The organism is Caulobacter endophyticus, assembly GCF_029543245.1.
Lineage (GTDB): Bacteria > Pseudomonadota > Alphaproteobacteria > Caulobacterales > Caulobacteraceae > Caulobacter > Caulobacter endophyticus_A.
The window spans coordinates 110,870-154,383 of the sequence record NZ_JARQWV010000013.1 but is presented as its reverse complement, the minus strand read 5'-3'; the positions used below and the strand labels follow the sequence as shown (position 1 = coordinate 154,383).

38 protein-coding genes and 1 pseudogene (1 of these 39 cut by a window edge) are annotated in these 43,514 nt (G+C 69.1%); 21 read left to right on the top strand and 18 right to left on the bottom strand.

All coding sequences use genetic code 11. The features are described 5' to 3' along the window. The first annotated feature begins 389 nt into the window (after positions 1-389). Complete coding sequence (locus P7A99_RS14280) at positions 390-812, top strand: Hsp20 family protein (protein ID WP_101718683.1); 423 nt, start codon at positions 390-392, stop codon at positions 810-812. A 79-nt stretch (positions 813-891) separates the two neighbouring features. After that, on the top strand, positions 892-1,158 hold the full coding sequence (locus tag P7A99_RS14275) for a DUF1150 family protein (protein WP_277794485.1): 267 nt from the start codon (positions 892-894) through the stop codon (positions 1,156-1,158). 88 nt (positions 1,159-1,246) lie between these two features. Here the strand turns inward: P7A99_RS14275 and P7A99_RS14270 are convergent, their stop codons facing one another. After that, on the bottom strand, positions 1,247-2,038 hold the full coding sequence (locus P7A99_RS14270; protein ID WP_277794484.1) for a SapC family protein: 792 nt from the start codon (positions 2,036-2,038) through the stop codon (positions 1,247-1,249). Between the two features lie 168 nt (positions 2,039-2,206). Beyond that, complete coding sequence (locus P7A99_RS14265) at positions 2,207-4,240, bottom strand: TonB-dependent receptor (RefSeq protein ID WP_277794492.1); 2,034 nt, start codon at positions 4,238-4,240, stop codon at positions 2,207-2,209. 150 nt (positions 4,241-4,390) lie between these two features. On the opposite strand from P7A99_RS14265, the gene P7A99_RS14260 reads away from it, so the two are divergent. Next, positions 4,391-5,203: an acid phosphatase gene (locus tag P7A99_RS14260; RefSeq protein WP_277794483.1), complete on the top strand. Its 813-nt coding sequence runs from the start codon at positions 4,391-4,393 to the stop codon at positions 5,201-5,203. An 87-nt stretch (positions 5,204-5,290) separates the two neighbouring features. Here the strand turns inward: P7A99_RS14260 and P7A99_RS14255 are convergent, their stop codons facing one another. From P7A99_RS14255 to P7A99_RS14240, 4 genes are all read right to left on the bottom strand, one after another. Next, complete coding sequence (locus P7A99_RS14255) at positions 5,291-5,956, bottom strand: DUF6624 domain-containing protein (RefSeq protein ID WP_277794482.1); 666 nt, start codon at positions 5,954-5,956, stop codon at positions 5,291-5,293. 136 nt (positions 5,957-6,092) lie between these two features. Beyond that, a complete protein-coding gene (locus P7A99_RS14250) occupies positions 6,093-7,319 on the bottom strand; it encodes an argininosuccinate synthase (protein ID WP_101720316.1) in 1,227 nt (408 codons plus the stop codon). Positions 7,320-7,410: 91 nt separating this feature from the next. Next, positions 7,411-7,773 carry a hypothetical protein gene (locus tag P7A99_RS14245; RefSeq protein ID WP_277794481.1) on the bottom strand — a complete coding sequence of 121 codons (363 nt, stop codon included), beginning with the start codon at positions 7,771-7,773 and terminating at the stop codon, positions 7,411-7,413. Next, on the bottom strand, positions 7,774-9,765 hold the full coding sequence (locus P7A99_RS14240) for a potassium transporter Kup (RefSeq protein ID WP_277794480.1): 1,992 nt from the start codon (positions 9,763-9,765) through the stop codon (positions 7,774-7,776). It abuts the gene before it with no gap. A gap of 175 nt (positions 9,766-9,940) precedes the next feature. Between P7A99_RS14240 and P7A99_RS14235 the strand changes: the two genes are divergently transcribed. From P7A99_RS14235 to P7A99_RS14220, 4 genes are all read left to right on the top strand, one after another. Beyond that, positions 9,941-10,390: an Rrf2 family transcriptional regulator gene (locus P7A99_RS14235; protein WP_101720319.1), complete on the top strand. Its 450-nt coding sequence runs from the start codon at positions 9,941-9,943 to the stop codon at positions 10,388-10,390. A 164-nt stretch (positions 10,391-10,554) separates the two neighbouring features. Beyond that, on the top strand, positions 10,555-11,163 hold the full coding sequence (locus P7A99_RS14230) for a flavodoxin family protein (protein ID WP_277794479.1): 609 nt from the start codon (positions 10,555-10,557) through the stop codon (positions 11,161-11,163). 162 nt (positions 11,164-11,325) lie between these two features. Continuing rightward, positions 11,326-12,126, top strand: coding sequence for an SDR family NAD(P)-dependent oxidoreductase (locus P7A99_RS14225; RefSeq protein WP_277794478.1), 801 nt, complete (start codon positions 11,326-11,328; stop codon positions 12,124-12,126). 2 nt (positions 12,127-12,128) lie between these two features. Continuing rightward, positions 12,129-12,371: a hypothetical protein gene (locus P7A99_RS14220; RefSeq protein WP_277794477.1), complete on the top strand. Its 243-nt coding sequence runs from the start codon at positions 12,129-12,131 to the stop codon at positions 12,369-12,371. On the opposite strand, the gene P7A99_RS14215 is transcribed toward P7A99_RS14220, so the two are convergent. After that, positions 12,372-13,070: a MarC family protein gene (locus tag P7A99_RS14215; protein WP_109101139.1), complete on the bottom strand. Its 699-nt coding sequence runs from the start codon at positions 13,068-13,070 to the stop codon at positions 12,372-12,374. It abuts the gene before it with no gap. Between the two features lie 89 nt (positions 13,071-13,159). On the opposite strand from P7A99_RS14215, the gene pyrF reads away from it, so the two are divergent. After that, the gene (pyrF, locus tag P7A99_RS14210) at positions 13,160-13,849 is read left to right on the top strand and encodes an orotidine-5'-phosphate decarboxylase (protein WP_058348559.1); all 690 of its coding nucleotides are present in this window, start codon (positions 13,160-13,162) and stop codon (positions 13,847-13,849) included. Between the two features lie 164 nt (positions 13,850-14,013). Here the strand turns inward: pyrF and ald are convergent, their stop codons facing one another. After that, positions 14,014-15,138, bottom strand: coding sequence for an alanine dehydrogenase (gene ald, locus P7A99_RS14205; RefSeq protein ID WP_277794476.1), 1,125 nt, complete (start codon positions 15,136-15,138; stop codon positions 14,014-14,016). 120 nt (positions 15,139-15,258) lie between these two features. On the opposite strand from ald, the gene P7A99_RS14200 reads away from it, so the two are divergent. From P7A99_RS14200 to pbpC, 4 genes are all read left to right on the top strand, one after another. Further along, positions 15,259-15,732 (top strand): Lrp/AsnC ligand binding domain-containing protein, encoded by a 474-nt coding sequence (locus tag P7A99_RS14200; protein ID WP_165258397.1) that lies wholly within the window; start codon positions 15,259-15,261, stop codon positions 15,730-15,732. 70 nt (positions 15,733-15,802) lie between these two features. After that, a complete protein-coding gene (locus tag P7A99_RS14195; protein WP_277794475.1) occupies positions 15,803-16,663 on the top strand; it encodes a carbonic anhydrase in 861 nt (286 codons plus the stop codon). Positions 16,664-16,785: 122 nt separating this feature from the next. Then, positions 16,786-21,816: an alpha-2-macroglobulin family protein gene (locus P7A99_RS14190; RefSeq protein ID WP_277794474.1), complete on the top strand. Its 5,031-nt coding sequence runs from the start codon at positions 16,786-16,788 to the stop codon at positions 21,814-21,816. A 76-nt stretch (positions 21,817-21,892) separates the two neighbouring features. Further along, a complete protein-coding gene (gene pbpC, locus P7A99_RS14185) occupies positions 21,893-23,998 on the top strand; it encodes a penicillin-binding protein 1C (RefSeq protein WP_431307676.1) in 2,106 nt (701 codons plus the stop codon). A 10-nt stretch (positions 23,999-24,008) separates the two neighbouring features. On the opposite strand, the gene P7A99_RS14180 is transcribed toward pbpC, so the two are convergent. From P7A99_RS14180 to P7A99_RS14160, 5 genes are all read right to left on the bottom strand, one after another. After that, entirely contained in the window at positions 24,009-24,629 is a 621-nt protein-coding gene (locus P7A99_RS14180; protein ID WP_277794473.1) for a DedA family protein, read from the bottom strand. A gap of 78 nt (positions 24,630-24,707) precedes the next feature. Further along, the gene (locus P7A99_RS14175) at positions 24,708-25,169 is read right to left on the bottom strand and encodes a hypothetical protein (RefSeq protein WP_277794472.1); all 462 of its coding nucleotides are present in this window, start codon (positions 25,167-25,169) and stop codon (positions 24,708-24,710) included. Positions 25,170-25,174: 5 nt separating this feature from the next. After that, positions 25,175-25,801: a carbonic anhydrase gene (locus tag P7A99_RS14170; protein ID WP_277794471.1), complete on the bottom strand. Its 627-nt coding sequence runs from the start codon at positions 25,799-25,801 to the stop codon at positions 25,175-25,177. Next, positions 25,794-26,438, bottom strand: a complete 645-nt coding sequence (maiA, locus tag P7A99_RS14165; RefSeq protein WP_277794470.1) for a maleylacetoacetate isomerase — start codon at positions 26,436-26,438, stop codon at positions 25,794-25,796. The genes P7A99_RS14170 and maiA overlap by 8 nt, the downstream gene beginning before the upstream one ends. A 15-nt stretch (positions 26,439-26,453) precedes the next feature. After that, a complete protein-coding gene (locus tag P7A99_RS14160; protein ID WP_277794469.1) occupies positions 26,454-27,134 on the bottom strand; it encodes a fumarylacetoacetate hydrolase family protein in 681 nt (226 codons plus the stop codon). Between the two features lie 170 nt (positions 27,135-27,304). Here P7A99_RS14160 and P7A99_RS14155 point away from each other — a divergent pair, with 170 nt between their 5' ends. The 3 genes and pseudogenes from P7A99_RS14155 to P7A99_RS25215 all read left to right on the top strand — a co-directional run. Further along, complete coding sequence (locus P7A99_RS14155) at positions 27,305-28,183, top strand: ABC transporter ATP-binding protein (RefSeq protein WP_277794468.1); 879 nt, start codon at positions 27,305-27,307, stop codon at positions 28,181-28,183. A 13-nt stretch (positions 28,184-28,196) separates the two neighbouring features. Continuing rightward, the gene (locus P7A99_RS14150; protein WP_277794467.1) at positions 28,197-31,802 is read left to right on the top strand and encodes an ABC transporter permease/M1 family aminopeptidase; all 3,606 of its coding nucleotides are present in this window, start codon (positions 28,197-28,199) and stop codon (positions 31,800-31,802) included. A gap of 7 nt (positions 31,803-31,809) precedes the next feature. Next, positions 31,810-31,935 (top strand): annotated as a pseudogene (locus P7A99_RS25215) (hypothetical protein); the annotation flags it as partial. Positions 31,936-32,016: 81 nt separating this feature from the next. Here P7A99_RS25215 and P7A99_RS14145 read toward each other — a convergent pair. Further along, positions 32,017-32,613 (bottom strand): DUF4142 domain-containing protein, encoded by a 597-nt coding sequence (locus P7A99_RS14145; RefSeq protein WP_109101127.1) that lies wholly within the window; start codon positions 32,611-32,613, stop codon positions 32,017-32,019. A gap of 116 nt (positions 32,614-32,729) precedes the next feature. Here P7A99_RS14145 and P7A99_RS14140 point away from each other — a divergent pair, with 116 nt between their 5' ends. Further along, positions 32,730-33,926: a CaiB/BaiF CoA transferase family protein gene (locus P7A99_RS14140; protein WP_277794466.1), complete on the top strand. Its 1,197-nt coding sequence runs from the start codon at positions 32,730-32,732 to the stop codon at positions 33,924-33,926. Between the two features lie 143 nt (positions 33,927-34,069). On the opposite strand, the gene P7A99_RS14135 is transcribed toward P7A99_RS14140, so the two are convergent. Continuing rightward, a complete protein-coding gene (locus P7A99_RS14135; RefSeq protein ID WP_277794465.1) occupies positions 34,070-35,122 on the bottom strand; it encodes an aldo/keto reductase in 1,053 nt (350 codons plus the stop codon). A gap of 196 nt (positions 35,123-35,318) precedes the next feature. On the opposite strand from P7A99_RS14135, the gene P7A99_RS14130 reads away from it, so the two are divergent. Together P7A99_RS14130 and P7A99_RS14125 are read left to right on the top strand one after the other, a co-directional pair. Continuing rightward, complete coding sequence (locus tag P7A99_RS14130; RefSeq protein ID WP_277794464.1) at positions 35,319-36,065, top strand: Bax inhibitor-1/YccA family protein; 747 nt, start codon at positions 35,319-35,321, stop codon at positions 36,063-36,065. A 114-nt stretch (positions 36,066-36,179) separates the two neighbouring features. Continuing rightward, a complete protein-coding gene (locus P7A99_RS14125) occupies positions 36,180-36,530 on the top strand; it encodes a hypothetical protein (protein WP_277794463.1) in 351 nt (116 codons plus the stop codon). A gap of 4 nt (positions 36,531-36,534) precedes the next feature. Here the strand turns inward: P7A99_RS14125 and P7A99_RS14120 are convergent, their stop codons facing one another. From P7A99_RS14120 to acnA, 3 genes are all read right to left on the bottom strand, one after another. Continuing rightward, positions 36,535-36,864, bottom strand: a complete 330-nt coding sequence (locus P7A99_RS14120; protein ID WP_277794462.1) for a DUF2794 domain-containing protein — start codon at positions 36,862-36,864, stop codon at positions 36,535-36,537. Between the two features lie 741 nt (positions 36,865-37,605). Then, on the bottom strand, positions 37,606-38,316 hold the full coding sequence (locus P7A99_RS14115) for a DUF1223 domain-containing protein (protein ID WP_277794461.1): 711 nt from the start codon (positions 38,314-38,316) through the stop codon (positions 37,606-37,608). Between the two features lie 185 nt (positions 38,317-38,501). Continuing rightward, positions 38,502-41,189 carry an aconitate hydratase AcnA gene (gene acnA / locus P7A99_RS14110; protein WP_277794460.1) on the bottom strand — a complete coding sequence of 896 codons (2,688 nt, stop codon included), beginning with the start codon at positions 41,187-41,189 and terminating at the stop codon, positions 38,502-38,504. Between the two features lie 181 nt (positions 41,190-41,370). Between acnA and ccmA the strand changes: the two genes are divergently transcribed. The 3 genes from ccmA to P7A99_RS14095 all read left to right on the top strand — a co-directional run. Further along, positions 41,371-41,988 carry a heme ABC exporter ATP-binding protein CcmA gene (ccmA, locus tag P7A99_RS14105; protein ID WP_277794459.1) on the top strand — a complete coding sequence of 206 codons (618 nt, stop codon included), beginning with the start codon at positions 41,371-41,373 and terminating at the stop codon, positions 41,986-41,988. After that, the gene (gene ccmB, locus P7A99_RS14100) at positions 41,985-42,650 is read left to right on the top strand and encodes a heme exporter protein CcmB (RefSeq protein WP_277794458.1); all 666 of its coding nucleotides are present in this window, start codon (positions 41,985-41,987) and stop codon (positions 42,648-42,650) included. The genes ccmA and ccmB overlap by 4 nt, the downstream gene beginning before the upstream one ends. A gap of 153 nt (positions 42,651-42,803) precedes the next feature. Continuing rightward, positions 42,804-43,514: the 5' portion of an HlyD family secretion protein gene (locus P7A99_RS14095; protein WP_277794490.1), read on the top strand. Its footprint extends 408 nt past the window's final position; 711 of the gene's 1,119 nt are visible here — the first part of the coding sequence; its start codon is at positions 42,804-42,806; its stop codon lies off the right edge, out of view.

Here is a 43,514-nt window from a genome sequence, read left to right as displayed (position 1 = left end):
AAGCAGCCCTTCCCGAAGACCAGAGGTCGTCGGCAATCCAGCTGCCCGAGTCGATTGAGGCCGCGGAACTTAGCGATGAGATCCATACGAAGCAAGGGCCTTGTGGGCCCCGGTTTCGAGCGTCTTCGTCAGCGCCGTTCCGAGGAGGAGCGCATATAGGCCTGTGACCGGACCGTGACAAGCGCCAACCCGCACGCATCCACAGATCTGGCGCAGATCTGGCGCTTTCCATGCCGCGACGCACCGTCGCGCCGGCCCCCGGACCCCGGCTCCACGCCTTGAACCCCGCCCGCCGCGTCGCCACTTCAGCTTCACGATCGCGGACCGGGGCGCCGCTCCAGGGCCCCGGGCTCCGCGAACGAAGTCGCTTTTATGCGTAAGGACTTCGCATGACCCGGACGATCCTGTTCGACAGCCCGTTCCTGCTGGGCTTCGAGCACACCCGAGACCTCATAGAGCGCGCCGCCAAGGCCGCGGGCGAAAGCTATCCGCCCTATAATGTCGAACAGACCGACGAGGGCGTGCGCATCACCCTGGCCGTGGCCGGCTTTTCGCCCGACCAGCTGCAGGTGACCGTCGAGGGCGGTCAGCTGGTGGTGGCCGGACGCCGCGACGGCGACGTCCGCACCGAGGCCGAGCGCGCCTATCTTCACCGGGGCATCGCCGCCCGCGGCTTCGTCCGCACCTTCGTCCTGGCCGAAGGCATGGAGGTCTCGGCCGCCACGCTCGAGCACGGCCTTCTGCATGTCGACGTCGCCCGCCCGCCGCCCGAGCGCCAGGTCAGGCGCATCCCCATCCGCTCGCAGGGCTGAGCCCTTGCGCAACACTCACGCTCCCGCCGCCTGAACCGCAGGGACTTCGGAGCGTTCCCCTATCGAAGGAGGTGGTCACATGACGCCCAGTTCGCACACGCCGTTCTTCTCGACCGAGGCCTTCGCCGCGCTGGGCGCGCCGGACCTCGTCTATGTGCGCCCGATCAAGGCGGCCGAGATCCTCGCCGACGCCCCCGAGGGGGTGGAGGACTTCGACCTGGCGCCCGACCAGACGCTCTATGCAGTCTGCCGGGCCGACGGCGCCCGCCTGGCGGTGCTGACCGACCGCGACGCGGCCGTGGCCGCCGCCCTGGCCCACGAACTGGCCCCGGTCTCGGTTCACTAGGACTCGTCGCTTTCCATGACGGTCCAAATGAAAAGGGCGGCGGATCCTTGCGATCCGCCGCCCTCTTCCTTTGTCCTTACGCCGGACCTCAGTTGAGGTTGGCGGCCGGGGCCTGAGCCTGGCGGAACATGGTGATGGCGATCAGGCGATCCCAACCGACCAGCGACACCAGGTGGGCGTAGATCTGGGCGAGAGCGCCCGAAGCCTGGAATTCCTTCAGCTTCTCGATCGGCAGGGCGTTCAGCTTCTCTTCCGAGATGCCGTAGTACTCGGCCACGACCTGCGGCTCGCCGGCCTGGCCGTTGCTGTCCTGCGGGGTGAAGGTGGCGGTCTTCAGTTCGAAGAGGTCGTTGTCCTTCAGCAGCTGCACGAACGAGTCGGTGCGGCGGCGTTCGACTTCGAAGTCGTCGCAGAACTTGATGCAGTTCTGGGTGTATTCGGTCGGCTCGCCCTTGGCGTCGAACAGCGGGGTCTCGCCGGCTTCCGACAGCAGGCTCGAGGCGCGGTCGATGCAGACGATCATGCGGCCTTGCGACTCGTCGTTGGCCAGCACGAACGGATAGCGACGGACATAGGCCGGGATGTAGACGCCGACTTCGGTCGAGCCGTCGGCGTGGATGAACAGGTTCTCGCCCTGGTTCAGACCCATGACGGCCAGCGGGGTGCGCTCTTCACCGGCGAAGATGATCGGATAGGACAGGCCGGCCGGACCGAACTCGGTCACGGTCAGCGGCACGGCCGTGCCGGCCGCGGCGAAGGCGTAGGGCTTGTCCTGGTGGACCAGGGCCAGCTTGCCGTGCAGTTCGCGGTTCAGCGGTTCGGGCGTCGAGTAGAAGAGAACGTTGCCGGTGATGCCGCCGGCGGACTGGGTCGTTTCCATAAGAAGCTCTACAGAAGGGCTGAAAGAACGGACGCTCTATCGCTCTAGGCGGCCTTGAGGTGGTCAGCGCTTCTAGCCGATCTGCGATATCGCGGCAATCGACACGTCCGGACGGGGAATCGCCCCCGCCACTCTCGCCCCGGGGCGAAAGCGGCGAAGGCGTCCAGCCTAGAACTTCCAGGCGATCCCGGTGCGGATCGACCGGCCCGGCGAGGGCGCGATGTCCTTGAGGAACGAGGCGTGCTCGCGCACCTCCTCGTTGGTCAGGTTGCGGCCGTCGACGAACCAGCGCAGCGGCTTGTCCTCGAACGGCTTGACCGTCACCCGCAGATTCACCGTGGTGTAGGCGTCGGTCGGCAGCTCGAAGTCCGCCACCCGGTCCTGCTCGGCCACGTGACGCACTTCCAGCTCAGCCTCGACATTGGAGGCGCTCCAGATGGCCCGGCCGGTCAGCGACCACGGCGGCACGCGGGCCGGCACGCCGATATCGGTTTCGCCGCGCACATAGTCGGCCACGCCTTCCAGGCGGATCGACTGGTCCTTGCCGCGCCAGGCGTCGTAGCCGACCTCCAGCTCGGCGCCGTGGAACTTGGCGCCGGTCTGGAAGTACTGGAACACCGGCAGGCTGTCCTCGATCTCGCCGGTCGGCGCCTCCTCGATGAAGTTGTCGTACCAGGCGCCCCACAGGTGGCCCTCGATGCGCAGGCGCGGACCGGTCCAGCGGTAGGTGGCCTCCAGCGAGGTGACGGTTTCGGAATCGAGGCTGTCGTCGCCCTTCTCGTAGCCGCCGGTGCCCGGGTGCGGACCGTCGGCGAACAGTTCGAACTCGGTCGGCGCGCGGCCGTTGCGCGACAGGGTCAAGGCGACGAACTGGTGCTCGGCCGGCTTGTAGAACACGCCCAGCGAGGCCGAGACGTTGTCGAAGTCGCGCTTCTGCGTCGCCGTCTCCAGCGAGCGGGTGTCGAAGCGCAGGCCCGCGTCCACGCCCCAGTCGCCGCGATCGAAGCGCTGCAGGGTGAAGAGGCCGTACTCCTTGATGTCGACGCTGGGTACGAAGGCCTCGTCGCCGATCGCTTCGAAGCTGCGGGTCAGGGCCTGGAAGCCGATGGCGCCCTGGTGGCCGTCATGCTCGCGATGCACCAGCTCGACGCGGCCCTCGGTGCCGTCCGACAGAAAGCGGGTGCCGACCTCGCCGTCCTCGACGCTGACCTCGGCGTGCTCGTAGTCCGCATGCCCGATGGAGACGCGCACCTTCTCGAACCACGGGGTGTCGAGCTCCTGCTCGCCGCGCAGGTCGTAGCGGGTCTGCTGCAGGTGGATCGACACGGGACCTTCGGCGTCCGGGTCGATGGGGCTGAGGATCTGCTGGTAGGGCACGCCGTAGGTGGTGTCGGTGCGCTTGACCGACAGGCCCACGAAGCCGCGATCGTGCACATAGGAGACGCCGGCGCCGTAGGCGTCCATCTCGACGTCGGTGTTGCGCACGGTCTTGTCCGGGTCGACGGTCAGGCCGTCGCGGGCGGCCAGGCGCGACGAGACCGGGGCCACCGGCACGCCGTAGTCGTCGCTTTCCCGGTGCACGGCGTCGACCGCGAACACCAGCGGGCCGGCGTTGAACTTGGCCGCGCCGCTGACGCCCCAGCCGCTGTCGACGCTGGACATCGAGCCGGCCACGCGGCCTTCGACGGGCGCGCTGGCGCGCGAGGAGGGCACGCGGTCGTCGAGCATGTTGACCACGCCGCCGATGCCCGAGCCGCCATAGGCCAGGGTGGACGGGCCGCGCAGCACCTCGATGCGCGAGGCCTCGGCCGGGTCGGAGGCCACCGCGTGGTCGGGCGACAGCGCCGAGGCGTCGACCTGGCCGACGCCGTTCTGCAGCACCATCACCCGCGGGCCCGACAGGCCGCGGATCACCGGACGCGAGGCGCCGGGGCCGTAGAAGGTGGAGCGCAGGCCGGGCAGGCCGTTCAGCACGTCGCCGAGGCCGGCGGGCGGGGCGACGTCCAGCTTGTCGCGGGTGACGACGTTGACGCTGCTGGTCACGGTGTCGAGCGAGACGGCGTAGGGGGCGGCGGTGACGACCACCTGCGATACGGCGTCGGGATCGGTTTCGGCGGGGGCGGCGGTGTCGGCGGCCCAGGCGGGCGCGGCAGCGGCGAGAACGAGGAGACTGGCGGCGGCGAGCGCCTCGCGACGGACCATGGAACGCGTCATGGACGGAAAATCCTAGCTTGCCGGGGGAGCGGCGAAGATCGCGTTATGAAATAACATATCCACCCGTCAATCCGCTTTCGCTTGACGCAGCCAAGTCGTCTCGCTCTGTGTCCGGACGACCTCACTTCGGGCTTTTCCATGATGCGTTTTTCGTCGCTCGCCTTTGTCTCCGCCCCCATTTCCGCCGCATTGCTGCTGGCCGCCTGCGCGCCCATCTCGGGCCAGGCTCCGGGCAATACCTATGCGCAGGCGGGTGGCTCGACGACCTGGACCAAGCCGCCGAAGGGCTATCTGACCTTGGCCGAGCCGTTCGATGCGCCGGGCATCGTCGGCCCGCCGCCGACCCCGAGCTCGCCGCGCGGCAAGGCCGATCGCGCCGCCTACGACGACACGCGCAAGCTGGCCGGCACGCCGGCCTGGGACAAGGCGATCGCCGACGCCGACCTGTCCGGCGCCAATGGCTTCAAGAGCTTCTCCTGCGCGGCCAAGGTAATGATCAGCCCGGAAAAGACCCCGACCCTGGCCAACCTGCTGCTGCGCATGACCGACGACGCCGGCACGATCTATCGCCCGGCCAAGCAGGCCTTCTCGCGCCCGCGCCCGCCGGTGGGCAACAGCAAGCCGATCTGCGTGCCGCGCGAGAAATGGATCGAGACCGAAGGCTCCTACCCCTCCGGTCACGCCCTGATCGGCTGGTCGTGGGGCCTCGTCCTGGCCGAACTGGTCCCCGACCGCGCCGCCCAGCTCACCGCCCGCGGCCGCCAGTTCGGCGACAGCCGGGTGATCTGCGGCGTCCACTTCCCCAGCGACCTGGAGGCCGGCCGCCTGCTGGGCGGGGTGATGGTCTCGCGCCTGCACGCCGATCCCGCCTTCGCCGCCGACCTGGAAAAGGCCAAGGCCGAGATCGCCGCCTCCAAGGCCGACGGCCCGCCCGCAGGCTGCGAGGGCTGACGCTCCTCCACAACGGCGCGCGACGCCCGGCTTCGACCTGGAGTGCGAGCCGCTCCGGAGCGGCCTGCGCCGGGAGCCGGCGGCCCCTCACCCCTTCGGCGGGTCGCAGCGGCCGTACATGGTGTCCAGGCCCTTGAGATACTCGGGCATCGTCTGAAGCCCGAGCGCCGAGCGGCGCCGCTCCAGGCCGGCCGGATCCTCGACATTGTCGGGCATGGCGTGACGGCCGTCGACGCAGCGCGCCCGCTGGGTGGCGTAGCGCTGGGGACGTCCCTCCTGCTCGGCGATGCGGTCGTAGAGATTGGGATAGCCGCCCGGCGCGCGGCCCTGGGCGACAAGGGGCTCCATCTTGGCCAGGGCCTCCTTCTGAAAAGCCAGGTCCGGCGAATGATTGACGATGTTGAAGGCCCCGTCTGCCGCGCGCTGGCCCACCTCCTCGAGCGTGAACCAGCCGCGTCCGGCCAGCAGAACCTTCAGGCGCGCGGTGTGCTTCACGTCGATGGGCTTGTAGTAGCGGGCCCAGACCGTGTCCAAGGCCTCCCGTTCCTCGGGCGAGGCCGTCTTGCGCGCCCGTAGGAACGTCAGCCGCGTCGCCTGGTCGACCGCGCCCATGCCGCCCAGTTCCTCGATCAGCGCCTCCCTGGCGACCAGGGCCTGCGCGTCGGCCCGCGCCTGGGCCACGACCGGCGATTCCCGCGCCAGGGCCGGCGCCGCCGCCAGCATCACCGCCGTCACCAGACCTGCCCGGATCATCGTCGCCCCTCCACCGATACCGGAAAGGTGGCGACATCTCGCGGCGCAATCATGGCGGCGATTGCGACCTGGCCCGCAAAGAAAAAGCCCCGCCGTTTCCGGCGGGGCTCGTTCCTATCGAAAGCTTCGAAAAGCCTCAGCCGCGCTGGTCGCGCTTGGCCAGCACGCGCAGGCGCAGGGCGTTGAGCTTGATGAAGCCGCCGGCGTCGCGGTGATCGTAGGCGACCTTGCCCTCCTCGAAGGTGACCAGGTCCTGGTCATACAGCGAGTAGGGGCTGGTGCGGCCGATGACCGTGACATTGCCCTTGTAGAGCTTCACGCGGACCTGACCCGACACCTTGGTCTGGCTGTAGTCGATGGCGGCCTGCAGCATCTCGCGCTCGGGCGAGAACCAGAAGCCGTTGTAGACGAGCGAAGCGTACTTCGGCATCAGCTCGTCCTTCAGGTGCATGGCGCCGCGGTCGAGCGTGATGCTCTCGATGCCGCGGTGGGCGGCCAGCAGGATGGTGCCGCCCGGGGTCTCGTAGACGCCGCGCGACTTCATGCCGACGAAGCGGTTTTCCACCAGGTCCAGACGGCCGATGCCGTTGTCGCGGCCCAGCTCGTTCAGCTTGGTCAGCAGGGTGGCCGGGCTCATCGCCACGCCGTCGATGGCGACCGGGTCGCCCTTCTCGAAGTCGATGGTGATGATCGTCGGCTGGTCCGGCGCGTCCTCAGGAGCGATGGTGCGCATGTGGACGAACTCGGGGGCCTCGACCGCCGGGTCTTCCAGGACCTTACCTTCCGACGAGCTGTGCAGCAGGTTGGCGTCGACGCTGAACGGGGCTTCGCCGCGCTTGTCCTTGGTGATCTGGATCTGGTGCTTCTCGGCGAACTCCAGCAGCGCTTCGCGCGACTTGAAGTCCCATTCGCGCCAGGGGGCGATCACGGTGATGTCGGGCTCGAGGCCGTAATAGCCGAGCTCGAAGCGGACCTGGTCGTTGCCCTTGCCGGTGGCGCCGTGGCTGACGGCGTCGGCGCCGACCTGGCGGGCGATCTCGATCTGGCGCTTGGCGATCAGCGGACGGGCGATCGAGGTGCCCAGCAGGTACTGGCCTTCATAGACCGTGTTGGCGCGGAACATCGGGAACACGAAGTCGCGCACGAACTCTTCGCGCACGTCCTCGATGAAGATGTTCTCGGGCTTCACGCCGGCGGCCAGGGCCTTGGCGCGCGCGGGCTCGATCTCTTCGCCCTGGCCGAGGTCGGCGGTGAAGGTCACGACTTCAGCGCCGTACTCGGTCTGCAGCCACTTGAGGATGATCGAGGTGTCGAGGCCGCCCGAATAGGCGAGCACGACCTTCTTGACGGGCTTCTGGGCCATGTCGGGGGTCCTTGTCGAAGGCGAAACACAAAGTCGCGGGGCGTTTAGCGCGCTTTTGCGACGAGGGAAACTGCGGGGGCGGCAAGCGGCCTCAGAGCCGGATCTTGCCCTCTTCGGCCAGTTGGTTCAGCGCCCGCCGCACCTGGGTCAGGTGGATGACCGCGAAGATCGCCGCCAGGGTGGCGCGAAGGCCCAGCATGATGATCGACAGCGTCAGCTCGTCAGCCTGGCGGCTCTCGACCAGCAGGTAGAGGCTGATGGCGAAGGCGCCGGCCGGCAGCAGCACCAGGGCAGGTCCACGCGGCAGGCGCAGCAGGGTCGCGCCGCTGGGCGACCAGGCCACGGGGGTCGGCTCGCCCTTGGGGATCTTGCCCCAGGCCATGCGCGAGGCCCCGGCCATGATCGACAGGGCCAGGATCCAGAGCACGTCGCCGATGACGCCGAGAATATCCATTTACACAGTCACCTGGGCGCCGAGCTCGACCACGCGGCCCGGCGGAATCTTGAAGAAGTCGGTCGGGTTGGCCGCGTTCTTCATCAGGAAGATGTACAGCCTGTCCTGCCACAGCGGCATGCCCGAATTGGCCGACGGCACGATCGAGCGGCGGCCGAGGAAGAAGCTGGTGGCCATGATGTCGAACTTCAGCCCCTGCTGCTTGCGCAGGAGGGCCAGAGCCTTGGGCACGTTCGGGCTTTCCATGAAGCCGTAATAGATCTCGACCTTCTTGAAGTCGTCGTTGACCTTGAAGGTCTTGATGCGGTCCTCCTCGGGCACGCGCGGCGTCTCGGCCGTGCGCACGGTCAGCACCACGTTGCGCTCATGCAGCACCTTGTTGTGCTTGAGATTGTGCATCAGCGCGACCGGGGTCATGTCCGGGTCGGAGGTCAGGAAGATCGCCGTGCCGGGCGCGCGGTGCGGTGCGCGGGCCCGCAGGATCTCCATCAGGTCGGCCAGGGGCACAGAGTCGCGGCGGGTCTTCTCGCTGAGGATCTGGCTGCCGCGCACCCAGGTGGCCATGATCATGAACAGGGCGGCGCCGATCAGCACCGGCAGCCAGCCGCCGGTGAAGAAGCGCAGGGCGTTGGCGCTGAGGAACACCAGGTCCAGCGTCATGAACGGGATCAGGAAGGCCAGGGCCGCCGGCCACTGCCACTTCCACAGCTGGCGCATGACGATGAAGGCCATGGCGGTCGTAACCACCATCGTGCCGGTGACCGCCAGGCCGTAGGCGTGCGCCATGGCCGACGAGGTCTTGAAGGTGAACATCACCGCCAGCACGCCCAGCAGCAGCATGGTGTTGAGCTGCGGCACGAAGATCTGGCCCGACTGGGTCTCGGACGTGCGGCGCACGTCCATGCGCGGCAGAAGCCCCAGCTGGATCGCCTGCTGGGTCAGCGAGAAGGCGCCGGTGATCACCGCCTGGCTGGCGATGACCGTGGCCGCGCCGGCCAGGATCACCAGCGGCAGGCGCAGCACGTCGGGCGCCATCTCGAAGAACCAGTTCAGCTCCTGGAACGGCACGCCGGCGCGCTCGGCCTCGATCAGGGTGGTCAGGGCCAGGGCGCCCTGGCCCAGATAGTTCAGGGCCAGGCACGGCAGCACGAAGAACAGCCAGGCGGCCTGGATCGGCCAGCGGCCGAAGTGGCCCATGTCGGCGGTCAGCGCCTCGGCCCCGGTCACGGTCAGGAAAACCGCGCCCAGCACGATGAAGCCGGCCATGCCGTGGTGCTGCAGGAAGTGGACGGCGTAATAGGGGTTGATCGCGCGGAACACGCCCGGGTGGGCCAGCAGGTTGTAGACGCCCAGGACGGCCATGACCGTGAACCACACGGCGCAGACCGGGCCGAACAGCTGGCCGACCTTGGCCGTGCCTCGGCTTTGGATGAAGAACAGCCCCAGCAGCATGACCGTCGCGATCAACAGCACCGCCTGGGTGCTGATCGAATGCTCCAGCGCCGGAATGGTCCGCAGGCCTTCGACGGCCGACAGCACCGACATGGCCGGGGTGATCACCGCGTCGCCGTAGAACAGCGCCGCCCCGATCACGCCCAGGCCGAAGACCAGCGCGGTGCGTCGTCCCATGGCGCGCTGGGCCAGGGCCATCAGCGACAGAACGCCGCCCTCGCCCTTGTTGTCGGCGCGCATGATGAACAGCACGTACTTGATCGTCACGACCAGGATCAGCGCCCACAGGGCCAGCGACACCACGCCGAGAATCTCGGCCCGGGTCACGCCGTCGGCGGCCGACGCGTGCAGCGCCTCCTTGAAGGCGTAGAGCGGGCTGGTGCCGATGTCGCCGAACACGACGCCGACAGAGCCCAGCGCAAGCGCGAACGTGCCATGGCCCTTGGGACCGTGACCATTCGAACCCGCTTGCTGGGGAATGTCGCACGCCGCGACGGAGGCGTTCTCAGTGTTCGAAACGCCGGAGGCTTCGGAAGCCATTCAATCCCTCCGGGACCGCGCCCTCGAAAATCTCGCGCGAAGCCCCATATCGATCAAGCGGCGCGCGATACACCCAATCCGATCCGGGTTCAATCGTGACCTTAAGGCCGCGAGCCTGATGGTTTTTGTTTCAACGCACGCGTTCCCCCCTTACGTTCCGGACTTACAGAAGATCATGTCCGACAGTCAGAAGTTCCCCGTCGCCGCTCACGCCCTGGCCTATCTGGCGCACAAGGAGGCTTTCAGCCCCGACCGCGCCGTGGCCAGCGCCGAACTCGCGGCCTCCGTGCCCACCAATCCGGTGGTGGTGCGGCGCGTCACCGCCATGCTCGGCAAGGCGGGGCTGATCGGCGCGCGCGCCGGCGCCAACGGCGGCGCCTGGCTGCTGAAGCCGGCCCAGGACATCACCCTCGACACCGTGCTGCGGGCCGTCCACGGCTGCGCCAACCTCGGCACCGCCCCGCCCGGGGTGAAGGGCTGCCCGGTCGGGGCCCGCATCCCCGACGCCGTCCGCGCGGCCCTGATCGCCGCCGACGCCGCCGCCGCCGAGCGCCTGTCGCGCATCTCGGTCGCCGACCTGCTGGCCGACCCGGCCGAGCGCGAGGCGGTCCTCAAGAGCGCCTGACCCCTCGGGCGGACAGCCCGAGAGCGCCTTAAAGCCCCCCGCAGAAAAACTGCACCCGAAATTGTTGCTGATCCCCCTGGCGCCGACGGCCGGCGATATTACGTAATCGCTACCGATACAGTTTCTGTTCGGGTCACATCATTCTCCTTCAGGGGACCACCGCCATGACCACCAAGGTCGCCATCGTCTATCACTCGGGCTACGGCCACACCGCCGTCCTCGCCGACAAGGTCGCCCAAGGCGTCCGCGACGCCGGCCAGACCCCGGTCCTGCTGCAGATCGAAAACGCCGCCCAGGACTTCAAGCCGATCCTCGACGCCATCACCGAGGCCGACGCCGTCGTGTTCGGCGCGCCGACCTACATGGGCGACGTCTCGGGCGTGTTCAAAGTCTTCGCCGACGCCACCTCGGCGGTGTTCTTCACCGGCGGCTGGAAGGACAAGCTGGCCGCGGGCTTCACCAACTCGCACAGCTTCGCCGGCGACAAGGGCCACGCCCTCAACAGCCTGACGATCCTGGCCGCCCAGCACGGCATGAACTGGATCAACCTCGGCGTCGCCCCGCCGGCCGTCACGGCCGCCGAGCGCGGTCCGGAGACGATCAACCGCGTGGGCTCGTTCGTCGGCGTCGCCGCCCAGTCGGACAACGCCTCGCCGGAGATCACCCCGCCGGCCGGCGACCGCGAGACCGCCCGCCTGCTGGGCGTGCGCGTGGCCGAGGCCGCCGTACGCTGGACCCGCGGCGCGCAACCGGCGCTGAGCGACGCGGCCTAAGACTTCAGGCATCGGGCGCGCCCTGCCCCTCCCCCGAGGGCGCGCCTTCGCGGAGGAACGACCGACCCCGCCCTCCCCCAGGTCGTTCCTCCGCCCCGCTTGAACCGGATCGGCGGGCGTGCTCGACTCCTGTGACGCTTTGCTTGCAGGACCTTCGACTCCATGGCCCGCCGCCTCGCCCTGATCACCGGCGCCTCCGCCGGCATCGGGGCCGCCTTCGCCCGCATCTACGCCAGCCACGGCTACGACGTGGCCCTGACCGCCCGCCGGCTCGACCGGCTGGAGTCGCTGGCCGCCGAGATCCGGATGCGCTTCGGGGTCGAGGCCTATGCGATCTCCGCCGACCTGGCCGATCCGGGCGGCGTGGATGCGGTGCTTGCCGCGATCGCCGCCGAGGGCCGCGACATCGACGCCCTCGTCAACAACGCCGGCTACGGCCTGCCCGGAACCTTCGACAAGACCAGCTGGGCCGACCAGTCGGCCTTCCTGCAGGTGATGCTGACCTCGGTCTGCGAAATGACCCACAAGGTGCTGCCGGGCATGGTCGAGCGCCGCTTCGGACGCATCGTCAACGTCGCTTCGCTGGCGGGTCTGGCCCCCGGCTCGGCCGGCCACACCCTCTATGCGGCGACGAAAAGCTTCCTGGTGAAGTTCTCCCAGAGCCTGCACCTGGAAAACCTGGGGAGCGGCGTGCACGCCAGCGCCCTGTGCCCGGGCTTCACCCTGTCGGAATTCCACGACGTCAACGGCACCCGGGCCCAGGTCAGCCAGAGCCTGCCGACCTGGATGTGGATGGGCGCCGACGAGGTCGCCGCCGCCGGCTACGAGGCGGCCGAGGCCAACCGCCCGGTCTGCGTCACCGGCGCGCCCAACAAGGCCATCGCCGTGCTGGCCAAGATCATCCCCGACGAATGGGCCTTGGCGTTGATCGCCAGCCAGGGCGGGAAGTTCCGGAAGGTTTGAGCATGCCGGTCTTCGAACAGGCGGGACGATCCTGGACCCTCTACTTCACCGACGACGGCTCGCGGGAGACCGTGATGATCGAGGTGCGCAACACCGGCGACATGGAGCTGGTGATGGAGATCGCCCAGCACGAGGACGGCGGTCCGATGACGGTGTCGCAGTTCGAGCAGGCCTTGCCGCTCGAACTGGTCGAAGCGGCCCTGGCCGACGCCAAGGTCCGCCTCCGCCCCATGGCGCCCGCCTGACTACTTCTCCGCCGCGTACGGCGCCTTGGCGTCCGCCCGGATCAGACCGCGCGTCGCGTCGCCCACACCGATCAGCACGAACTGAACGGCCAGGGCGCAGAGGATCAGGCCCAGCACCCGCACGACGATGCTCATGCCGATCCGGCCCAGCACCTTGCTGATCACCGGCGCGGCCCAGAAGGTGGCGACCAGCACCACCGACACCGCTGCGATGACGCCCACGCCCAGCGCCATGCCGGCCAGGCCCAGGTGCTTGGCCTCGCTGGCGTAGATGATCACGGTCGAGATCGCCCCCGGACCGATCAACAGCGGCATGGCGAACGGCACGATCAGCCGCTCGAACCGCTTCTTGGCATAGACCCGCGCCGAAAGCGGCTCGCCTTCGCCCTCGGCCGCGTCGGCGAACATGGTGGTGAAGTCGTCGCGCACCATGTCCAGGCCGAGAATGAACAGGATGATGCCGCCGGCGATGCGGAAGGCCGGCATCGAGATGCCGAAGAACTCCAGCAGCGCCACGCCCGTGAAATAGAAGAAGACCAGGAAGGCCACGACGAACAGGCCGATGTAGACGGCCACCATCCGCCGGCCGGCCGAGGCCGCGCCCAGGGTGGCGGCGGCGAACAGCGGCACGTTGCCGATCGGGTCGATCAGGGCGAACAGCGCGACGAAGAAGTTGACGGCGAGTTCGGCCTGGCTCATTCGACGTCCTCAACCTTCATGACTATGCGGGAAACCGTCGCTCTCTCTAGAGCGATGCGGTAGCGCGCGCCAACACCGGAGCCTCATCCATGACCGCCGATCCGCGCCTGATCATCCCGCTGGACCTGCCGACGGTCGCCGACGCCCGGAAAATGGTCGAGCGCATCGACGACGCCGCCTCGTTCTACAAGATCGGCCTGGAACTGCTGGCCACGGACGGCATGGCCTTCGCCGGCGACCTCAAGAAGGCCGGCAAGCAGGTGTTCCTCGATTGGAAGCTGCACGACATCGGCGCGACGGTGGAGCGCTCGGCCCGGGTGCTGGCCGGGGCCGGCTGCGACCTGCTGACGGTCCATGCCGAGCCGCAGGTGATGCAGGCGGCGGTGAAGGCCAAGGCCGGCTCGGACCTGAAGATCCTGGCCGTCACCGTGCTGACCAGCCTGACCGACGCCGACTTGATCGAGATGGGCTACGCCTTCAGCGCCCGCGCCCTGGTTGAGCGCCGCATCCGCCAGGCCATCGAGTGCGGGGTCGACGGCATCGTCTCGTCCCCTCACGAAGCCGCTTTGGCTCGCGAGATCGGCGGTCCGGACTTCCTGGTGGTGACGCCGGGCGTGCGTCCGTTCTGGGCCGCCAAGAACGACCAGGCTCGCGCCGCGACCCCGGCCGACGCCTTGAAGGCCGGCGCCAGCCACCTGGTCTGCGGCCGCCCGATCACCGCCGCCAACGACCCGCGCGAAGCGGCGCTGAAGGTGATCGAGGAAATGGCGGGGCTCTAGACGTCAACAATCCTCGTCATCCCGGCCACAGCGCGAAGAGCCGGGACCCAGGGGCGGACGCACCGCACAGGCAACCGCCGACAGCAGCTGACACCGCACCGCGGGCGGCCCCTGGGTCCCGGATAGCCGCTTACGCGGCTTCCGGGATGACGGAAGTTGGATAGCTACAGCTTCGAGCCGCCCCAGACGCCGAACGGGTCGACGAAGTCCTTGACCAGGGCCTGGGCCACGGCCGGGTGGGTCAGTTTGCCGCCCAGAACATTGAGGCCGCGCGCCAGGTGGACGTTGTCCTCCAGGGCGTCGAGACCCTTGTCGGCCAGGGCCAGGCCAAACGGCAGGGTGGCGTTGCCCAGGGCTTCGGACGAGGTGCGCGGGGCGGCGCCGGGCATGTTGGCCACGCAGTAGTGGACCACGCCGTCGACCGTGTAGGTCGGCTCGGCGTGGGTGGTCGGGTGGCTGGTCTCGAAGCAGCCGCCCTGGTCGATCGACACGTCGACCAGCACCGAGCCCGGCTTCATCCGCGACAGATGCTCGCGACGCACCAGCTTGGGCGCCGCGGCGCCGGCGGTCAGCACTGCGCCGATGACGACGTCGGCCTTGAGGATCTCTTCCTCCACCGCGTCCAGGGTCGAGTAGCGGGTCAGGATCCGGCCCTGATAAAGGTCGTCCAACTCGCGCATTCTCGGGATCGAGCGTTCCAGCACCACCACTTCGGCGCCCAGGCCGGCGGCCATGCGGGCAGCGTTGCTGCCGACCACGCCGCCGCCCAGCACCGCCACGCGGGCCGGCGGCACGCCGGGCACGCCGCAGAGCAAGAGGCCCATGCCGCCATTGTGCTTGAGCAGGGTCTCGGCCGCCGAGAACACAGCGATACGGCCGGCCACTTCCGACATCGGGGCCAGCAGCGGCAGGCCGCCCTTGGCGTCGGTGACGGTCTCGTAGGCGATGGCCGCGCAGCCGCTCTTCAGCAGGCCTTCGGTCTGGGCCGGATCGGGCGCCAGGTGCAGGTAGGTGAACAGGATGTGGCGCTCGGTCAGGCGCTCCCACTCGACCTTCTGCGGTTCCTTGACCTTGACGATCATCTCGCCGCCCGAGAACACCGCGTCGGCGTCGGGGGCGATGCTCGCGCCGGCCTTCACATAGGCCTCGTCGGCATAGCCGGCGCCCAGGCCTGCGCCCTGCTGCACCAGCACCTGATGGCCGTGGGCGACATATTCGCGGACGGCGGTGGGGGTCAGGCCGACCCGGTGTTCGCCCGGTTTGATCTCGGAGGGGACGCCAACGCGCATGATGTTTCCTCGCTTTTTAGCTTTAACGCTGGTGTACGCCTCTACGTTCGCATGTTTCTTGGTTCTTTCGTCCCTCAAAGAACGTGGTATGCAGGAATCCTGCGTAAACGGAGCCATTCGGTGAAGAAATCCCCGGTCACGCTGGATGTGTTCGACCGAAAGATCCTCCGCCTGCTCCAGCGCGAGGGCCGGGCCAGCTATGTCGACATGGCCAAGGCGGCCAATCTGTCGGAGTCGGCCTGCCTGCGCCGGGTGCGGGCCCTGGAGGACGCCGGGGTCATCGGCCGCTACGCCGCGGTGATCGACGAGCGGGCCGTGGGCCTGCCGCTCAGCGTCTTCGTCACCGTCACCCTGTCGTCCCAGGCCGAGGCCGCCCTGACCGCCTTCGAGAAAGCGGTCGCAAACGTGCGTGAGGTGGCCGAGTGCTACCTGATGACCGGCGGCTCGGACTACCTGCTGCGGCTGGTGGTGGCCGATGTCGACGACCTGGAACGGGTGCACAGCCAGGAACTGACGCGGATCCCCGGCGTGGTGCGGGTCAGCTCGTCGATCGCCATGCGCACCGTGGTCAAGCGCGTCGAATTGCCGCTCTGAACCCGGCTTGGGTTCCGGTTAACCCCCAGCCCCTAGGGTCGCGCCGTTCTTATCGTTTCCGGGGGCGACCATGGTTTCTCGACGCATCCTGCTGGGCGGGCTGGCCGCCGGCCTCGCAGCCCCCGTCCTGGCTCATGCCGAGGGCTACCAGGAGACCAGGACCCCGCCGGTCTGGAAGCCCAAGGCGCGCCGCACCGCCAAGGCCCTGGCCACCCAGCCCGGCGACAAGGCCGCCCTCGACAAGGCGCTGAAGACGGTCAAGCCGCTGGAGGGCGCGCAGGCCGAAGACCCGACCACCGTCTCGGGCGTGCAGGTGCAGCCGGCCAAGCCCGTCCCCAGCATCAGCCCCGACGAGGCCCTGGGCCGGCTCAAGCAGGGCAACGCCGCCTTCGCCCGCGGCGGCGCCAGCCTCGTCTCGCCATCGATCGCCCGTATCGGCGAGATGGCCGCCAGCGAGCGGCCGTTCGCCGTGGTCGTGGCCTGCAGCGACAGCCGCGTGGCGCCCGAGCTTCTGTTCAACTGCAATCTGGGCGACCTCTTCGTCCTGCGCGCGGCCGGCCCGACCGTCGGCCCCGAAGCCTTGGGCGCCATCGTCTACGCCGTCGATACCCTGGGCGCCTCGCTGGTCGTGGTGCTGGGCCACACCAAGTGCGGCGTGGTCGGCGCGGCCGTCGACGCGGCCACCCGCAAGTCCCGCCCCACCGGCGTGTTCGAGGCCATGCTGGCGCCGATCCTGCCGGCGGTGTTCGACGCCCAGGGCGAGAAGGCCGCCGACCTGCACGACGCTGCCGCCCGCCGCAACGCCCGCAACATTGCCTCGCGCCTCAAGGTCGCCGACGGCATCCTGGCCGAGCGCATCGCCCAGGGCCGCCTGAAGATCGTGCCGGCCACCTACGACCTGACCACCGCCCAGGTCGCCTTCGAAGCTTGACCGGAAGCGGTAACCGGTTGCTTCGCGCGAAACCTTGAGAACCATTATCGCGACGCCGTTGACCCCCGCTCGCGCTTAGGTTCAAGTCCCCCAAATCACTTCGGGTTTGGGAGAGACGACGGATGTCGACGGACGAGACGCCGCAAGGCGACGGCGCGGCCAAAACCTCCGTCTGGACCCGGATCAAGTCTCAGCTGAAGACCCCCGCCGTGGCCATAGCGGCGGGCGCGCTGGTCGTCGGCTTCGGCGGCGGCTTCGTGGCCGCCAAGACCGCCGATCTCGGCTGGTTCGGCGGCGGGACCAAGGCCGCGTCCGGCGCGGCCGCCGTCAAGGGCGAGGCCTGGTCGCTGTTCGGCAAGCCGCGCGACGCAAACGCCCGCCGGCGCGGCGTCCCCAAGCCCGAAGGCTTCGCCGTCTGGCGCACCCGCATCGACAGCTCCGGCGGCGAGGCCATGGCCTGCATCCAGATGAGCCGCGATCTCGACCCGTCCACGGCCTATGCCGACTTCGTCATGGTCTCGCCCGACCTCGGCCGCACCCCGGCCGTGCGGGTCAAGGGCGACGAGCTGTGCATCGGCGGCGTCGGCTTCACCGACCGCCGCATCACCCTGCTCAAGGGCCTGCCCGCCAAGGGCGGCGAGACCCTGGGCGCCAACGCCGACGTCGACTTCACCTTCGGCGAAAAGCCCCCCTATGTCGGCTTCGCCGGCGACGGTGTGATCCTGCCGCGCGAGGAGTCCGACGGCGTCGCCATCGAGACCATGAACGTCCAGAAGCTGGCCGTCGAAGTCTGGCGCGTGTCCGACCGCAACCTGGTGCGCAAGTCGATCAGCGCGCCCGATCCCACCGGCGAGGGCGACTGGGCCGGCGACTATGGCGAGGACAGCGCCGGCGACGAAGGCCGCCGCATCTGGAAGGGCGAGGTCTCGGTCGACGGCGCGGCCGGCGCCAAGGCCACCACGGTCTTCCCGCTGGGCGCGGTGCTCAAGGAGATGAAGCCCGGCGCCTATCTGATCAAGGCGCGCGACGCCTCGGGCGGCCGCGATCCCGACGGCGAGGGCGACACCCCGCCGGCCCAGGCCCGCCGCTGGATCGTGTTCACCGACATGGCGCTGATCGCCTATGACGGCTCCGAAGCGCTGGACGTCGTGGTCCGCTCGCTGAAGACCGCCAAGACCGTGGCCGGCGTGCGCGTGGCCCTGGTCGCCCGGGACGGCGAGCCCCTGGCCGAGGTCAAGAGCGACGCCGACGGCCGCGTGCGCTTCCCCCGCCCCCTGCTGAAGGGCGAAGGCGGCGAGCGCGCCAAGATGGTCATGGCCTATGGTCCCGAAGGCGACCTGTCGGTGCTCGACCTCGACCGCTCGCCGGTGGACCTGTCCAAGCAGGGCGTCGGCGGCCGCACCGAAAGCGAGGGCGGCCGCGCCGTCGGCAGCGACATCGACGGCTGGCTCTATGCCGACCGCGGCATCTATCGCCCCGGCGAGACCGTGCACCTGACGGCGATGATCCGCGACCGCATGGCCAAGGCGGTCAACGACCGCAAGGGCTACATTCTGGTCAAGCGCCCCTCGGGCGTGGAGTTCAAGCGCTGGTGGTTCGGTCAGGCCAACGCCGGCGCCGTGCCGATCGACATCGCCCTGCCGCGCAGCGCCCCGCGCGGCCGCTGGACCGCCGAACTGCACATCGAAGGCATCGAGGCCTCGTCCGGCTCGCTGAGCTTCAGCGTCGAGGACTTCGCGCCCCAGCGGCTGGCGGTCACCGCCACCGGCCAGGAGAGCACGCCGATCCGCATCGGCGAGACCCGCCAGATCGCGGTCAACGCCCGCTTCCTCTACGGCGCGCCGGGCTCGGGCCTGCAGACGCAGGGCGAGGCCCGCCTGCGCCGGGATGCCGATCCCTTCCCGCAATACAGGGGCTTCGAGTGGGGCGACGCCAAGGAGCCCTTCGACGAGAAGCTGATCGAGCTGGGCACGACCGTTACCGACGGCGAAGGCCGCGCGGTCCTGAACCTCGGCACCTCCGACGTCGGCGACACCGGCCAGCCCCTGGTGGCGGCGGTCACCGCCTCGGTGTTCGAGCCCGGCGGCCGTCCCGTGCGCGAGGGCCTGGAGCTCAAGGTTCGCGGCAAGCCGATCTATTACGGCGTCAAGGTCGAGCAGGGCGACGGTTCCGGCCGCGACGACCCGCCGGTGAGCCTCGAGGTCATCGCCGTCGACGCCGCCGGCAAGAAGGTCTCGACCACCGCCAGCTACACCCTGATCAGCGAGAACTGGAACTACGACTGGTTCCAGCAGGACGGCCGCTGGCAGTGGCGGCGCACCAGCCGCGACGCCGTCGTGGCCAAGGGCGCGCTGAACATGTCGGCCGGGTCCAGCGCGCGGATCAACCGCCGCCTGGGCTGGGGCGACTACCGGCTGGTGATCGAAGGCCCCGAAGGGACCAAGACCGTCGCGCGCTTCTCGTCGGGCTGGGGCTCGCCGGCCAAGGACGCCGAGGCCCCCGACTTCGTCCGCGTTTCGGCCGGAGCAAAGGCCTACGCCCAGGGCGACACCGTCGAGATCACGCTGAAGGCCCCCTATGCCGGCCAGGCCCAGGTGGCCGTGGCCACCGACCGCCTGATCGACTTCAAGACCATCTCGGTCGGCGAGAACGGCGCGACCGTGAAGCTGAAGACCAGCGCCGCCTGGGGCGGCGGGGCCTATGTGATGGTCACCGTCATCCAGCCGCGCGACCCCGTGGCCTCGCCCAAGCCCAAGCGGGCCCTGGGCCTCGTCTACGTGCCGCTGGAGCCCAAGGGCCGCAAGCTGACGGTCGACATCGCAACGCCTGCGAAGCTCGACTCCAAGGCGCCGGTGGAAATCCCGCTCAAGGTGCAGGGCCTCTCCTTTGGCCAGAAGGCCCGCGTCACGGTGGCGGCGGTGGACGAGGGCGTGCTGCGCCTGACCCGCCAGGAAAGCCCCGACCCGGTGAAGTGGTACTTCGGCAAGCGGGCCCTGACGCTCGACTACCGTGACGACTACGGCCGCCTGCTCGATCCGAACATGGGCGCGCCGGCCAACGTCAACTTCGGCGGCGACGAACTGGGCGGCGAGGGCCTGACGGTCACGCCGATCAAGACCGTGGCCCTGTGGTCGGGCGTGGTCGAGACCGGCCTCGACGGCAAGGCGACGATCAAGCTGCCGCCGGCCGACTTCAACGGCGAGCTGCGGATCATGGCCGTGGCCTGGACCGACAACGCCGTGGGCTCGGGCTCCAAGGCCATGACCGTGCGCCAGCCGGTGGTGGCCGACCTCAACCTGCCCCGCTTCCTGTCGCCCGGCGACAAGCCGACCGCGACGCTGGAGCTGCACAATGTCGAGGGCAAGCCCGGCGCCTACACCGCCGAGGCCAATGCGTCCGGCGGATTGAAGGTCGCCTTCAGGAAGGTGATCACCCTGATCCTGGGCCAGCGCGTCGCCGAGAAGATCCCCTTCCTGGCGCCCGACGTCACCGGCATCGGCAAGATCGGCTTCAAGGTCACCGGTCCCGACTTCTCGACAGCCAAGGACTATCCGATCCAGACCCGCCTGGGCTGGGGCGACGTGGTGCGCACCACCACCGAGCTGCAGGCCCCGGGCGCGACCTACACGCCGGGCTACCAGCTCTTGTCGGGCCTGGCGGCCGGCGACGTGACGCTGCAGGTCAGCTACTCGCCGTTCAAGGGCTTCGACCCGTCGGCGATCGCGGTGGCCTTGCAGCGCTACCCGTACGGCTGCACCGAACAGGTGGTGTCGGCGGCCTATCCGCTGCTCTACGCCCAGAGCCTCTCGACCGATCCCAAGCTCAAGCGCACGCCGGCCGCCCTGGCCGGGGCGGTGGGCCGCCTCTTGGATCGCCAGACCCTCGACGGGGCCTTCGGCCTGTGGCGGGTGGGCGATGGCGAGGCCGACCCGTGGCTGGGCGCCTACGCCACCGACTTCCTGCTGGAGGCCAAGGCGCAAGGCGTGGCCGTGCCCGACGAGGCTCTGGACAAGGCGCTGAACGCCATGCGTCAGGTCAGCCGTCCCGACGGCTGGGCCTCGGTCGCCTACCGGATGGAGTATCCGTCCTGGTGGGGCCGCAACGAGGACGAAAGCCGCAAGGCGACCCAGCGCATGCGCCGCCGGGCCAGCGCCTACGCCCTCTACGTCCTGGCCAAGGCCGGGCGCGGGGACCTGGCCCGCCTGCGCTGGTGGCACGACGTGCAGATGAAGGACGAGGACCAGCCGATCGCCAAGGCCCAGGTGGCCGCGGGCCTGGCGCTGATGGGCGACCACGCCCGGGCCCGCTCGGCCATGCGCCAGGCGGTGAACTCGCTGAACTGGCGCGACGAATACGACTGGTACCAGAGCCCGCTGCGCGACGTGGCCGCCGTCACGGCTCTGGCGGTTCAGGCCGGCCAGACCGACGTCGCCGCCAGGCTGCAAGGCCGCCTGGAGAACGTGGTCAAGGATCCCGACGCCCTGAACACCCAGGAGCAGGCCCAGCTTCTCTACGCCGCCCACCAGCTGATGAAGGCCGCCGGCCCCATCAATATCGAGGCCCAGAACGTCGTCGCCCTGCCGGCTGCCGGCGGCGCGCCGCGCTGGGCCGTGGGCAAGCTGGCCGACGCCCGCTTCACCAACAAGGGCAAGGGCGCCCTGTGGCGGACGGTCAGCGTCCGCGGCACGCCGATCGCAGCCCCGGTCGCCGAGAGCAACGGCCTGTCGGTCAGCAAGCGGCTGTTCACGATGAGCGGCGGGGCGGTCGATCCGTCGGCCATCCGCCAGGGCGAACGGGTGATCGTGCTGATCCAGGGCCGGTCGATGCAGGCCCGCTCGACCGCCCTGGTGGTCGACGACGCCCTGCCGGCCGGCTTCGAGATCGAGGCCCCGCTCGGCGCCGACGACGCCCAGAACGGACCGTTCCGGTTCTTAGGGGAGCTGTCGACGCCGGACGCCCAGGAAAGCCGCGACGACCGCTACATCGCCGCGCTCGACCTGGAGGGCAACAAGCCCTTCGCCATGGCCTACATCGCGCGGGCCGTGACGCCGGGCGAGTTCTTCCTGCCCGGCGCCGTGGCCAAGGACATGTACCGCCCGAGCATCGCCGCCCGGTCGGACGCCGGCCGCACGATCATCGCGGCGGGGCAGTGACCGCTGACTACTCCCTTCCCCCTTTGATGGGGGAAGGGTCGGGGATGGGGGTGACAGCGCTTGAAGGTGAAGCGCCGTGACCACCGCCAACGCCGAGACCACCCCCACCCCTGCCCCCTCCCCCATCCAGGGGGAGGGGAAGGTCCCGCTGATCACCCGCCTGCTCACCGGCTTCCTCGCCGCCCAGGTCGGGGTGTTCGCGCTCAGCGCCGCCTTCCCGCCGGACATGAGCCGCGCCAAGCGCTCTTCCCCCGTGGTGCTGGGCGAGCGCGGGGCGTGGCTGCGCGCCCTGCCGGTGGAGGACGGCCGCTGGCGGGTGAGGGCCGACCTCGAACGCACCGACCCGACCTTCCTCAAGCGTCTCGTGGCGGTAGAGGACGCTCGTTTCCGTTGGCATCTGGGCGTCGATCCCATCGCCGTGGTCCGCGCCACGGGATCGGCGATCGTGCACGGCCGGGTCAGCAGCGGCGCCTCGACCCTGTCGATGCAGACCGCCCGCCTGCTGGAGCCCCGGCCGCGCAACCTCGGCTCCAAGCTGATCGAGATGGTTCGCGCCGCCCAGCTGGAAAGCCGGCTGAGCAAGGACGAGATCCTCGCCCTCTACCTGACGCTTGCCCCCTACGGCGGCAATCTGGAGGGGGTGCGCGGGGCCAGCCTCTCCTATTTCGGCCACGAGCCGTCCAGCCTGACCGACGGCGAGCAGGCCCTGCTGATCGCCCTGCCCCAGGCGCCCGAGGCCCGCCGTCCCGACCGCCGGCCCGAGGCCGCGCGCGAGGCGCGCCGGGCGGTGCTGGACAAGATGGTCCGCGCCGGGGTGCTGACCAACATCGCCGCCGTCGAGGCCGAGGGCGAGCTGATCCCGCGCCGCAGCCCCTTCCCGGCCATGGCCTGGCACCTAGCCGGCCAGCAGGCCGCCGCCGCGCCCGCCAGCCAGCCCAGCGTGCTGACCACCATCGACCCCGACCTGCAATCGCGGCTGGAGCCCCTGGCCGCCGCCGTCGCCGCCGGCCAGGGTCCCGAAGCCACCGCCGCCATCATCGTCGTGCGGATCCGCGACCGGGCCGTGCGCGCTCTCGTGGGCTCGGCCGGCCGCGATCGGCCCGGCGGCTGGGTGGACATGACCAGCGCCGTGCGATCACCCGGCTCGGCGCTGAAGCCCTTCGTCTACGCCTTCGCCTTCGACGACGGCATGCTGGCGCCCGACACCCAGATCGACGACGCCCAGACGCGTTTCGCCGACTACCAGCCGGAGAACTTCGACCGGGTGTTCCACGGCAAGGTCACCGCCCGCGAGGCCCTGGCCTATTCGCTGAACGTGCCGGCCGTCGCCACCCTGGAGAAGATCGGCCCCGAGGCCTTCGCCGCCCGCCTCGAGGCCGGCGGCGTCAAGCTGCTGCGCCCCAAGGCCGAGGTGAAGGCCGCGGGCCTGGCCCTGGCCCTGGGCGGGGCGGGCATCACCCTGCGCGACCTCGCCACCCTCTATGCTGGCCTGGGCGACGGCGGGGTGGTCAAGCCGCTGGCCTATACGCTCGACCAGGCCAGGGACCGCGAACACCAGGCCGGAACCCGCATCGCCCGGCCCGAGGCCGTGAACCAGGTGCTCGACATCCTGCGCGAGGCGCCCGGCCCGCGCGGTCGCGCGCCTTCGGCCCTGACACGGGGCGGTCCGGCCATGGCCTTCAAGACCGGCACCTCCTACGGCTTTCGCGACGCGGTGGCGGCGGGGATCGTCGGCGGCCACGCCATCGTCGTCTGGACCGGCCGGGCCGACGGCGGCGCGCGCGGCGGCCTCACGGGGCGCGACGCGGCCCTGCCCACCCTGTTCGACGTCGCCGACCTGGTGGGCGCGCCACCCACCGCCCCGCGCCCGATCGCGCCGAAGTCGGCGCCGGGCGCCCTACAGCAGTTGCGGACCGTGGCCGACGAGGGTCCCCGCCTGATCTTCCCGCCCGACGGCGCGACGGTGCAGGTCGAGGGGCTGGGCAAGGGTTCGCGCGGCCTGGTGCTGGCGGCCGGCGGCGAGAACCTGTCGTGGTACGTGGACGGCAAGCCCCTGGCCGACGATCCGGTCGGCGGCAAGCCGGTCTGGCGGCCGGCGGCGGCGGGCTTCTATCGGCTGCGGGTGGTCGACGACCAGGGCCGGGCGGCCAGCGCCCGAGTGCGCATCAGGGCGCCGGGCTGAACGGGAAGGCTCAGGCCTTCGAGGGCGCGGCCTTGTTGATACGCACCAGGGCCAGCGTGGCGACCAGCAGCAGGGCGCCGGCGACCAGGGTTCCCAGCAGCATCGGATCGGGCTTCCAGTAGCCGAGGTTGCGGGCCGCCAGATAGCCGGGGGCCAGGACGCTGACCACCCAGACCGGGGCGGTGACGGTGTTGGCCGCGTGGAAGGTCCAGTCGCGCATCCGGGTCATGCCCGCGGCCATGGGCACGAACGGCCGCAGCGGGCCGAGGTAACGGGCCACGGCCAGGGCCAGCACGCCGTAACGGCGGGTGTAGAGGCGGGCGCGCGCCACCGTGCGGCGGTGCTTGGCCAGCACCGGATGGCGCACGGCCCAGGCGCCCATGTGGCGGCCCATCAGATAGGAGATCGCGTCGCCCAGGGCCGCACCGACGCTGCACCAGACGATCACCTCGACCGGATGCAGCGAGCCGGTGGCGATCAGCGCGCCGGCCGTCAACATCACCGCCATGATCGGGATCAGCACCCCGACCAGCATCAACGCTTCGAGCAGGGTGACGACCGCCAGGATCGCGCACACCAGCAGGCGGTGCTCGACGACGAGGCTGTGCAGGCTCTGGAGAAAGGCGTCCATGCAACCACCGTGGCAGGGGATGGTGACGAACAAGTAAGCATCGAACGGCGATCCGCCAACTGCGACGATCGGGCGCGGCTAGATTTGTTCTCGCCGCGCGGGGGCTCGCCAGAGGCTCGGCAAGGCATAGACGTCCGGTCTGGCCTCGAAGCGGATCATGCCGGCCTCCGTTTCGAACGCCAGCGTCAGCAGGTCGGCGACCGGCGACAGGCCAAACCCCGGCGAGCGGATGTTCGCCGCCATCTCGGCCGCGCCCTCGACGAGCGCCAGGCGAAGGATAGCGGCCTGCGGGTGCTGGTCGCGGATCCGCAGGCGCGCCTCGTCCTCGCCGACACGCCATCCTTCCGCCGTCAGCACCTCGCGACGGTCCCCGTGGGCCGTCAAACCGAACCGGAAGCTGGCCCAGCCATCGGCCAGCAGCGCGCCCAGCACTGGGACCGGCGCGTCGAAGACCTCCGGCGCGAGCAAGGCGCGCGCCGAAAGCAGATCATCCAGACCCAGCGGGCCGGACGCTCCGATCGCGTCGTCGGCGCACGCCATCTCGGCTAGGCCTTGCCTTCCAGAACCCGCTGATAGTCCTCGATGCTCTCGATGCCGACGTTCAGGTCGGTGACCAGGCCGTTGGCCAGGGAATAGACCCAGCCGTGCACGGCCAGGCTCTGGCCGCGGGCCCAGGCGTCCTGCACGAAGACGTCCGAGGCGACGTTGCGCACCTGGCGGATAACGTTCAGCTCGCACAGGCGATTGAGACGGTCGCGCTCTTCGGGGATGGCGTCCAGCTCGCAGCGGTGCTCGGCGTGGACCTCGCGGATCGGGTGCAGCCAGTGGTCCACGAGGCCCCGGCGCTTGCCGTCGATGGCCGCCGCCACGCCGCCGCAGCCGTAGTGGCCCACGACCATGATGTGCTTGACCTTCAGCACGTCGACCGCGAACTGCAGCACGGACAGGTAGTTGGCGTCCTGCGGCGGGGCCAGGTTGGCGACGTTGCGGTGCACGAACAGCTCGCCTGGATCGAGGCCCACGATCTCGTTGGCCGGCACGCGGCTGTCGCTGCAGCCGATCCACAGGTACTCGGGGCTCTGCTGGTTCTCCAGGCGCTTGAAGAAGTCGGCGTCGACCTGCGTCTTGCGCTTCGACCAGTTGGCGTTGTTGGTTTTCAGATCTTCAAGCATCGGCGGCGTCCGGCTGGAGGCTGGGGTGAGCAGCGGCGAAAGCGGGATGGTCGGCGGCGCGGTCGGCGGCCGCCACCAGGGTCGGATAGGGTGAAAGGTCGATGTTGAACCGGCGCGCGCCATAGACCTGCGGCACGATGCAGACATCGGCCAGGGTCGGCGTGTCGCCATAGGCATAGGTCCCGCCATGGGCGGCGACGGCGGCTTCCAGGGCGGTGAAGCCCTCGGCCAGCCAGCGGGCCATCCACGCCTTGCGGGCGGCCTCGTCCTGGCCTCGCGCGGCCAGCTCGCCGGTGACCCGCACGTTGTTCAGCGGATGGATGTCGCAGGCCACGACCTGGGCCATGGAACGCACGCGGGCGCGGCCCAGTGGATCGGCCGGCAGCAGGGCGGGCTCTGGAAAGGTCTCGTCCAGCCATTCCAGTATGGCCAGGCTCTGGGTCAGCACCACGCCGTCGCCGATCGCCAGGGCCGGGGTCAGGCCCTGCGGGTTCAGGTCGCGATACGCCGCCTGGCGCTGCTCGCCCTTGAGCAGGTTCACCGGCGCCTGGTCGTAGGCCAGGCCCTTGAGGGCGAGGCCGATGCGGACGCGATAGGGCGCGGCCGCCCGCCAGTAGCCGAACAGCGTCAGGGTCACGGCCGCGCGCTCCCTCTAGACCAGGGTGAAGGCCAGGGCGCCGACGCCGTCGACCTCGCCGGCGATCTCGTCGCCCTTGACCACCGCGGCGACGCCCTCGGGGGTGCCGGTGAAGATCAGGTCGCCGGCCGCCAGGGTCCACAGCTTGCTGGCCTCGGCGATGATCTCGGGGATGTTCCAGATCATGTCGGAGACGAGGCCCGTCTGGCGCTGCACACCGTTGACCGTCAGCCAGATGGCGCCGTCGAACGTCGCGTCGGCCGCCGGGCGGATGGCCGAGATCGGGGCCGAGAAGTCGAAGGCCTTGCCCGCTTCCCAGGGGTGGCCCTTGGCCTTGGCCGCGCCCTGCAGGTCGCGGCGGGTGAGGTCGACGCCCACGGCGTAGCCGAACACGTGGTCCAGGGCGTCGTCGACGGCGATGTTCGCGCCGCCCGACTTCAGCGCCACCACCAGCTCGATCTCGTGATGCAGGTCGGCCGTGCGCGGAGGATACGGCACGTCCTTCATAAGCGGCGCGATGGCGTCGGCCGGCTTGGCGAAGAAGAACGGCGGATCGCGCTCGTCGCCGCCCATCTCGGCGCGGTGGGCGGCGTAGTTGCGGCCCACGCACAGGATGCGGCGAACGGGGAAGACCGCCTCGGATCCTTCCACCGGAACCGAAGGCTGGACGGGCGGGGAAAAGGCGTAGGTCGTCATGGCCGCCTGCTTAGACCCAAAACCGCGCGACCGGAACCCCGCCGGAAAAGCGGCGCCCTGGCCGGGAACCGGGTCGCCTAAACGTTCTTTCACTTGCCCAGGCTCTCGCCGTCTTGTCATGTCGGGTTGGGGACTGTTGGCGTTAACAAGACCGGGGGCCGCGAGTACCGATGCTGATCATCGAAAACCTGACGCACGTCTATGGCAACGGCGTGCGCGCCCTGGACGAGGTCAGCCTGACCATACCGCGGGGGATGTACGGCCTGCTGGGCCCCAACGGCGCCGGCAAGTCCACCCTGATGCGGACCATCGCCACTCTCCAGGCGCCGACCTCGGGCCACATCCGCTTCGGCGACATCGATGTCCTGAAGGATCCCGAAGCCCTGCGCCGCGTGCTCGGCTACCTGCCGCAGGACTTCGGCGTCTATCCGCGCGTCAGCGCCTACGACATGCTCGACCACATGGCGGTGCTGAAGGGCATCTCCGGCCGCAAGGAGCGCAAGGACACCGTCGAGAGCCTGCTGGCCCAGGTCAATCTTTGGAACGTCCGCAACAAGGCCATCGCCGGCTTCTCGGGCGGCATGCGCCAGCGCTTTGGCATCGCCCAGGCCCTGATCGGCGATCCGCGCCTGATCATCGTCGACGAGCCCACCGCCGGCCTCGACCCCGAAGAGCGCAACCGCTTCCTCAACCTGCTGGCCGAGATCGGCGAGAACGTGGTGGTGATCCTGTCGACCCACATCGTCGAGGACGTCTCCGACCTCTGCCCGGCCATGGCCATCATCTGCGACGGCCGCATCGTGCGCGAAGGCGCCCCGGCCGACCTTATCGCCCAGCTCGAAGGCCGCATCTGGAAGAAGACCATCGACAAGGCCGAGTTGGAGGACGCCAAGGCGGCCCACCAGGTGATCTCGACCCGACTGCTGGGCGGCCGCACCATCATCCACGTCCTGGCCGACACCGATCCCGGCGCGGGCTTCGCCCCCGTCACCGGCGGCCTTGAGGACGTCTATTTCTCGACCCTCGCCACCACCCGCTGCGCGGCGTAAGGGGGCGAGCGTCATGTTCGGAAAGATCGCGAGCTTCGAGCTCCGCTACCAGCTGCGTTCCCCGGTCTTCTGGGTGGTCGCCGTCCTGTTCTTCCTGCTGACCTTTGGGTCGGTGACCATCGAGCAGATCTCGATCGGCGGCGGCGGCACGATCCACAAGAACGCCCCGTTCGCCATCGCCCAGACCCACCTGATCCTGTCGATCTTCTACATGTTCGTGACGACGGCCTTCGTGGCCAACGTCATCGTGCGTGACGACGAGACCGGCTACGGCCCGATCCTGCGCACCACCCGCATCCGCAAGTTCGACTATCTGTACGGCCGCTTCGCCGGCGCCTTCCTGGCCGCCGCGATCTCGTTCCTGGCCGTGCCGATCGCCATGCTGATCGGCTCGGTCATGCCGTGGATCGACCCGGAGAAACTGGGTCCCAACCTGCTGAACGCCTATTTCTACGCCTACTTCGTGCTGGCCCTGCCGACGCTGCTGCTGACCTCGGCGCTGTTCTTCGCCCTGGCCACCGTCACCCGCTCGATGATGTGGACCTATGTCGGCGTCATCGGCTTCCTGGTGCTGTGGGTGGTGGCCGGCATCGCGCTGGACAAGCCCGAGTTCGAGCAGGCCGCGGCCCTGTGGGAGCCGATGGGCACCGGCGCCTTCAGTCTGGCGACCAAGTACTGGACCGCCAACGAGCGCAACACCCTCACCCCGGCCCTGACCGGCGCCCTGCTGTTCAACCGGGCCTTCGTGATCGTGCTCGCCATGGGCCTGCTGGCCGGCGCCTACGGCCTCTTCCGCTTCCAGTCGGCCGAGCTGTCGGGCGGCAAGACCCGCAAGGCCGCGCGCAAGGACGCCAAGGCCGAAGCCGCCGCGCCCGCGCCGGCCCCGCGCCCCCTGCCCGCCCCGCGCCATGACGCCGCCACCGCCTGGGTCCAGTTCGTCGCCCGCACCCGACTCGACATGGGCCAGGTGTTCAAGAGCCCGGCCTTCTTCGTGCTGCTGGCGCTGGGCCTGTTCAACGCCGCCGGCTCGCTGTGGTTCGCCACCGACGCGGACGGCTACGGCGGCCAGATCTATCCGGTCACCCGCGCCCTTCTGCGGCCGCTGCTCGGCTCGTTCAGCCTGATCCCGATGATCATCGCCATCTACTACGCCGGCGAGCTGGTCTGGCGCGAACGCGAGCGCCGCACCCACGAGATCATCGACTCCACCCCAGTCGGCGATTGGGCCTTCACCGCCCCGAAGATCGCCGCCATCTCGCTGGTGCTGCTGTCGACCCTGCTGGTCAGCGTCGTCGCCGGCGTGGTCAGCCAGGTCGGTCACGGCTATTTCCGGCTGGAGCTCGACAAGTACCTCCTGTGGTACGTGCTGCCCCAGGGCGTGGACTGGATCCTGCTGGCCGTGCTGGCCGTGTTCCTGCAGGTGCTGAGCCCGCACAAGTTCATCGGCTGGGGCCTGATGGTGGTCTATGTCGTCACCCAGGTGACGTTCTCGAACCTCGGCTTCCAGCACAATCTCTACAACTACGGCGGCTCGCCGGGGACCCCGTTCTCCGACATGAACCGCCTGGGCGCCTTCTGGATCGGGGCCTGGTGGTTCCGCGCCTACTGGAGCGCCTTCGCCGTGCTGCTGGCGGTGCTGTCCTACGCCCTGTGGCGTCGCGGGACCGAGACCCGGCTGCTGCCGCGCCTGCGCCGCCTGCCCCGCCGCCTGCGCGGCGGAAGCGGCGTGGTGTTCGGCGTCGTCTTCCTGGTCTTCGCGGGCCTGGGCGGCTTCATCTTCGTCAACACCAACGTCTGGAACGAGTACCGCACCAACCTCGATGACGAGCGCTGGACCGCCGATCTCGAAAAGACGCTGCTGCGCTACGAGAACACGCCCCAGCCCAAGATCACCGGCATGAAGCTGGATGTCGACCTCCACCCGGGCGAGCCGCGGGCCGAGACCCGCGGGGCCTATGTCTTCCAGAACAAGACCGGCGCGCCGCTGAAGGAAATCCACGTCCGCTTCGATCGCGACCTGGCCGTCCGCGCCCTGTCGATCGAAGGCGCCCGGGCCAAGCAGACCTTCGAGCGCTTCAACTACCGGATCTTCGCCTTCGACACCCCGATGGCGCCAGGCGAGACGCGCCGGATGAGCTTCATCACCGAGCGCAGCCAGAAGGGCTTCAAGAACAGCGGCAACGAGACCCGCGTGGTCGCCAACGGCACGTTCCTCAACAACATGGAGATCGCGCCGATCCTGGGCATGGGCCGCGACGGCCTGCTGCAGGACCGCGCCAAGCGCCGCAAGTACGGCCTGCCGCCCGAGTTGCGGATGGCCAAGCTGGGCGACGTGGCCAGCCGTCAGTTCAACGGCCTGCGCAAGGACGCCGACTTCGTCACCTCCGACATCACCGTCACCACCGACGCCGACCAGACGCCGATCGCGCCGGGCAGCAAGGTGTCCGAGCGGGTTTGGAAATCGGGGAACCTCGAGCGCCGCACCGTGCGCTTCGTGGCCGACGCACCGATCCTGCCGTTCCTGTCGATTCAGTCGGCCCGCTACGCGGTCTCGCGCGAGACCTACAAGGGCATCGACCTGGCGGTCTATTACGACCCGCAGCACGCCTGGAACATCGACCGCATGCGCGAGGGCATGAAGGCCTCGCTCGACTACTATCAGGAAGAGTTCAGCCCCTATCAGTTCAAGCAGCTGCGCTTCCAGGAATTCCCGGCCTACGCCGATTTCGCCCAGGCCTTCGCCGGCACAATCCCGTGGTCGGAGAGCATGTTCTTCATCGCCGACTACCGCGATCCCGAGAAGATCGACATGGTCACCTATGTCGGCGCGCACGAGATCGGCCACCAGTGGTGGGCCCACCAGGTGCTGGGCGCCGACCAGCAAGGCTCGACCATGCTGTCGGAGACCTTCGCCCAGTACTCGGCCCTGATGGTCATGAAGCGGAAGTATGGCGAGGCCCAGATCCGCAAGTTCCTGAAGTTCGAGCTCAACAGCTACCTGCGCTCGCGCGGCGGCGACGTGCTCGAGGAGCAGCCGCTGGCCCGGGTCGAGAACCAGGGCTACATCCACTACCGCAAGGGCTCGCTGGTCATGTACCGGCTGCAGCACGAGGTGGGCGAGGAAACGGTCAACCGGGTGCTGCGCAAGCTGATCGCCGACCACGGCTTCAAGGGCGCGCCCTATCCGACCACGCTCGACTTCCTGCGCATCCTCCGCGCCGAAGTCCCGGCCGACAAGCAGGCCCTGGTCACGGACTTGTTCGAAAAGATCACGCTCTATGACCTGAAGACCAAGAGCGCGACCGTGAAGAGGCGGGCCGACGGCCGCTACGACGTCAAGCTCGTGGTCGAAGCCAAGAAGATGTACGCAGACGGTCGCGGCAAGGAGACGGACGCGGCCCTCAACGAAGTGCTGGACGTGGGCCTGTTCACGGCCGAGCCGGGCAAGAAGGACTTCGCCCAGAAGGATGTCGTGGCCATGGAGCGCCGCCCGATCCGCAGCGGGACCCAGACCCTGACCTTCGTGACCAAGGTCGCCCCGCGCTTCGCCGGCGTCGACCCGTACAACTTCGTCATCGACCGCAACGGCGACGACAACGTGGTGAAGGCGGCGGACTAGGGAATAGCTCCTCCCCCGTGAAACGGGGGAGGGGGACCGCGAAGCGGTGGAGGGGGCGGCGGCGCGCACGGCGCTCCGTCCCTCGCCCCCTCCGCCACGCTGCGTATCCGCAGCGCGCCACCTCCCCCGCTAAAGCGAGGGAGGAGCATGAAGTCCATAGAAAAACCCCCGGCCTTCCGACCGGGGGTTTTCCACGTCATGGCTCCAACGAACCTTACTTCATGCCGTTCTTCAGGCCCTCGGCCATGTTCAGGTGTTCCTGGACCTTGGGAGCGGTCTCGGCGGCGAAGGTCTTGATGGCGGCCACGTCGCCGTCCTGGGCGTAGCGCTGCAACAGGTTCAGCGCGGCCTGGTGAGCGTCGACCTGGCTGTCGGCGTACTTCTTGTCGAAGTCCTTGGCATCGGCCTTGTTCAGGTCGTCCAGCTTGCCTTGCAGGTCTTCCGGCAGGGCGGTCGGCAGGGTGATGCTGGCGCCCGAGGCGGCGATGGCGGCTTTCAGGCCCTGGCTGGTGGCCGTGTGGGCGTCGATCATCGCCTGGGCGAATTTCTTGACGTCGGCGTTGGTCGAGCGCTTGAGCGCCACCTTGCCGGCCTCGATCTCGAACATGTCGCTTGCCGCGGCCTTGGCGGCGAAGTCCGGAGCGGCGGCTTCGTCGGCCGGGGTCGGGACGGTGGCCGAAGGGTTGGCGTCCGGGGTAGCGGCCTGTTCGGCCGGCGTCGCAGCGCCCTTGGTCTCGTCGGTCTTCTGGCCGCAGGCGGCCAGGCTGAGAGCGGCGAAGGCGGCGCCGACGATGAGAAGCTTGCGGGTCATGGCTTTCTTTCCCTACGTGTTTTTCTAAGGAAGAAGCGGCAGCTTCACGCGCCGCCGTCATGGCGAAGAAAGCCTCACGGCCGCGTGATGGTTCCGTGATCGGGGAGAGGAACAAAATGACCCAAGGACCGTTGGCGGGCGTCCGCGTCATCGAGATGGGACAGCTGATCGCCGGTCCGTTCTGCGGCCAGGTGCTGGGCGATTTCGGCGCCGAGGTCATCAAGCTGGAAGACCCTGGAACCGGCGATCCGATGCGCCAGTGGGGCCGCTCAAAGCCCAAGGGCCTGTCGCCCTGGTGGCCGGTCATCGGCCGCAACAAGAAGTCGGTCACGGTCGACCTGCGCACCGACGAAGGCCGCGCCATCGCCCGCGACCTGATCGCCGCGGCCGACGTGGTGGTCGAGAATTTCCGCCCCGGCACGCTGGAAAAGTGGGGCCTTGGCTATGACGACCTGGCCAAGACCAATCCCGGCCTGGTCATGGCCCGCGTCTCGGGCTTCGGCCAGACCGGCCCCTACGCCAAGCGCGCCGGCTACGCCCTGGTCGGCGAGGCCATGGGCGGCCTGCGCCACATCACCGGCGAGCCCGACCGCAATCCGGCCCGGGCCGGCATCTCGATCGGCGACAGCCTCTCGGGCCTGAACGCCGCGCTGGGGGTGATGATGGCCCTGCACGCCCGCCACGTCACCGGCAAGGGCCAGGTGGTCGACGCGGCGATCTATGAAAGCGTGCTGACGGTGATGGAGAACCTTGTCACCGAGTACGACCTGACCGGCTACATCCGCGAGCGCTCGGGCGCGGTGCTGCCCGGCATCGCCCCGTCGAACGTCTATCCGACCAGGAGCGGCGAGCTGGTTCTGATCGGCGCCAACCAGGACACCCTGTTCAAGCGCCTCTGCGAGCTGATGGGCCGCCCGGACCTGGCGGAGGATCCTCGCTATCGCGACCACGCCGCCCGGGGCGTCAACCAGGGCGAACTCGACGCCCGCATCGCCGCCTGGACCCTGGACCAGGACATCGACGACCTGCTGCCGAAGCTGGAGGCAGCGGGCCTGGCCTGCGGCCGCATCTACCGCGCCCCGGAAATGCTGGCCGACCCGCAGTTTCAGGCCCGCGAGTCGATCGTCTCGGTGCCCCATCCGGTATTCGGTCAGGTGAAGATGCAGAACGCCTTCCCCCGTCTCACCGACACCCCCGGCGGCGTCCGCTGGCCCGGCCCGACGCTGGGCGAGCATACGCAAGAGGTGCTGACCCAGGTGGCGGGGATGAGCGCGGAGAAGGTGGCCGAGCTGAAAGCGCGAGGGGTGGTTTAGGAGAGATCCTCCCCCTGAAGGGGGAGGTGGCCCGAAGGGCCGGACGGGGAAGTGGCTGCTGACGGCGATACCGTCGCTGCTTCACAGGCCCCTTCCCCCTCAGTCGCTCCGCGACAGCTCCCCCTTCAGGGGGAGCATCTTGATCACGGGCAAGGATTCGGCCGCGCCGCGTGGATGGCGTTGACCGCCTTTTCCAGCTCCTCGGTCCATTCCACGTCGAAGGCGTCGATGTCGGTCTTCAGCTGCTCCATGCTGGTCGCGCCGATGATCGTGGCGGTGACGAACGGGCGGGCGTCGACGAACTTCAGGGCCAGCTGGGCCGGATCCAGGCCGTTTTGGCGGGCCAGGTCCACATAGGCCGTGAACGCCTCGATCGCGCCGGGGCCCTCGTAGCGCTGCATCCGGTTATAGAGCGCCTTGCGCGAGCCCTCGGGCAGGTTTCCGCCCAGGTACTTGCCGGTCAGCTGGCCCTGGGCCAGGGGCGAATAGGCCAGGAGGCCCGCCTGCTCGCGCATGGCGATCTCGGCCAGGCCGTATTCGAACACCCGGTTGGCCAGGTGATAGGCGTTCTGGATCGAGGCGATGCGCGGCAGGCCCCGCTTCTCGCTCTCGGCCAGGAACTTCATCACACCCCAGGGAAACTCGTTGGAGACGCCCAGGGCCCGGATCGAGCCCTTCTTCACGTGCGCGTCCAGCGCCTCGAGGATGTCGCCGAAACGCTCGTAGTCGTCGTCATAGTCCTTGTAGGTCTGGCCGCCGAACACCCGCACGGCGCGGTCAGGCCAGTGCAGCTGGTAGAGATCTAGATAGTCGGTCCGCAGGCGCTTGAGCGAGCCTTCCACCGCCTCGTCGATCTGGGCCTTGGTCTGGCGGGTGCTGGCCCCGTCGGCGCGCATCCACGGCAGGCCGCCGAAGGCCGAGCCGCGGCCCGCCACCTTCGAGGCCAGGACGATGTCCTTGCGCTTGCCGGTCTTGGCCAGCCAGCTGCCGATATAGCGCTCGGTGCTGCCTTGGGTCTCGGCCGTCGGCGGGCTGGCGTACATCTCGGCCGTGTCCCAGAAGGTGACCCCGCGCCCCAGGGCGTAGTCCATCTGGGCGTGGGCCTCCTCCTCGCTGTTCTGCGAGCCCCAGGTCATGGTGCCCAGGCAGCAGCGCGAGACCTGGATGCCGGTGCGGCCGAGTTCGACGTAGTCCATGAAGTCCCCTGCTTGGCTTTACCGACCTATTTAGGACGTCGCGCCGCCAAGGCGAACCCAAACCTCGGGCGCCCGGACATACTTTGATACATTCGCGCCGACCTCGTCTTCCCGCCTGAAGCCTTGCGTAGAAGGCCATTCGATCCGATATTTCACACGTGTCCCCTCGGGGACGTTGAAATAAGGGTTTCCTTCGATGAACGACTTCAACCGCGACTATGCGCGCACGATCCCGGCGGATCGCGTCGACATGTCGGTTGACGCCGGGCTGCGCAGTTTCATGCTCGGCGTCTACAACAAGGTGGCGCTGGGCCTGCTGCTGTCGGCCGCCCTCGCCTGGACGACCAGCTCGTTCCCGCCCGTGCGCGACCTGCTGTTCCAGGTGAACGGCAACCGCGTGGGCTACACGCTGCTGGGCATGGTCATCGCCTTCGCCCCGCTGGCCATCCTGCTGTTCTCGAGCTTCGTCATGAAGTCGATCAACCCGCGCACCGCGGGCGTGATCTACTGGTCGATCGTGTCGCTGATCGGCGCGTCGCTCGGCACCGTGGTGCTGATGTACACCGGCGGCAGCGTGGCCTCGACCTTCCTGATCACGGCGACCGCCTTCGGCGCGCTCAGCCTGTTCGGCTACACCACCAAGAAGGACCTGACCGGTTTCGGCAGCTTCCTGATCATCGGTCTGGTGGGCCTGATCCTGGCCTCGATCGTGTCGATCTTCTTCCCGTCGGGCCCGCTGGTCTTCGCGATCAACGCCATCGGCGTGCTGATCTTCGCCGGCCTGATCGCCTACGACACGCAGAACCTGAAGATGACCTACTACCAGGTCGGCGGCGACGCAGCCGCCAAGTCGGTGGCCACCAACTACGGCGCGCTGAACCTGTACCTGGACTTCATCAACCTGTTCCGCTTCCTGCTGTTCTTCCTGGGCGACCGCCGCTAAGGCGCCTTCCAGGCACAGATGACGAAGCCCCGGTGGATCGCTCCGCCGGGGCTTTTTCGTGGGTGCTGGCGGCCGCCCTTGTCAGACTGGGCGACGTGCGGCCAAGTTAGCGACATGTCCCCTGAAAACCTCGTCGCCAGCCTCCGCACGATCGTGATAACCGCGGCGGTGAACGACCTGACCCGCCAGCTCGAAAAGCCGCCGGGCCGGCGGCCGGCGCCTGAGCACGTCCAGCGCAGTGATTGGTATAATCGTCTGAGCGAAGACGATCGCGCCGTCGTCAGGGCCATCGTAGCCGACGCCGCCGAAGCGACGATGTTCGGCGCTCTCTGCGTTCTGGACGGCGCCCGTGCGGTCCACCCGCCGTCCGAGGGACGACTGGAACTTTCGTTCGTCTCCAGCGAGAGCAAGACGCTGCTGACCGCCAGCGACGGCGCCGGCGTCGCGCTACACGAGCTGCTGTAGACCCCTACTCGACCACCCTGAACTTGCCCTTGTCGAACAGCCGCAGCACCTGGGCCAGGTCGTGGCCGCGCTTGAGCACCATGCCGCCCTGGCCGCGCACCAGCCACTGGCCTTGCTTGCGGGCCAGCTCCGGCCACTTCTCGACGCGATAGAGCGGGGCCTCGGCGGCGTGGCGGAAGATCGAGAAGGCCGCGTGGTCGGCCGCGCCGCCCATGCCGTAGTCGCGCCACTCGCCGGCCGCGACCATCCGCCCGTAGAGGCGCAGGAGCTGGTCGATCTCGCGCCGCTCGAAGAACACGACGCCGCCGACGGGAGAGGAAACGTCCAGGGCCATGGGGGCGAATCCTAACCCCAAATCAGGGGTTCAGGCGAGCGTCGCGCATTTGCAACATCGTTCGACGAAGCGAAAAGCCAAGCTGGACCAGGCCACGAAATGACCTTGTTTCGGTCGTTCGCCCGCCCGCTTCCCCAGCGAAAAAGTCAGTGTCGGCTGATCGGAGACCCCACGGTCCAGGATCCTGAACAGCCCCCCCAGCCCCCCCTTGATCGCGGGCCGGTCGGCCGACAGACTAAATCAAGAGAACCCCTCTCTTAACTGCAGAGCCCGCGTGGAAACCCCTCCCACGCGGGCTTTTCGCGTTCTGGGCCCTGGCTTCTCGCGCGGCCTTCGGAACTGCAAAGATCGCCACAGAGGCGCCCCACCCCGTCGCGAAAGCACCCTGATCGCGCCCTTCGCCGGCCGCTTGGGGGCTCGATAGTCTCATGGTCGGTCGATCGGAACGCCTCGCGGTCCGGGATCCTGAACAGCCCCTCCAGCCCACCGGCTCGCGGGCGGCCCGTTCGACCGGCGCGTATCTTCTATCCCCTCCCCTAAAGACCCCGCTTCGCCGACCATCCCCTAAGGCGAGGCGGGGTTTCTTTTGCGCGGAAGGGAAGCCCCCTCAGATCCGTCCACCCCCGCGAAGGCGGGGGCCCAAGCGGGCTCGGCAGGTTCACCTCCGAGTGCGCCTCATCCGGAACATCGGCTTGGATCCCCGCCTTCGCGGGGAAGCTCGGAGAAGGAGGAGGAAAGGTCCTAACGGCTCTTGCCGCCGGGAGGCAGCACGCCCAGCACCCGGCCGCCCTTGGCGCCCTGGACGATGATGGCGGTGGCCAGGTCGTCGTCCTTGGCCAGGGCGGGCAGGCGATACATCTTCGGACGGCCGGTCCAGGCGCCGATCTTGACGATCTCGCGCACCACGTTGCGGTGGATGATGGTCTGGCCGCGGTTGTCACCGCGCTTGACGGCGATCTCCTGCTTGCGCGGGTCGAAGCGCACCAGCCACACCTCGGCCCCGCCGCGCGGCGACGCGCCCGAGCCGACGGCCACGCGATTGGTCCCGACGAACTCCATGTCAGGAGCCGGCGGCAGGTGGGCGGTGTCGATCAGCTTCTCGACGGTCTCGGCCTTGGCGCCCGAGGCCTGCACCTTGCCGGCCACCACCACCTGGGGCGTGGGCACGTCGCGCAGGGCGAAGGCCTTGGCGTAGGCCCGCTGGCGCTCGCCGAAGGCCGGCTTGGCGAAGGTGTCCTTCCAGCCGAGATAGTCCCAGTAGTCGACCGAATAGGTCAGGGCCAGCACGTCGTCGCGCTCGGCCAGCTCGGCGGCCGCCTGGTTGGCCTTGCCGCAGGACGAACAGCCCTGGGCGGTGAACAGCTCGACCAGCACGGGCGACTTGGCCGCGGCCGGGGCGGCGACGAGGCTCGTCAGGGCGAGGGAAAGAAGAGAGATCAAGGCCGTACGCATGTGCGGCGCACTTAAGCCAAGAAACCGCTGCGTCGCCCCTCACGAGGCCGTGAAATGGCCGCTTCGGCGCCAGGAAATCCACACGACAACGATGTCGGCCTCCCGACACGCCCTCGTACGAACGAAAACGGCCGGCCCCAGGGGGACCGGCCGTCTCGTATTCAACGTCTGAAGGACGTCGCTGCTTAGTCGGCCTTGGCCAGGTTACGCAGCACGTAGTTCAGGACACCGCCGTTCTTGAAGTATTCGAGCTCGGTCGGCGTATCGATACGGCAGCGCACCGGGAAGCGGGCGATGCGGCCGTCGGTCGGGCGGTAGAGCTCGACGATCAGCTGCTTGCGCGGGGCCAGATCCGTCAGACCACGGATCGAGACCAGCTCTTCGCCGGTCAGCTCCAGCTTCTGCCAGCCGTCCTGGATGAACTGCAGCGGCAGCACGCCCATGCCGACCAGGTTCGAGCGGTGGATGCGCTCGAAGCTCTCGGTGATCACCGCGCGGACGCCCAGAAGCTTGGTGCCCTTGGCGGCCCAGTCACGCGACGAACCGGTGCCGTATTCCTTGCCGGCGAACACGACGGCCGGACGGCCTTCGGCCTGGTACTTCATGGCCGCGTCGTAGATCGGCATCACTTCGCCCGAGGGGAAGTGCTTGGTCACGCCGCCTTCGATCTCCGGGGTGATCTTGTTGCGGATGCGGATGTTGGCGAAGGTGCCGCGCATCATGACTTCGTGGTTGCCGCGGCGGGCGCCGTAGCCGTTGAAGTCGATCGGCTCGACGCCGTTGTTGACCAGGTACTGACCAGCCGGGCTCGAGGTCTTGATCGAACCGGCCGGGCTGATGTGGTCGGTGGTGATCGAGTCGCCGAACACGGCCAGGACGCGGGCTTCCACGATGTCGGTGACCGGAGCGGGGGTCATCGACATGTTCGGGAAGTAGGGCGGGTTCTGGACGTAGGTGGAGTCACCTTCCCAGGCGTAGGTCTGGCCGCCCGTGACCTTGATGCCTTGCCAGTTCTTGTCGCCCTTGAAGACGTCGCCGTAGCGGCTGGCGAACATCTTCTCGTTGATCGACTTGCGCTGCAGGGCGGCGATGTCTTCGTTCGACGGCCAGATGTCGCGCAGGAAGACGTCGTTGCCCTTCTTGTCCTTGCCGATCGGCTGGGTGTTCAGGTCGATCTTCAGCGAGCCGGCCAGGGCGTAGGCCACCACCAGCGGCGGCGAGGCCAGGTAGTTGGCGCGGACGTCCGGGTTCACGCGGCCTTCGAAGTTACGGTTGCCCGACAGCACCGAGCAGGCGACCAGGTCGTTCTCGTTGATCGTCTTGCTGATGTTTTCCGGCAGCGGGCCCGAGTTGCCGATGCAGGTCGTGCAGCCGTAGCCGACCAGGTTGAAGCCCAGGGCGTCGAGGTGCTTGGTCAGGCCGGCCTTGGCCAGGTAGTCGGTGACGACCTGCGAGCCGGGGGCCAGCGAGGTCTTCACCCACGGCTTGGCCTTCAGGCCCTTGGCGACCGCGTTCTTGGCCAGCAGGCCGGCGGCGATCAGGACCGAGGGGTTGGAGGTGTTGGTGCACGAGGTGATGGCGGCGATCACCACGTCGCCGTGGCCGACGTCGAAGTCTTCGCCTTCCACCGGAGCGCGGAACTCGGGGCTTTCGGCCTTGCCGAACTCACCGACCAGCGACTCGGCGAACTTGCTCGAGGCGTCCGACAGCAGGACGCGGTCCTGCGGGCGCTTGGGGCCGGCCAGCGACGGCAGAACCGTGCCGAGGTCCAGTTCCAGGCTGTCGGTGAAGGTCGGCTCGGCGACGCCGGGCTCCCACCACAGGCCCTGTTCCTTGGCGTAGGCTTCCACCAGGGCGACGCGCTCGGCGTCGCGGCCGGTGCCCTTCAGGAAGGCGACGGTGGCGGCCGAGATCGGGAAGAAGCCGCAGGTGGCGCCGTATTCCGGAGCCATGTTGGCGATCGTCGCCTGGTCTTCCAGGGTCAGGTTGGCCAGGGCGTCGCCGTAGAACTCGACGAACTTGCCGACCACGCCCTTCTTGCGCAGCATCTGGGTGACGGTCAGCACCAGGTCGGTGGCCGTCGCGCCTTCCGGCATGGCGCCGGTCAGCTTGAAGCCGATGACTTCCGGGATCAGCATCGGGATCGGCTGGCCGAGCATGGCGGCTTCAGCTTCGATGCCGCCGACGCCCCAGCCCAGGACCGACAGGCCGTTGACCATGGTGGTGTGGCTGTCGGTGCCGACGACGGTGTCGGGGTAGGCCACTTCGGCGCCGTCGACCATGGCGGTCCAGACGGTCTGGGCCAGGTATTCCAGGTTCACCTGGTGGCAGATGCCGGTGCCGGGGGGCACGACGCGGAAGTTGTTGAAGGCCGACGAGCCCCAGCGCAGGAAGCGGTAGCGCTCGATGTTGCGCTCGTATTCGCGCTTCACGTTGGCGTCGTAGGCCTTGGCGTCGCCGAAGTTGTCGACCATCACCGAGTGGTCGATGACCAGGTCGACGGGGTTCAGCGGGTTGATCTTGGCCGGGTCGGCGCCCAGGGCGACCATGGCGTCGCGCATGGCGGCCAGGTCGACGACGGCCGGAACGCCGGTGAAGTCCTGCATCAGCACGCGAGCGGGACGGAAGCTGATTTCGTGCTCGACCGAGCCCTTGTTTTCCAGCCAGTTGGCGACGGCCTTCAGGTCGGCTTCGTTGACCGAGACGCCGTCTTCGTAGCGCAGCAGGTTTTCCAGCAGCACCTTCATCGAGACGGGCAGCGAGCCCGTGCCGGCCAGACCGGCTTCCTCGGCGGCGCGAAGGCTGTAATAGACGTAGGTCTTACCGCCGACGACGAGTTCGCGGCGGGTTTTGAGGCTGTCGACAGACGCCATTTCGAAGGATCCCTTCTCTGTTCACGGCCGCCGGAAAACCACTCCCGGGATCGCGCGATCGAGGCGGACCCACAGCGTCCATCCTCGCGCCGCGTACGCCCCATCCAATGCGGAGGGTGACGGCCGAGCGCTTCTTAGCGCCGGTTACCCACAACGTCCATGCGCGCGGCATGGACTTCCAATGATGAGAGCCGTTCGCATAAAGGGTTTGAGCCTCTCGCGGGGCGAACGGACCCTGTTTTCGGGGCTGGATCTGGAGCTCGAAAGCGGTGACGCCGTGGCGCTGACGGGCCGCAACGGGGCCGGCAAGACCAGCCTGCTCCGAGCCGTCGCAGGACTGCTGCGCCCGCTGGCGGGGACCATCGGTTTCGAAGGCTCCGAAGGGCGGATACTGGAGGCCGAAGCCGCCCGCGCCGACCACCTACATCTTGCCGGCCATCACGACGGCCTCAAGTCAGCCCGCACCGCCTGGGAGGAGCTTCTGTTCCAGGCCCGCTGGACCGGCGGAAGCGAAACCACCGCCCGCGCCGCCGTCGAGCGGCTGGAGCTTGGCCGCCTGCTCGACCTGGAGGTCCGCCGCCTGTCGGCCGGCCAGCGCCGCCGCGTCTCCCTGGCCCGGCTGCTGGCCAGCCCCCGCCGCCTGTGGCTGCTGGACGAGCCCATGGCCCCGCTGGACGCCGCCCACCGCGCCGCCTTCGGCGCGATCATGGCCGAGCATCTGGCGGGCGGCGGCATGGTGCTGGCCGCCGTGCACGACCCCCTGCCCGTCCCCGCCCGTCTGGTGGAGGTCGGCGCATGAGAGGGTTCGGCGTCCTCTTCCGGCGCGAGTTTGCCCTGGCCTGGGGCCGGGGCGGCGGACCTCTGCTGGCCCTGGCCTTCTACGCCTGCGTCGTCACCCTGCTGCCGCTGGCCGCCGGCCGCGCGCCCGAACGGCTGGCGAGCCTGGCCCCCGGCATCGCCTGGCTGGCCCTTGCCCTGGCCGCCCTGCTCTCGCTGGAGCGCCTGTTCGAGCGCGACTTCGAGGACGGGGCGCTGGACCTGCTGGCCCTGGGCCCCGCCCCGCTGGAAGCCGTGGCGGCGGCCAAGTGCCTGGCGCACTGGCTGGCGGCCGGCGCGCCGCTGGCCCTGGCCGCGCCTATAGCGGCGGTGGCGCTGGGCGCCTCGCCCACGATCATGCCGCTGTTGTTCGTCTGCGCCCTGGCAGGGGGGCTGGCCTTCTCGTTCCTGGGCGGACTGGGGGCCGCCCTGTCGCTGGGCAGCAAGCGCGGCGGCCTGCTGGTCGCCGTCATCGTCCTGCCGCTCTACGCCCCGCCGGTGATCTTCGGCGCCGGCGCGCTGGACGCCCTGACCGGCGGCCTGCCGTGGACGGGCGGCCTGCTGTTCCTGCTGGCCTACAGCGCCGCCGCCGTCGCGCTCAGCCCCCTGGCCATGGCCGCGGCCTGCCGCAACGCACTCGACTGAGGCTGGAAAGCCACCCCGACACGGGGTTTTTTGCGGCGCCGCACAATGACGCGGCGACGGCGGATTGATTTTTGGACGAAATCGTCCATTTATCCCCCCGTCGCGTCCGACAGGCGAACATTGATCCGCCGGACGCCTACCTCCTTTCAGGATTTGGCCATGGCCGAGACGAAGAAAAAGAAGCTGGTTCCGCTGCTGGTGGCCGGGGTCGCCGGCGTCGCCATCCTGGCCGGCGGCGTGCTCTGGTACATCGACAAGCAGCGCTTCGAGAGCACCGACAACGCCTTCGTCCAGGCCGACACCGTCTCGGTCAGCCCGCAGGTCACCGGCTATGTCGCCGAAGTGCTGGTCGCCGACAATCAGCGGGTCGAAGCCGGCCAGGTGCTGGCCAAGATCGATCCCTCGACCTTCCAGGCGAAGCTGGACCAGGCGATCGCCAACGCCGCGGCCCTCGACGCCGCCATCAAGAGCGTCGACGACAAGGCCATCCTCGAACAGGCCCTGATCCAGCAGCGCCAGGCGGGCGTGGCCAGCGCCCAGGCCGACGCCGGCCGGGCCCGCGCCGACCTCGCCCGCTACGACGCCCTGGCCAAGCAGGGCTGGGTCTCGCAGCAGAAGGTCCAGACCGAGGCCGCCGGCGCCAAGCAGTCGGACGCCACCGTCGCCAGCGCCCAGGCCGCCCTCGAAGCCGAGCGCCGCACCGCCTCGTCGCTGGGCTCGGCCCGCGCCCAGACCGTGGCCCAGGCAGCCGCCGCCCACGCCGCCGTCGACCAGGCCCGCATCGACCTCGAACGCACCGTGATCCGCGCCCCCGCCGCCGGCGTGGTCGGCGCCCGCACCGTGCGCCCCGGCCAGCTGGTTCAG

What these genes read in the sequence shown, in the direction of transcription:
- P7A99_RS14280 (WP_101718683.1), top strand. Translation starts at nt 390, where the DNA reads ATGACCCGGACGATCCTGTTCGACAGCCCGTTCCTGCTGGGCTTCGAG.
- P7A99_RS14275 (WP_277794485.1), top strand. Translation starts at nt 892, where the DNA reads ATGACGCCCAGTTCGCACACGCCGTTCTTCTCGACCGAGGCCTTCGCC.
- P7A99_RS14270 (WP_277794484.1), bottom strand. Translation starts at nt 2,038, where the DNA reads ATGGAAACGACCCAGTCCGCCGGCGGCATCACCGGCAACGTTCTCTTC.
- P7A99_RS14265 (WP_277794492.1), bottom strand. Translation starts at nt 4,240, where the DNA reads ATGGTCCGTCGCGAGGCGCTCGCCGCCGCCAGTCTCCTCGTTCTCGCC.
- P7A99_RS14260 (WP_277794483.1), top strand. Translation starts at nt 4,391, where the DNA reads ATGATGCGTTTTTCGTCGCTCGCCTTTGTCTCCGCCCCCATTTCCGCC.
- P7A99_RS14255 (WP_277794482.1), bottom strand. Translation starts at nt 5,956, where the DNA reads ATGATCCGGGCAGGTCTGGTGACGGCGGTGATGCTGGCGGCGGCGCCG.
- P7A99_RS14250 (WP_101720316.1), bottom strand. Translation starts at nt 7,319, where the DNA reads ATGGCCCAGAAGCCCGTCAAGAAGGTCGTGCTCGCCTATTCGGGCGGC.
- P7A99_RS14245 (WP_277794481.1), bottom strand. Translation starts at nt 7,773, where the DNA reads ATGGATATTCTCGGCGTCATCGGCGACGTGCTCTGGATCCTGGCCCTG.
- P7A99_RS14240 (WP_277794480.1), bottom strand. Translation starts at nt 9,765, where the DNA reads ATGGCTTCCGAAGCCTCCGGCGTTTCGAACACTGAGAACGCCTCCGTC.
- P7A99_RS14235 (WP_101720319.1), top strand. Translation starts at nt 9,941, where the DNA reads ATGTCCGACAGTCAGAAGTTCCCCGTCGCCGCTCACGCCCTGGCCTAT.
- P7A99_RS14230 (WP_277794479.1), top strand. Translation starts at nt 10,555, where the DNA reads ATGACCACCAAGGTCGCCATCGTCTATCACTCGGGCTACGGCCACACC.
- P7A99_RS14225 (WP_277794478.1), top strand. Translation starts at nt 11,326, where the DNA reads ATGGCCCGCCGCCTCGCCCTGATCACCGGCGCCTCCGCCGGCATCGGG.
- P7A99_RS14220 (WP_277794477.1), top strand. Translation starts at nt 12,129, where the DNA reads ATGCCGGTCTTCGAACAGGCGGGACGATCCTGGACCCTCTACTTCACC.
- P7A99_RS14215 (WP_109101139.1), bottom strand. Translation starts at nt 13,070, where the DNA reads ATGAGCCAGGCCGAACTCGCCGTCAACTTCTTCGTCGCGCTGTTCGCC.
- pyrF (WP_058348559.1), top strand. Translation starts at nt 13,160, where the DNA reads ATGACCGCCGATCCGCGCCTGATCATCCCGCTGGACCTGCCGACGGTC.
- ald (WP_277794476.1), bottom strand. Translation starts at nt 15,138, where the DNA reads ATGCGCGTTGGCGTCCCCTCCGAGATCAAACCGGGCGAACACCGGGTC.
- P7A99_RS14195 (WP_277794475.1), top strand. Translation starts at nt 15,803, where the DNA reads ATGGTTTCTCGACGCATCCTGCTGGGCGGGCTGGCCGCCGGCCTCGCA.
- P7A99_RS14190 (WP_277794474.1), top strand. Translation starts at nt 16,786, where the DNA reads ATGTCGACGGACGAGACGCCGCAAGGCGACGGCGCGGCCAAAACCTCC.
- P7A99_RS14180 (WP_277794473.1), bottom strand. Translation starts at nt 24,629, where the DNA reads ATGGACGCCTTTCTCCAGAGCCTGCACAGCCTCGTCGTCGAGCACCGC.
- P7A99_RS14175 (WP_277794472.1), bottom strand. Translation starts at nt 25,169, where the DNA reads ATGGCGTGCGCCGACGACGCGATCGGAGCGTCCGGCCCGCTGGGTCTG.
- P7A99_RS14170 (WP_277794471.1), bottom strand. Translation starts at nt 25,801, where the DNA reads ATGCTTGAAGATCTGAAAACCAACAACGCCAACTGGTCGAAGCGCAAG.
- P7A99_RS14160 (WP_277794469.1), bottom strand. Translation starts at nt 27,134, where the DNA reads ATGACGACCTACGCCTTTTCCCCGCCCGTCCAGCCTTCGGTTCCGGTG.
- P7A99_RS14155 (WP_277794468.1), top strand. Translation starts at nt 27,305, where the DNA reads ATGCTGATCATCGAAAACCTGACGCACGTCTATGGCAACGGCGTGCGC.
- P7A99_RS14150 (WP_277794467.1), top strand. Translation starts at nt 28,197, where the DNA reads ATGTTCGGAAAGATCGCGAGCTTCGAGCTCCGCTACCAGCTGCGTTCC.
- P7A99_RS14145 (WP_109101127.1), bottom strand. Translation starts at nt 32,613, where the DNA reads ATGACCCGCAAGCTTCTCATCGTCGGCGCCGCCTTCGCCGCTCTCAGC.
- P7A99_RS14140 (WP_277794466.1), top strand. Translation starts at nt 32,730, where the DNA reads ATGACCCAAGGACCGTTGGCGGGCGTCCGCGTCATCGAGATGGGACAG.
- P7A99_RS14135 (WP_277794465.1), bottom strand. Translation starts at nt 35,122, where the DNA reads ATGGACTACGTCGAACTCGGCCGCACCGGCATCCAGGTCTCGCGCTGC.
- P7A99_RS14130 (WP_277794464.1), top strand. Translation starts at nt 35,319, where the DNA reads ATGAACGACTTCAACCGCGACTATGCGCGCACGATCCCGGCGGATCGC.
- P7A99_RS14125 (WP_277794463.1), top strand. Translation starts at nt 36,180, where the DNA reads ATGTCCCCTGAAAACCTCGTCGCCAGCCTCCGCACGATCGTGATAACC.
- P7A99_RS14120 (WP_277794462.1), bottom strand. Translation starts at nt 36,864, where the DNA reads ATGGCCCTGGACGTTTCCTCTCCCGTCGGCGGCGTCGTGTTCTTCGAG.
- P7A99_RS14115 (WP_277794461.1), bottom strand. Translation starts at nt 38,316, where the DNA reads ATGCGTACGGCCTTGATCTCTCTTCTTTCCCTCGCCCTGACGAGCCTC.
- acnA (WP_277794460.1), bottom strand. Translation starts at nt 41,189, where the DNA reads ATGGCGTCTGTCGACAGCCTCAAAACCCGCCGCGAACTCGTCGTCGGC.
- ccmA (WP_277794459.1), top strand. Translation starts at nt 41,371, where the DNA reads ATGATGAGAGCCGTTCGCATAAAGGGTTTGAGCCTCTCGCGGGGCGAA.
- ccmB (WP_277794458.1), top strand. Translation starts at nt 41,985, where the DNA reads ATGAGAGGGTTCGGCGTCCTCTTCCGGCGCGAGTTTGCCCTGGCCTGG.